The 54,370-nt window shown below is 71.7% G+C and carries 60 protein-coding genes (1 of these 60 running past the window's edge); 25 read left to right on the top strand and 35 right to left on the bottom strand.

From position 1 onward, the window contains the following. Nucleotides 1-78, bottom strand: the beginning of a protein-coding gene (locus AB0L65_RS13315; protein ID WP_350728550.1) for an alpha/beta hydrolase. It extends 771 nt beyond the left edge of the window; the window shows 78 of its 849 coding nt (coding positions 1-78); its start codon is at nt 76-78; its stop codon lies off the left edge, out of view. A gap of 154 nt (nt 79-232) precedes the next feature. On the opposite strand from AB0L65_RS13315, the gene AB0L65_RS13310 reads away from it, so the two are divergent. From AB0L65_RS13310 to AB0L65_RS13295, 4 genes are read left to right on the top strand one after another with little or no spacing between them, the layout of a single operon-like run. Next, the gene (locus AB0L65_RS13310; protein WP_192790359.1) at nt 233-682 is read left to right on the top strand and encodes a hypothetical protein; all 450 of its coding nucleotides are present in this window, start codon (nt 233-235) and stop codon (nt 680-682) included. Nucleotides 683-692: 10 nt separating this feature from the next. Beyond that, complete coding sequence (locus tag AB0L65_RS13305; RefSeq protein WP_364244182.1) at nt 693-1,289, top strand: cell wall protein; 597 nt, start codon at nt 693-695, stop codon at nt 1,287-1,289. 15 nt (nt 1,290-1,304) lie between these two features. Then, nucleotides 1,305-2,060: a MauE/DoxX family redox-associated membrane protein gene (locus AB0L65_RS13300; RefSeq protein WP_364244179.1), complete on the top strand. Its 756-nt coding sequence runs from the start codon at nt 1,305-1,307 to the stop codon at nt 2,058-2,060. A gap of 37 nt (nt 2,061-2,097) precedes the next feature. Further along, nucleotides 2,098-2,544, top strand: coding sequence for a hypothetical protein (locus AB0L65_RS13295; RefSeq protein WP_364244176.1), 447 nt, complete (start codon nt 2,098-2,100; stop codon nt 2,542-2,544). Between the two features lie 50 nt (nt 2,545-2,594). Here the strand turns inward: AB0L65_RS13295 and AB0L65_RS13290 are convergent, their stop codons facing one another. The 12 genes from AB0L65_RS13290 to AB0L65_RS13235 all read right to left on the bottom strand — a co-directional run bounded on the left by AB0L65_RS13290 (nt 2,595) and on the right by AB0L65_RS13235 (nt 13,415). Continuing rightward, entirely contained in the window at nt 2,595-3,215 is a 621-nt protein-coding gene (locus AB0L65_RS13290) for a VOC family protein (RefSeq protein WP_364244173.1), read from the bottom strand. Continuing rightward, nucleotides 3,212-3,787, bottom strand: coding sequence for an alkylhydroperoxidase domain protein (locus AB0L65_RS13285; protein WP_364244171.1), 576 nt, complete (start codon nt 3,785-3,787; stop codon nt 3,212-3,214). The genes AB0L65_RS13290 and AB0L65_RS13285 overlap by 4 nt, the downstream gene beginning before the upstream one ends. After that, nucleotides 3,784-4,374, bottom strand: a complete 591-nt coding sequence (locus tag AB0L65_RS13280; protein ID WP_364244168.1) for a CMD domain protein — start codon at nt 4,372-4,374, stop codon at nt 3,784-3,786. The genes AB0L65_RS13285 and AB0L65_RS13280 overlap by 4 nt, the downstream gene beginning before the upstream one ends. After that, nucleotides 4,371-5,363 (bottom strand): putative FMN-dependent luciferase-like monooxygenase, encoded by a 993-nt coding sequence (locus AB0L65_RS13275; protein WP_364244165.1) that lies wholly within the window; start codon nt 5,361-5,363, stop codon nt 4,371-4,373. The genes AB0L65_RS13280 and AB0L65_RS13275 overlap by 4 nt, the downstream gene beginning before the upstream one ends. Next, the gene (locus tag AB0L65_RS13270; RefSeq protein ID WP_364244162.1) at nt 5,360-6,898 is read right to left on the bottom strand and encodes an ABC transporter ATP-binding protein; all 1,539 of its coding nucleotides are present in this window, start codon (nt 6,896-6,898) and stop codon (nt 5,360-5,362) included. Before AB0L65_RS13270 ends, AB0L65_RS13275 begins: the two co-directional genes overlap by 4 nt. After that, nucleotides 6,895-7,686: an ABC transporter permease gene (locus AB0L65_RS13265; protein ID WP_364244159.1), complete on the bottom strand. Its 792-nt coding sequence runs from the start codon at nt 7,684-7,686 to the stop codon at nt 6,895-6,897. Before AB0L65_RS13265 ends, AB0L65_RS13270 begins: the two co-directional genes overlap by 4 nt. A gap of 38 nt (nt 7,687-7,724) precedes the next feature. After that, nucleotides 7,725-8,672 (bottom strand): ABC transporter permease, encoded by a 948-nt coding sequence (locus AB0L65_RS13260; protein WP_364244156.1) that lies wholly within the window; start codon nt 8,670-8,672, stop codon nt 7,725-7,727. After that, nucleotides 8,654-10,285, bottom strand: coding sequence for a TIGR04028 family ABC transporter substrate-binding protein (locus tag AB0L65_RS13255; protein ID WP_364244153.1), 1,632 nt, complete (start codon nt 10,283-10,285; stop codon nt 8,654-8,656). The genes AB0L65_RS13260 and AB0L65_RS13255 overlap by 19 nt, the downstream gene beginning before the upstream one ends. A 110-nt stretch (nt 10,286-10,395) precedes the next feature. Then, nucleotides 10,396-10,782, bottom strand: coding sequence for an Rrf2 family transcriptional regulator (locus AB0L65_RS13250; protein WP_364244150.1), 387 nt, complete (start codon nt 10,780-10,782; stop codon nt 10,396-10,398). 58 nt (nt 10,783-10,840) lie between these two features. Next, on the bottom strand, nt 10,841-11,782 hold the full coding sequence (locus AB0L65_RS13245) for a sulfite exporter TauE/SafE family protein (RefSeq protein ID WP_364244147.1): 942 nt from the start codon (nt 11,780-11,782) through the stop codon (nt 10,841-10,843). A 121-nt stretch (nt 11,783-11,903) separates the two neighbouring features. Beyond that, nucleotides 11,904-12,245: a hypothetical protein gene (locus AB0L65_RS13240; RefSeq protein ID WP_364244145.1), complete on the bottom strand. Its 342-nt coding sequence runs from the start codon at nt 12,243-12,245 to the stop codon at nt 11,904-11,906. A 609-nt stretch (nt 12,246-12,854) separates the two neighbouring features. Continuing rightward, nucleotides 12,855-13,415, bottom strand: a complete 561-nt coding sequence (locus AB0L65_RS13235; protein WP_364244143.1) for an NAD(P)H-dependent oxidoreductase — start codon at nt 13,413-13,415, stop codon at nt 12,855-12,857. 122 nt (nt 13,416-13,537) lie between these two features. Between AB0L65_RS13235 and AB0L65_RS13230 the strand changes: the two genes are divergently transcribed. From AB0L65_RS13230 to AB0L65_RS13220, 3 genes are all read left to right on the top strand, one after another. Next, a complete protein-coding gene (locus AB0L65_RS13230; RefSeq protein WP_364244141.1) occupies nt 13,538-14,482 on the top strand; it encodes an AraC family transcriptional regulator in 945 nt (314 codons plus the stop codon). Nucleotides 14,483-15,122: 640 nt separating this feature from the next. Then, the gene (locus tag AB0L65_RS13225; RefSeq protein WP_364244139.1) at nt 15,123-15,836 is read left to right on the top strand and encodes a hypothetical protein; all 714 of its coding nucleotides are present in this window, start codon (nt 15,123-15,125) and stop codon (nt 15,834-15,836) included. Between the two features lie 43 nt (nt 15,837-15,879). Then, the gene (locus AB0L65_RS13220; protein WP_364244137.1) at nt 15,880-16,458 is read left to right on the top strand and encodes a TetR/AcrR family transcriptional regulator; all 579 of its coding nucleotides are present in this window, start codon (nt 15,880-15,882) and stop codon (nt 16,456-16,458) included. Nucleotides 16,459-16,465: 7 nt separating this feature from the next. Here the strand turns inward: AB0L65_RS13220 and AB0L65_RS13215 are convergent, their stop codons facing one another. Beyond that, a complete protein-coding gene (locus AB0L65_RS13215; RefSeq protein ID WP_364244135.1) occupies nt 16,466-19,222 on the bottom strand; it encodes an AAA family ATPase in 2,757 nt (918 codons plus the stop codon). Between the two features lie 103 nt (nt 19,223-19,325). On the opposite strand from AB0L65_RS13215, the gene AB0L65_RS13210 reads away from it, so the two are divergent. Both AB0L65_RS13210 and AB0L65_RS13205 read left to right on the top strand, forming a co-directional pair. Further along, nucleotides 19,326-19,940, top strand: a complete 615-nt coding sequence (locus AB0L65_RS13210) for a LysE family translocator (protein WP_364244133.1) — start codon at nt 19,326-19,328, stop codon at nt 19,938-19,940. Nucleotides 19,941-19,944: 4 nt separating this feature from the next. Next, a complete protein-coding gene (locus tag AB0L65_RS13205; protein WP_364244131.1) occupies nt 19,945-20,493 on the top strand; it encodes a TetR/AcrR family transcriptional regulator in 549 nt (182 codons plus the stop codon). Here the strand turns inward: AB0L65_RS13205 and AB0L65_RS13200 are convergent. Genes AB0L65_RS13200 through AB0L65_RS13175 form a run of 6 tightly spaced genes read right to left on the bottom strand, consistent with a single transcriptional unit; the run spans nt 20,479 to nt 28,498 of the window. After that, nucleotides 20,479-21,675 (bottom strand): hypothetical protein, encoded by a 1,197-nt coding sequence (locus tag AB0L65_RS13200; RefSeq protein WP_350728524.1) that lies wholly within the window; start codon nt 21,673-21,675, stop codon nt 20,479-20,481. The two genes, AB0L65_RS13205 and AB0L65_RS13200, sit on opposite strands and share 15 nt — an antisense overlap. 9 nt (nt 21,676-21,684) lie before the next feature. Continuing rightward, entirely contained in the window at nt 21,685-22,065 is a 381-nt protein-coding gene (locus AB0L65_RS13195; RefSeq protein ID WP_185071114.1) for a Rid family detoxifying hydrolase, read from the bottom strand. 9 nt (nt 22,066-22,074) lie between these two features. Continuing rightward, nucleotides 22,075-23,142, bottom strand: a complete 1,068-nt coding sequence (locus tag AB0L65_RS13190) for an alanine racemase (RefSeq protein WP_364244128.1) — start codon at nt 23,140-23,142, stop codon at nt 22,075-22,077. Between the two features lie 48 nt (nt 23,143-23,190). Next, nucleotides 23,191-24,732, bottom strand: coding sequence for a D-aminoacylase (locus AB0L65_RS13185; RefSeq protein ID WP_364244125.1), 1,542 nt, complete (start codon nt 24,730-24,732; stop codon nt 23,191-23,193). Between the two features lie 8 nt (nt 24,733-24,740). Next, the gene (locus AB0L65_RS13180; RefSeq protein ID WP_364244123.1) at nt 24,741-27,842 is read right to left on the bottom strand and encodes a DUF4153 domain-containing protein; all 3,102 of its coding nucleotides are present in this window, start codon (nt 27,840-27,842) and stop codon (nt 24,741-24,743) included. Beyond that, the gene (locus AB0L65_RS13175; RefSeq protein WP_350728657.1) at nt 27,839-28,498 is read right to left on the bottom strand and encodes a response regulator transcription factor; all 660 of its coding nucleotides are present in this window, start codon (nt 28,496-28,498) and stop codon (nt 27,839-27,841) included. The genes AB0L65_RS13180 and AB0L65_RS13175 overlap by 4 nt, the downstream gene beginning before the upstream one ends. Before the next feature lie 96 nt (nt 28,499-28,594). Here AB0L65_RS13175 and AB0L65_RS13170 point away from each other — a divergent pair, with 96 nt between their 5' ends. From AB0L65_RS13170 to AB0L65_RS13160, 3 genes are all read left to right on the top strand, one after another. Continuing rightward, entirely contained in the window at nt 28,595-29,449 is an 855-nt protein-coding gene (locus tag AB0L65_RS13170) for an arylamine N-acetyltransferase (RefSeq protein WP_364244121.1), read from the top strand. A 27-nt stretch (nt 29,450-29,476) separates the two neighbouring features. After that, nucleotides 29,477-30,529: a protein kinase gene (locus AB0L65_RS13165; RefSeq protein WP_364244118.1), complete on the top strand. Its 1,053-nt coding sequence runs from the start codon at nt 29,477-29,479 to the stop codon at nt 30,527-30,529. 126 nt (nt 30,530-30,655) lie between these two features. Next, nucleotides 30,656-30,850, top strand: a complete 195-nt coding sequence (locus AB0L65_RS13160) for a hypothetical protein (RefSeq protein ID WP_364244115.1) — start codon at nt 30,656-30,658, stop codon at nt 30,848-30,850. A gap of 99 nt (nt 30,851-30,949) precedes the next feature. Here AB0L65_RS13160 and AB0L65_RS13155 read toward each other — a convergent pair whose 3' ends face one another. Both AB0L65_RS13155 and AB0L65_RS13150 read right to left on the bottom strand, forming a co-directional pair. Then, nucleotides 30,950-31,267 carry a DUF3817 domain-containing protein gene (locus tag AB0L65_RS13155; RefSeq protein WP_350728517.1) on the bottom strand — a complete coding sequence of 106 codons (318 nt, stop codon included), beginning with the start codon at nt 31,265-31,267 and terminating at the stop codon, nt 30,950-30,952. Between the two features lie 2 nt (nt 31,268-31,269). Then, a complete protein-coding gene (locus AB0L65_RS13150) occupies nt 31,270-32,052 on the bottom strand; it encodes an SURF1 family protein (RefSeq protein ID WP_364244112.1) in 783 nt (260 codons plus the stop codon). 105 nt (nt 32,053-32,157) lie between these two features. On the opposite strand from AB0L65_RS13150, the gene AB0L65_RS13145 reads away from it, so the two are divergent. Both AB0L65_RS13145 and AB0L65_RS13140 read left to right on the top strand, forming a co-directional pair. Next, the gene (locus tag AB0L65_RS13145; RefSeq protein ID WP_192790321.1) at nt 32,158-32,331 is read left to right on the top strand and encodes a hypothetical protein; all 174 of its coding nucleotides are present in this window, start codon (nt 32,158-32,160) and stop codon (nt 32,329-32,331) included. 598 nt (nt 32,332-32,929) lie between these two features. Next, the gene (locus AB0L65_RS13140) at nt 32,930-34,378 is read left to right on the top strand and encodes an NAD(P)/FAD-dependent oxidoreductase (protein WP_364244110.1); all 1,449 of its coding nucleotides are present in this window, start codon (nt 32,930-32,932) and stop codon (nt 34,376-34,378) included. Here the strand turns inward: AB0L65_RS13140 and AB0L65_RS13135 are convergent. The 4 genes from AB0L65_RS13135 to AB0L65_RS13120 are packed head-to-tail and all read right to left on the bottom strand — an operon-like array spanning nt 34,372 to nt 36,230. After that, complete coding sequence (locus AB0L65_RS13135) at nt 34,372-34,749, bottom strand: VOC family protein (protein WP_364244107.1); 378 nt, start codon at nt 34,747-34,749, stop codon at nt 34,372-34,374. The genes AB0L65_RS13140 and AB0L65_RS13135 overlap by 7 nt on opposite strands. Then, the gene (locus tag AB0L65_RS13130; RefSeq protein WP_364244104.1) at nt 34,733-35,497 is read right to left on the bottom strand and encodes a class I SAM-dependent methyltransferase; all 765 of its coding nucleotides are present in this window, start codon (nt 35,495-35,497) and stop codon (nt 34,733-34,735) included. The genes AB0L65_RS13135 and AB0L65_RS13130 overlap by 17 nt, the downstream gene beginning before the upstream one ends. A gap of 60 nt (nt 35,498-35,557) precedes the next feature. After that, entirely contained in the window at nt 35,558-36,016 is a 459-nt protein-coding gene (locus tag AB0L65_RS13125; protein ID WP_364244102.1) for a Clp protease N-terminal domain-containing protein, read from the bottom strand. Nucleotides 36,017-36,026: 10 nt separating this feature from the next. Then, nucleotides 36,027-36,230 carry a helix-turn-helix domain-containing protein gene (locus AB0L65_RS13120; protein WP_185071099.1) on the bottom strand — a complete coding sequence of 68 codons (204 nt, stop codon included), beginning with the start codon at nt 36,228-36,230 and terminating at the stop codon, nt 36,027-36,029. A 51-nt stretch (nt 36,231-36,281) separates the two neighbouring features. Between AB0L65_RS13120 and AB0L65_RS13115 the strand changes: the two genes are divergently transcribed. Further along, nucleotides 36,282-37,739, top strand: coding sequence for an FAD-dependent oxidoreductase (locus AB0L65_RS13115; protein WP_364244100.1), 1,458 nt, complete (start codon nt 36,282-36,284; stop codon nt 37,737-37,739). A 6-nt stretch (nt 37,740-37,745) separates the two neighbouring features. Here AB0L65_RS13115 and AB0L65_RS13110 read toward each other — a convergent pair whose 3' ends face one another. Further along, entirely contained in the window at nt 37,746-38,393 is a 648-nt protein-coding gene (locus AB0L65_RS13110; protein ID WP_364244097.1) for a response regulator transcription factor, read from the bottom strand. Then, nucleotides 38,390-39,496: a histidine kinase gene (locus AB0L65_RS13105; protein ID WP_364244093.1), complete on the bottom strand. Its 1,107-nt coding sequence runs from the start codon at nt 39,494-39,496 to the stop codon at nt 38,390-38,392. The genes AB0L65_RS13110 and AB0L65_RS13105 overlap by 4 nt, the downstream gene beginning before the upstream one ends. Nucleotides 39,497-39,591: 95 nt before the next feature. Here AB0L65_RS13105 and AB0L65_RS13100 point away from each other — a divergent pair, with 95 nt between their 5' ends. Beyond that, nucleotides 39,592-41,313, top strand: a complete 1,722-nt coding sequence (locus tag AB0L65_RS13100) for a gamma-glutamyltransferase family protein (protein WP_364244090.1) — start codon at nt 39,592-39,594, stop codon at nt 41,311-41,313. On the opposite strand, the gene AB0L65_RS13095 is transcribed toward AB0L65_RS13100, so the two are convergent. Further along, entirely contained in the window at nt 41,310-42,140 is an 831-nt protein-coding gene (locus AB0L65_RS13095) for an NAD(P)H-binding protein (RefSeq protein WP_364244088.1), read from the bottom strand. The genes AB0L65_RS13100 and AB0L65_RS13095 overlap by 4 nt on opposite strands. 86 nt (nt 42,141-42,226) lie before the next feature. Here AB0L65_RS13095 and AB0L65_RS13090 point away from each other — a divergent pair, with 86 nt between their 5' ends. From AB0L65_RS13090 to AB0L65_RS13070, 5 genes are all read left to right on the top strand, one after another. Beyond that, nucleotides 42,227-43,195 (top strand): Lrp/AsnC family transcriptional regulator, encoded by a 969-nt coding sequence (locus AB0L65_RS13090; protein ID WP_364244085.1) that lies wholly within the window; start codon nt 42,227-42,229, stop codon nt 43,193-43,195. A gap of 95 nt (nt 43,196-43,290) precedes the next feature. Beyond that, nucleotides 43,291-43,530, top strand: coding sequence for an SHOCT domain-containing protein (locus tag AB0L65_RS13085; RefSeq protein ID WP_364244082.1), 240 nt, complete (start codon nt 43,291-43,293; stop codon nt 43,528-43,530). 91 nt (nt 43,531-43,621) lie between these two features. Continuing rightward, the gene (locus AB0L65_RS13080) at nt 43,622-43,822 is read left to right on the top strand and encodes a hypothetical protein (RefSeq protein ID WP_364244079.1); all 201 of its coding nucleotides are present in this window, start codon (nt 43,622-43,624) and stop codon (nt 43,820-43,822) included. Between the two features lie 41 nt (nt 43,823-43,863). Further along, a complete protein-coding gene (locus AB0L65_RS13075; RefSeq protein ID WP_364244076.1) occupies nt 43,864-44,721 on the top strand; it encodes a sulfite exporter TauE/SafE family protein in 858 nt (285 codons plus the stop codon). A 56-nt stretch (nt 44,722-44,777) separates the two neighbouring features. Further along, entirely contained in the window at nt 44,778-46,163 is a 1,386-nt protein-coding gene (locus tag AB0L65_RS13070) for a tetratricopeptide repeat protein (protein ID WP_364244074.1), read from the top strand. Between the two features lie 25 nt (nt 46,164-46,188). On the opposite strand, the gene ald is transcribed toward AB0L65_RS13070, so the two are convergent. Both ald and AB0L65_RS13060 read right to left on the bottom strand, forming a co-directional pair. After that, entirely contained in the window at nt 46,189-47,298 is a 1,110-nt protein-coding gene (gene ald / locus AB0L65_RS13065) for an alanine dehydrogenase (RefSeq protein ID WP_364244071.1), read from the bottom strand. A gap of 64 nt (nt 47,299-47,362) precedes the next feature. Next, on the bottom strand, nt 47,363-48,745 hold the full coding sequence (locus AB0L65_RS13060) for an aspartate aminotransferase family protein (RefSeq protein WP_364244069.1): 1,383 nt from the start codon (nt 48,743-48,745) through the stop codon (nt 47,363-47,365). Nucleotides 48,746-49,008: 263 nt separating this feature from the next. Here AB0L65_RS13060 and AB0L65_RS13055 point away from each other — a divergent pair, with 263 nt between their 5' ends. Both AB0L65_RS13055 and AB0L65_RS13050 read left to right on the top strand, forming a co-directional pair. Then, on the top strand, nt 49,009-50,364 hold the full coding sequence (locus tag AB0L65_RS13055) for a dipeptidase (protein ID WP_364244066.1): 1,356 nt from the start codon (nt 49,009-49,011) through the stop codon (nt 50,362-50,364). 60 nt (nt 50,365-50,424) lie between these two features. Then, nucleotides 50,425-51,081: a hypothetical protein gene (locus AB0L65_RS13050; RefSeq protein WP_364244063.1), complete on the top strand. Its 657-nt coding sequence runs from the start codon at nt 50,425-50,427 to the stop codon at nt 51,079-51,081. Between the two features lie 61 nt (nt 51,082-51,142). Here AB0L65_RS13050 and AB0L65_RS13045 read toward each other — a convergent pair whose 3' ends face one another. Further along, the gene (locus AB0L65_RS13045) at nt 51,143-51,682 is read right to left on the bottom strand and encodes a helix-turn-helix domain-containing protein (RefSeq protein WP_364244060.1); all 540 of its coding nucleotides are present in this window, start codon (nt 51,680-51,682) and stop codon (nt 51,143-51,145) included. Nucleotides 51,683-51,769: 87 nt separating this feature from the next. Between AB0L65_RS13045 and AB0L65_RS13040 the strand changes: the two genes are divergently transcribed. After that, nucleotides 51,770-52,168, top strand: a complete 399-nt coding sequence (locus AB0L65_RS13040) for an ester cyclase (RefSeq protein WP_364244057.1) — start codon at nt 51,770-51,772, stop codon at nt 52,166-52,168. Here the strand turns inward: AB0L65_RS13040 and AB0L65_RS13035 are convergent. Both AB0L65_RS13035 and AB0L65_RS13030 read right to left on the bottom strand, forming a co-directional pair. After that, a complete protein-coding gene (locus tag AB0L65_RS13035) occupies nt 52,162-52,428 on the bottom strand; it encodes a hypothetical protein (protein ID WP_364244054.1) in 267 nt (88 codons plus the stop codon). The genes AB0L65_RS13040 and AB0L65_RS13035 overlap by 7 nt on opposite strands. Before the next feature lie 46 nt (nt 52,429-52,474). Further along, nucleotides 52,475-53,059 (bottom strand): helix-turn-helix domain-containing protein, encoded by a 585-nt coding sequence (locus AB0L65_RS13030; RefSeq protein WP_364244052.1) that lies wholly within the window; start codon nt 53,057-53,059, stop codon nt 52,475-52,477. A 69-nt stretch (nt 53,060-53,128) separates the two neighbouring features. Here AB0L65_RS13030 and AB0L65_RS13025 point away from each other — a divergent pair, with 69 nt between their 5' ends. Then, the gene (locus AB0L65_RS13025; protein WP_364244049.1) at nt 53,129-53,779 is read left to right on the top strand and encodes an alpha/beta hydrolase; all 651 of its coding nucleotides are present in this window, start codon (nt 53,129-53,131) and stop codon (nt 53,777-53,779) included. Here the strand turns inward: AB0L65_RS13025 and AB0L65_RS13020 are convergent. Next, nucleotides 53,758-54,288, bottom strand: coding sequence for a cysteine dioxygenase family protein (locus AB0L65_RS13020; protein WP_363962558.1), 531 nt, complete (start codon nt 54,286-54,288; stop codon nt 53,758-53,760). The genes AB0L65_RS13025 and AB0L65_RS13020 overlap by 22 nt on opposite strands. Nucleotides 54,289-54,370 lie beyond the last annotated feature (82 nt).

The following is a 54,370-nucleotide window of genomic DNA, read 5'->3' as shown; positions in this document are numbered from 1 at the left end:
CACCACCAGGGGCCCGTCGCCGGCCCGCGTGTAGTGCAACCGGATGCCGTCGACCTTTGCCACGCCCGTCGTATTCATTGGCTCAGTAGATCATGGGACGATCCCGTGACCCCATAAAGCCCAAAAAATAGGGGCATTGACGAAAAATCCTTACATGGTACTCATAGATCGAGTCGGAAAGTTTCAGGACCCCCCACCGAGACCGTCCAGAGCTCACCCGAGGAGGACGCGCATGGCGCGCACCCAGCCCCCCGAGACCCCCATCGACTTATACGCCGCCGTCCAAGGAGAGGTCTCCTGGTTCTGCTGCGGCACCGCCTGGGGACCGTGCAGCACCACAGGCAAGGGCGCCTGTGGCACCTGCAACTCCGGCAGCCTCCAGCACGCCTGGCCCAACACCTCCGACGCCTGCTGGGCCATCACCCACCCCGACACCTGCGGCTTCAACCTCTCCCGCCGGACCTGCGGTTTCCAGCACCGCACCACCAACCTGTGCAGCGGCGTCAGCGTCGTCACCTCCATCGCCGACTGCGGCCCGCAGACCGACCTGTTCTGCGGCGAGCGCAGCTGCTGCGGCTCGACCTGCGCCACCGACCGGATCATCGACCTCACGCCGGCGGCGTACAGCAAGATCGCCAGCCTCTCCACCGGCCTGCGTCCCTGCTCGATCGACGCGGCGTGAGGGGGCGACGATGACCAGCAGAAGAGACATGCTCAGGTCCGCCCTGCTCGGCGGCGGCGCCACGGTCGTGGCCGCGAGCGCGATGGGCTCGCTCGGCCCCGAGGCGGCCTTCGCCAACACCGCGCTCGACGTCGACCCCGGCGCCCCCGACCCCAACTTCGCCGAGGGCCGGATCCGTTCGATCAAGGACAACACGCTGCTCGTCCTCGGCTCGAACATGGTCATCCACAACATCAAGGTCGTGGACGGCACGAGCCTGTGGAAGCTCGGTCCCGTGGCGTTCGACGCGGCACAGCCCGGCGACGGCCTGTACGCCCGCGGCGTGCGGATGCCGGACGGCACCCTCGCCGCCGAGTCGGTCTGGCTCAACATCGTCAACATCAAGGGCCACATCAAGAACATCACCGACAAGACCATCCACCTCGACCACAACGGCAAAGAGGTGCTGTGCCACGTCGTGGCCGGCAAGTCGGTCGCGATCCACTCCGAGTCGCCGGCCACCTCGGACCTGTCGATGCTGAGGGTCGCCCAGCACGTGCAGATCCTCGGCGCCTGGCGGCCCGACACGAACGAGGTCGACATCGCCACCGTCTTCTCCCCGCACTAGGAAGGAGCGTTGAGCATGCACGGGATCGCCGCGACGCAGCCGTACGTGATCGCCCTGTTCCTCGCCTGGGCAGGCCTGATGAAGCTGTTCAGCCGGCGGATGCGGGTGCAGGCGGGGCAGACCGCCCTGGCCCGGCTGGTCGGCGCGGCGCGCGCGGTCCCGGCGCTCCGGATCGTCGGGGTGGCCGAGCTCACGGTGGCCGCCGTCCTGCTGCTGCCGCCCGTCTCGCCCTGGGAGGGCGCGATGGCCGCGCTGCTCTCCGCCGGGTTCCTGGCGTATCTCACCTATTCGTACGTGGCCGCGCCCACCGCGTCGTGCGGCTGCCTCGGCGCCCACTCCAAGCCGGTGGACGTGCGGGCCTTCGCCCGCGCGGGGCTCCTGCTGGCCGCCAGCCTGCTGGCCGTCCCGGCGGACCCGGGCCCGCCCCTGGTGGCGCTCGGCCTGGCGGAGGCCGTGGCCCTGATGGCCCTTTCTGCGGAGCTGGACCGCTACTGGCTCACCCCCTTGCGGCAGCTGCGCGTACGGCTGCGCGGCCCGCTCGCCGTGCAACCGTCGGAGCACATCCCGCTGGGCGCCTCGCTGCACCTGCTCTACCGCAGCCCCGCGTACTGCTCGGCGTCCGCGCAGATCACCTCCGACGTCCAGGACACCTGGGACGAGGACGGCCTGCGGTTCGTCGTCTTCGGGGCCCGCGAGCGCACGGCGGTCTTCGCCGTCCCCCTCGCCGGGAACGACCCCTCGCGCGTCCTGGTCACCCTCGTGGGCGCGTGACCCGGCACCACCATCCATCACCCGAAAGGTCGACGCCATGCGATTACGTGCTTGGCTCGCGTCAGGGGCGGTGCTCGCCGCCGGCCTGCTGACGGCTCAACCCGCGCTCGCGGCCCAGGCCGCGGTCACCTTCCACGCCGACTCCGGGGACCAGTGCCTGCGCGGGGTCACGGAGGGAACCCTGGAATGGGCCGAAGTGGCCATCGTCAAGGTGGACGGCTTTCTGGCCGACGACGCGCCGATCTCGTCGTGCGCCCCTGACGGGATGTACTCGCAGGCCACCTTCTCCGCCTACAAGGGCACCACCCTCGTCGACTCCGAGGCCGTCAAGGCGGACGACGCCAAGGTCGCGATCGCCCTCGCACTGTCCGACCCGGCGGGGGTCACGGCCATCGATCGCGTGGTCGTGCAGGTGTGCCGGTTCAGCAGCACCCCGGTCGGGATCAGCTACTGCGGCAAGGCCGCCGAGTACAAGGCGCCCTGAGCCGTGGGACGACCCGTGCCCGTCCGCGCGGGGACGGGCACGGGCGGTCGTCAGCTCAGGGTCACGGAGCCGCGGGGGGTGTCCAGCACCGCCCGCAACGCCGATTCCGGCCCCTTCGAGACCTCCAGCTCCGCGTCGATCGCGGCCAGCTCGCGGCGCAGCGCGTCGGGGTCGGGGTGGGTGGCGGTGAAGGCGGCCAGCCCCAGTTGCGGCAGCCCCGAGGCGGCCGGGTGCGCCGTCCGGCCCCAGTCGATGAGGAACGGCACCGGGTTGATCGCCGCCGGGTCGGCCCACCTGGTCAGGCGCCACTCCAGCAGCGTGCCCGCGGGCGTGCGGCGCGAGAGCGGCTGAACCTCGCCGGGGTCGACGCCGAGCGCGCGGGCCCGCCGTACCGTCTCGTCGATGTCGGCGGGCCGCACCGCCCACCCGGCGAGCCGGGGCGCGGTGAGGGTCTCCAGGCCGAACGCGCGTGGCCGCGCGCCCGGCGCCGCCGGATCCGGGCCGATGATCTCCAGGTACGCGGTGGGACCCAGGCCGACCAGGTAGTTGGCGGTTCCGCCCGGGTGGCTGCCGCCCGGCGCCGGAGTCACGCCGGCGGCCTCGGCGAACGCGATGACACCCGCGGCCAGGTCGGGCACCGCGTAGACGAGGTGGTCGAGCTCCGCCGTCATGACGCGGGCTCCTCGACGGGCTCGCCGAGCGAGAGCATGAGACGGTTGGCCCAGTTGAAGAACGCGGCCGCGTGGATGACGTCGCTGATCGCCAGGTCGTCGAGCCCGGCCGCGCGCAGCGCCTCGACGTGGTTCGCGCCGAACTCGGCCGGGGTGGCGGCCAGGGCCACCGAGGCGTCGATGATCGCCTGCCACTCCCCGTCCTGGGGCGCGTTGACCCCTTCGTCGAGCAGCCGCTGCACGTCGTCGGCCCGCTTGGAGTAGTGGGCGGCGAAGCGGGCGTGCACCGAGGCGCAGAACACGCACCCGTTGCGGCGCGAGGTCGCCGTCGCGGCCAGCTCGCGCCCGGCCCGCGGCAGCCCGCCGTCGGCGTTGTAGAAGATGTCGTTGTCGGTCCTCGTCCTGGCCTGCAGGGTCGCCGGGTCCCTGGCCAGGAGCAGGAAGTACGGCGACTTCGCGCGGGCCTTGTCGACCAGCGCCTCGTAGTGCTCGTCGGTCAGCTCGTCCGTCTCCAGGGGCGTCAGCCAGGGCTCCCACCCGAGCTGATCCCGCGTGAACGCCAATTGAGTCATGAGGTCGCTCCGTTCTGCAGGTGACGCAGCCCGGCCACCACGCGGATCTGGAAGGTGAGGAAGGCGACGAGCTGCGACAGCGTCACGACGCCCGTGGCGCTCCAGCCCGCCCGGGCCAGCGCGTCCAGGGACTCCCGCCCCGCCTCCCTGGGGCGGAACACGAGCAGGTGAGCGTGCTCGAACGCGGCGGCGAGCCGTACGCCGAGGTCGCCCGGGCGCCGCGCCCGGTAGCGCAGCCCCTCGTCGCTCTCCACCGACAGCGGGCCCTCGCCCGGGTAGACCCCGTACGGCCCGGTCGTGGCCCCGGCCGAGACCTCCGACTCGACCGCCGCGAGCAGCCCGGGTGAGAGCTCGGCCAGCCGGTCGGCGTAGAAGCGCGCGATGCCGGGGGCGTCGTGCAGCCCGGCCACGAAGGCGGCGACCGCGTCCCGCTCGACGAGCGTGATCTCCTCCTCCGTCTCAGGGCTGAACAGCGCGTCGTAGCTGCGCTGGGCGTGCTCCCGGGCGGCGGGCCGGCGGGCGCGCAGCCGGTCGAGCGACGAGCCGGGCTGGATGCCCGCCAGATGGTCGATGACGTCGGCGATCATGTGGTGCTCAATTCTGTGGAGGGAACCCAGCCGAGCGCGGGCGCGACCTCGGTCGCCAGCAGCTCGATCGAGCGGAGGACGAGCGGATGCGGCGGGTCCACCGAGTGCGCCTGGAGGACCAGGTCGGTGACCCGTTCGAGGGTCGGGTCGGCCTTGAGGCTCTCGATGACGTCCTGCGGCGTACCCACGTGCACGTCGAACGCGGCGATGCGCCGGTCGAGGTCGCTGTCCGGCAGCTCGAACGGCAGCCGCCCCCGCCCGAGCCCGAGTTCGGCGTAGCGCAGCGCCTCAGCCCGGCTGTCGGCCACGAACGCGGTCCGGGAGGCCATGATCCGCGGGGCCGAGCCGGGCGGCAGGTGTTCGAGGTAGGCGTCCAGGATGGGCCGCTGGATCTGGGCCAGCGTGGCCTGCGGGTCGTCGGCCGGGCGGGGCTGCGTGCGCGAGAGCATGAGCCCGTGGCCCGCCTGCCCGGCGCGTACGCCGCCGCCGACCGAGAACGTCGCCTGCCAGACCGCCTCCAGCAGCCTCGGCGCGGGCGGGTAGAGCCGGTTGCCGCCGCCGAGGTCGCCCCCGGACCAGGCGTTGAGCAGCACCGCCAGATGCTCGGCGTAGACGGCCGAGCGCTCCGCGCTGTCGTGCCCGAACGGCGCGAACGACGCGGGCGTCCCGCCGCTGCCCACGCCGACCTCCAGCCGCCCGCCGGTGAGCAGGTCGAGCACGGCGGTGTCCTCGGCCACCCGCACCGGCTGCTCCAGCGGGAGCGTGATGATTCCGGTGCCGAGCCTGATGCGGCTGGTCCGGGCGGCCACGTGGGCGAGGAACACCAGCGGCGCGGGCAGGCCGCCCTCCGCGCCGTCGAAGTGGTGCTGCGCGACCCAGGCCGTGTCGAACCCGTACGCCTCGGCGTGCGCGATCTGCTCGGTGGCCAGCCGGTAGCGCTCGCCCGCGGGAACGTCGTCCAGCAGCCGGGTGAAGAAGCCGAGCCTCATATCGCGGGCTCCGGGATGGCGGCCAGGAGCTCGCGGGTGTATTCGTGCCGGGGGTCGGTGAAGACCCGCCGGGTCGTTCCTGATTCCACGATTCTTCCCTTGTTCATGACGGAGACGGTGTGCGAGATCTGCCGCACCACGGCCAGGTCGTGCGAGATGAAGAGATAGGTCAGTCCCAGGTCGCGCTGGAGCTGTTCGAGCAGGTCGAGGATCTGCGCCTGCACGGTGACGTCGAGGGCGGAGACGGCCTCGTCGAGCACGACGACCTCGGGCCCGGCCGCCAGCGCGCGGGCGACGGCCACCCGCTGCCGCTGCCCGCCGGACAGCTCGCGCGGCCTGCGGGTGAGCACGTCCCGCGGCAGCGCGACCCGGTCGAGCAGGTCGAGCACGCGGGCGCGCCGCTCGGCCCGGTCCCCCAGCCGGAAGTTGCGCAACGGCTCCTCCACGATGTCGCCGATCGGCTGCCGGGGGTCCAGCGACCCGTACGGGTTCTGGTGGACGAGTTGCACGTGCCGGCGGAACCCGCGGCCCTGCCCCGCCCCGGCGATGGTGACCGTTCCCGAGGTGGGCTCGGCGAACCGCACCACCATCCGGGCCGTGGTCGTCTTGCCCGAGCCGGACTCGCCCACGAGCGCGTGCGTGGTGCCGCGGGCCACCTCGAACGAGACCCCGTCCACCGCCCTGAACCCCTTGAACTCCTTGACCAGGTCGCGCACCACGATCGCGGGCTCGCTCCCGGGAGGGGGGTCGCGGAACGGGGACGCCGACAGCGACGGGGCGTCGTTCAGCAGGCGCTTGGTGTAGTCGGCCGCCGGGGAGGCCAGCACCTCCGGCGTCCGGCCCTGCTCCTCGATCCGGCCGCCCTTCATGACCACCAGCCGGTCGGAGCGGGCGGCGGCCACACCCAGGTCGTGGGTCACCAGCAGCAGCGCGGTGCCGGACTCCGCGCGCAGGTCGTCGATGAGGTCCAGGATGCGCCGCTGCACGGTGACGTCCAGGGCGCTGGTGGGCTCGTCGGCGATGATCAGGCGGGGTTCGAGCGCGATCGCGATGGCGATGAGCACGCGCTGGCGCATGCCGCCGGACAGCTCGTGCGGGTACTGGCGGGCCCGCGCCTCGGGGTCCGGCAGGCCCACGCGCGCCAGCAGGTCGACGACCCGGCTCCGGATCGCCCGCCGGTCGCCGCGCCTGTGGATGCGCAGCACCTCGGCGATCTGCGCCCCGACGGTCTTGACCGGGTCCAGCGAGCTGGACGGGTCCTGGGGGATCAGGCCGATCTGGGCGCCGCGTACCGACTCCATGCGCTTCGACGACCAGGACGCCAGGTCGGCGTCGCCCAGCAGGATCCGGCCCGCGTCCACGGCGCCGTTCGAGGGGAGCAGGCCGATGACGGCGTGCGCGGTGGTGGACTTGCCCGATCCCGACTCGCCGACGACGGCGACGACCTCGCCGGGCTCCACGGTGAAGGAGACCCCCTCGACCGCGCGCCTGCCGTCGTAGGAGACGGCCAGGTCGCGGACCTCCAGCAGGCTCACTCGTGCCTCCCGATCGAACGGCTGATGCGGCCGGCGGCGAGCACCACCGCGACCACGACGGCGCCCGGCAGCGTGGTCAGCCACCATGACGTCGCCAGGTAGTTGCGCCCCTCGGAGATGAGCAGGCCCCACTCGGGCGTGGGCGGCTCGGCGCCGTACCCGAGGAAGCCGAGCGTCGAGATGGCCAGGATGGCCATCCCGAACTGCAGCGCCGCGAGCGCGATGACCGGGCCGAGCGAGTTGGGCAGCACGTGCCGCCACAGCACGGCCGGGAACCGGCCGCCGCTGCCGAACGCGGCCTCCACGTAGTCGGTGCGCCGCACCCGGACCACCTCCGAACGCGACAGCCTGGCGAAGGCCGCGACCGAGCCGACGCCGACCGCGATGGCCACGTTCACGGTGCCGGGCCCGAGCAGGATGATCACGGTCAGGGCCAGGAGCAGGCCGGGAACCGACAGCAGCACGTCCACGATCCGCATGACGGCCTCGTCCGGCACCCCGCCGACGGATCCGGCCAGCAGCCCGAGCAGCGTGCCCAGCACCAGGCCCACTGCCACGGCCACGAACGCGCCCGACAGCGAGTGCACAGACCCGTGCACCACCCGCGCGAACAGGTCGCGTCCGACCGCGTCGGTGCCGAACAGGTGGTACGCGCTCGGCGCCTGCAGCTTCTCGGCCGGGACGCCCGCGATCGGGTCGTACCCGGTGAACAGGCCCGGCACCACGGCCCAGAACAGGGCCAGGCCGATCACCGCCCACGCGAGCGCCAGCCCGCCTTTGCGCTTCACGAGGCCGCCCCTTCGCTTCACGAGGCCGCCCCTTCGCTTCACGAGGCCGCCTCGATCCGCGGGTCGAGCACCGGGAACAGCACGTCCACCACCAGGTTGACCAGCACGAACACCGTCGCGGCGAGCACGACGACGGCCAGCATCACCGGCGTGTCCTGCGCGTTGACGGCCTGCTCGGTCAGCCGTCCGATGCCGCCGCGCCCGAAGACCGTCTCGGTCACGACCGACCCGGCGATCAGCTCGCCCAGCGTCAGCCCCGCCACGGTCAGGGTCGGCAGCACGGCGTTGCGGGCCACGTGCCGCCACAGGATCCACCACCGCGAGGCGCCCTTGGCCGCGACCACGGGCACGAACGCCTGCGTGGACACCTGGTCCATGCTGCGCGCCAGCACCTGGGCGATCGGCGCGGAGATGGGCACGGCCAGCGTGAGCACCGGCAGGACAAGTTGCTGCACCGGCCCGCCGCCGATGACGGGCACCAGCTTGAGCCGGAACGAGAACACCTGGATGAGCAGGATGCCCAGCCAGAACGCCGGGATCGACACGAACACCGACGGCACCGACAGCAGCGCGTTCCTGATCCAGGAGGTCCTGCTGTAGCCGGCCGCGAACGCGATCAGCACGGCGATCAGCACCGCCAGCGCGAACGCGGCCGAGGCCAGCTTCGCCGTCTCCGGCAGCGCCTCGCCCAGCCGCTCGACGACCGGCGTTCCGGTGTCGATCGAGTAGCCGAACGAGCCGCGCAGGAAGCCGAGCAGGGTGTTCAGGTAGTCGAGGAGCGGCGGGTCGCCGGCGCCGTAATAGGCCCGGATCTCGGCGATCTGCTGCGGCGACAGGCCCAGCTCGGGGTTCTGGAACTTGATCAGGATCGAGTCGCCTGGCAGCAGCTGCAGCAGCACGTAGCTTGCCGTGAAGGCGATCCAGAGCACGAGCGCCGCCTGCCCGACCCGGCCGAGCAGGTACCTGGTCACTGCTGCGACTTCCACACCGAGTAGAACCACGGCCTGGCGACCGCCTCGAAGGCCACCCCCTGGACGTACGGCGCGCCGCCGTAGACCTGCGGCTCCTCGAAGAGCGGGATCGCGTAGCCCTGGTCGAGCACGTACCGCTGGATCTCGGCGACCTTGGCGTTGCGCTTGGCGACGTCGGGCTCGGCCGACTCCTCCTCCAGCAGCTTGTCCAGCTTGGTGTCGTCGGACAGGATGACGTCGCGGTTCTTGCTGTGGAAGTGGCTCTTGATCACGTCCTGGTCGGCGCGCCCGACCATGCCGTGCTGGATGGCGGTCTTCTCGGCGTTCTTGATGTCCACGGCCTGGGTGCCCGCGTCGGCGGGGCGGATCTCCAGCTTCACGCCGAGCTTGGCCCACTGCTGGCCGACGAGTTCGAGCGTCTGCTTCGACAGCGGCTGCGGGCCGGAGACGAACACGCCGAGCTGCAGCGGCACGCCGTCCTTCGCCCGGGTGCCGTCGGCGCCCCTGGCCCAGCCCGCCTCGTCGAGGAGCCGGTTGGCCTTGTCGGGGTCGTAGGCGAGGTCCTTCGACAGGTCCACGTAGCCCTGCGCCAGGTGGCTGAGCACCGAGGTGGCCGGCGGGTAGCTCGCGGTGAAGAGGGTGTCGACGACCTCCTTGGCGTTCGTGCCGGCCTGGAGGGCCTTGCGGACCTTGACGTCCTTCAGGATGCTGTTGCGCGGCCGCAGGTAGAGGCCGTTGTTGACGCCTCGCGTGGGCTCGGCGTAGATCTGGAAGCCCGCGTCCTTGACGGTCTTCTCGTCGTACGCCTGGACGTACCTGACGAAGTCGGCCTGGCCGGAGGTGAGGGCGCCGACGCGCACGTTGTCCTCGGGCGTCACGATGATCTTGATTTCGTCCAGGTACGCGCGGCCCTGGTGCTTCGACGACGGCGGCGCCCAGTTGTAGTCCTTGCGCGCGACCAGGTCCACCTCCTTGTCGACGACCTGGTTCTTCAGCGTGAAGGGGCCGGAGCCGACGATGTTCTTGAGCTGGCACTGCTGCTCGTACGGCAGCGAGATCGTCTTCTTGGACACCAGCCCGGCGCCGATGACCGAGGTGCCCTGGAGGAAGCCGGGCGACGGCTTGTCGAAGTGGAAGCGCACGGTCAGCGGGTCGACGACCTCGCTGCGCCGGTAGTTGTTGACGAACTCGGCGACGGGCAGCTTGAGCTTCTCGTCACCCAGGCCGTACACGTCGAAGTTGGCCGCCACGGCGGAGGCGTCCAGCGGGCTGCCGTCGCTGAACGTCACGCCGTCGCGCAGGTGGAACGTGTACTCGGTGGCGTCCTTGTCGACCTCCCACTTGCTGGCGATCCAGGGCTCGATCTCGAGCGTCTTCGGGTTCTGCCAGGTGAGCTTGTCGGTGATCTGGTTGAGGATGCCGCCGTTGGGATAGAACCCGGCCGCCGGCAGGTAGAGGCAGGTCGGGGGCTGGTGCTCGAGGTAGGTGAGCGTGCCGCCGTAGACCGGCTGCCCGCCGCTCCTGGCCGACTGGGCAGCTCCGCCACCGCCACAGGCGCCGAGAAGCCCCACGACGGCGAGCATCGCGGCGCTCGCCACGGCTGTGGTGCGCAGTCTGGAGGATGACATGGGAGATCTGCCCTTCGTTGTACGGGAGCCATCGGCGCAAACCACTATAACCTACCTATAAAGCAGGAAATAGTGAGATAACGCACCCAGGCATGCCCGCCTCAGGAGTGCTATGCGGGCTCGGCGGGGTCCACGACGTCGGCGAGGGTGATCTCGCCCAGCAGCGCGTCCTCGTGGCTGCGCAGCTGGGCCCAGATCGCGGCCAGCGGCGCGGCGGCCTTCGGGAAGGGCCGGGTCGCCTGCTCCACCCCTTCGGTGACGCGGATGATGTCGGCCAGGGCGATCTCCTTGGCCGGACGGGCGAGCCAGTAGCCCCCGTCGGGGCCGCGCTGGCTGTTGATGAGGCCGGCCCTGCGGAGCTGGAGCAGGATGTTGTCGCAGAAGCGGCGCGGGATTTCCTGGCTGGCGGCGATCCATTCCGCGTGCACCGGGCCGTCCGCCACGGCCAGGGCGAGCATGGCGCCGAGCGCGTACTGGGTACGGGCAGAGATTCTCATAGGCATCAATGCGTCGGGCTCGGCTCCCCCACGGGAAGCCGAGCCTGCGCGCGTGGCCTCAGGCGGAGGCCGTCTCCTCCTCTGCCGTCGCACGGGCCTGCAGCTCGGACTCGACCGCCTCGACCGACTCGTTGGCCTTGTCGCGGCGGTACTCGCGGACCGACCAGGCGATGGCGGCCACCCAGATGACGGCGATGACGATGTACGCGACCGCCTGGACGCCGCCGGAGGCCTTGATCCAGTCACTGCGCAGCAGGCTGCGCACGTTGGTCAGGACGATGACGCCGCCCACGGCCGAGCCGAGGATGCGCGGCGGGATGTGCCGGACGAGCCAGGCGGCGATCGGCGCGGCGATGACGCCGCCGAGCAGCAGTACGGCCACCCAGGCGAAGTCGATGTTCTCGGAGCCGATGCCGACGAAGAAGCCGAGGCTGGCGGCGATGGCGACGAGGAACTCGCTCGCGTCGATCGAGCCGACCACCTTGCGCGGGGCCAGGCGGCCGCTGGCCAGGATGGCGGGGGTGCCGACGGGGCCCCAGCCGCCACCGCCGGTCGCGTCGACGAAGCCGGCCACCAGGCCGAGAGGGGCGAGGAAGCGCCTGCGCAGCGGCTTGCCCAGGTTGCCGCGCGGGAGCCCGAAGGCGGTGAATCGGATGAGGATGTAGACGCCCAGCGTGAGCAGGATGAGCGACATGACCGGGGCGGCGACCTCGGTCGAGAGGCTGGACAGGAACGTCGCGCCGGCGAAGGCGCCGATCGCTCCCGGGATGCCGATCTTGGCGACGACTTTCCAGTCGACGTTGCCGAAGCGCCAGTGGGAGATGCCCGAGGCGAGCGTGGTGCCGATTTCCGCGAGGTGGACGGTCGCCGAGGCGGCCGCCGCGTTGGTGCCGATGGCCAGCAGAAGCGTGGTCGACGTGACGCCGTAGGCCATGCCCAGGCTTCCGTCGACGAGCTGGGCCGCGAAACCGACCAGCCCGAGCAGGATGAGCGCTCGCACAACCGCCCCTTTCCCTATCTTTCCTACTATCCAAGTAGGGTTAAGGATTTATGAGTTTCAAGATCGAGTCAAGTCATGGATCGCTCTTCGTGCATTGGCCCGTAGGTCGGCGTCCGGATCGTCAATGACGGTGCGCAGTCCGGCCTTCGGAGGCGGTCGCCCAGTGAGGGGCGAGCGCGGCGGCCTTGCGCTTGGTGTCCGAGAGGGCCGCGACCAGCGCTTCGATCGCCGCGGCCGGGCCCGCGTCGTCCGCGAGCACCGCCGGCGACCCTGTCGATTCGCCGATGAGGCCGAGGCTCTTCGCCACCCATACCCGCACCTCGCGCGACGGGTCGGCGGCGGCCGTGGCCACCAGGCCGGCCTCATCGAGCAAGACCAGCCCGCAGATCGCCTCGACGAGCACCCGGCGGTCGGGGTCGCCATTCCCCACCGCGAACGCCTCCCGGCCGCTGAGCCGCAGCACGTCGAGCGCGGTAGCCCAAACGCCGCCTGGCCGCCGAACCGCAGCACGTCGAGCGCGGCGGCCCGGACGACCGCGTCCGCGCCGGTCAGGCACCCGGCCAGGGCCGCGCCCAGCGAGGGGGTGGCGGGCAGCACCTCCGCCGGCTCCCTCAGCCCGGTCGCCACGGCCCGCCGCACCGTGCCGCGACCGTCCCCAAGCGCGGCGACCAGCGCCTCCCCCGCCCCCTTGGGGACCGCGAAGCCAGGCGCCTAGCCCTGCCATGCCCCCGGCGCCACCGTCCCGCTGCCACTCCGCAGCGCCGTCACTCCCGCGCCGCCATCCGCAGCGCCATCACCCCGACACCACCCCAGGCGCCGCCATCCCCACGGCGCCATCACCCCCGGGCGCCGCCATCCCCATGGCGCCGCCTCTACGCCGCGATCGCCTGCGTCGGCGTCCGGCGTAGCGTCGGGGGCGATGTCCGGCACTTGCGCCGTCCCGTCACCCCAGCCCCCTCGAACCGCGCCGCCGGGGTGCCCGCCCCGGCGGCGCGGGTGGCCGTCGGTGGCCGGCGAGTTCGCCGGGCCGTAGCCGTACCACCGAGAGCCGGGCGCGATCGCGAGTGCGTGGTCAGGCCGCCCGCAGCGGGCGGAGGGCGCCGCCCCAGGCGAGGACCTGGTCGAGCATGACGCCGAGCTTGTCCTCGTGCACGGCGGCGGGCTTGAACGCGGTCATGTTCTCGAAGTCTGTGAAGATCGAGAGCGCGACCTGCTGCTGCACAGTGGCCACGCCGACATTGGAGAGGACGTCGCGCAGGTGTCCGACGGCCTGGACCGCGCCGCCCACCCCGCAACCCACGAAACCGGCCGCCTTGTTGGTCCACTCCGCGTACAGGAAGTCGACGGCGTTCTTCAGCGAGCCCGGGATCGAGTGGTTGTACTCGGGCGTCACGAAGACGAACGCGTCGAAGGATGCGATCTTCGCCGCCCACCGCTTGGTGTGCTCGTGCGCGTAGTTCCCGGCGGCGGGGTGCTGCGGCTCGTCCAGGTTGCCCAGGGCGTAGTCCTTCAGGTCCACCAGCTCGTACTCGGCGTCGCCGCGCTTGGTCGCCAGCTCGTGAACCCACTGCGCCACCGCCTCGGCGTTGCGGCCGGGACGGGTGCTCCCCATGATGATGCCAACCCTGATCATGTCAATCGGTCCTCTCAGCGAGTCAGGAAATGCCTGACCCACAGTAGGAGCCGGTATTGAGATATCCAATGCTTCAAACACTACTTTTTATACGCGAGAGTCTCCGGCCTTAGACTGATGACATGGATGTGCTGAGCGACGTCGTCGCCCTCATGCGTACCGGCCGCCCGACCTCCGTGCGCATCTCCTGGCGGGCTCCCTGGGGCAAGGAGTTCCCGAAGGTGCCGGGGTCCGCCGGCTTCCAGATAGTGCTGCGCGGGTCCTGCTGGCTCATCCCGCCCGGCGGCGAGCCCATGCCGCTGAGCGTGGGCGACGTGGTCTTCTTCCCGCACGGCGACGGGTACGGCCTGGCCGACACTCCCGGCACGCCGCTCGCCGCGCCGGTCTGCGACCCGTACCTGGAGGCCGAGCTGTTCGCCTCGACCATCGAGGGCGGCGACGGGGCCGAGACGGTCACCCTCTGCTGCGGCTACCAGCTCGACCCCACCAGGACCCACCCGATCCTGAACGCGCTGCCCGACGTGATCCACCTGCCGACCACGCTCGGCCACCATCCCGAGCTCCGGGCCGCCGTCGAACTGCTCGCCGGCGAGATCGACAACCCCCGGCCGGGCGCCGACACCGTCGTCACGTCCCTGCTGGACGTCCTCCAGCTCTACATCCTGCGCGCCTGGTTCGACCTGGAGTCCGACGCGTGCAGGGAGTCGGGCTGGGCCGCCGCGCTGGCCGACCCGGCCATCGGCCGCGCGCTGGACGCCATCCACCGCGCCCCCGCCCACCACTGGACGGTCGAGTCGCTCGGCGCCCACGCCGGGCTCTCGCGCGCCGGCTTCGCCCGCCGCTTCACCTCCCTCGTCGGGCAGCCGCCGCTGGCGTACCTCACGTGGTGGCGCCTGGCCACGGCGGCCCGCATCCTGCGCGAGTCCGACGTCTCGGTGGCGGAGGTGGCGCAGCGGGTCGGGTACGGGTCGGAGTTCGCGTTCGGGAACGCGTTCAAGCGGCAGTACGGGCTGGCGCCCGGGAAATACCGCCGCCAGGTGTCCGAAGAGGCGCGTACGGCCTCCTGAGATTTGGGGGGCGGCTGGGGCAGATGGGGATCGGCTACCCCACAATGGAGCAATGGCATACCCTCCGCAGCCTCCCCCGCCCCAGCCCCAGCCGGAAGGCCCGTGGGGCGCGCAAGGAGCGCCGCAGGGGTACGGCCCACAGCAGCAGCCCTACGGCCCGCCGCCCGGCCAAGCCGGCCCTCCGCAGCCCGGCTACGGCCAGAGCCAACCGGGATACGGCCAACCCGGCTACCCGGCCCCACCCGGACAGGGCGCCCCACCACCCGGATACGGCCCGCCGAATGGGCAGACTCCCCCCGCATCCGGATACGGCCCCTCATCTGGTCAAGGGTCCCCTCAGCCCGGATACGGCCCGGCCTCTGGGCAAGGGTCCCCTCCGTCCGGATACGGCCCACCGCCTGGGCAGGGAGCCCCGCCACCCGGGTACGGGCCCGCTCCTGGGCAGGGAGCCCCGCCGCCCGGCTACGGCCCGCCGAGCGGGCAAGGTGGCTACGGGGCCGGGCAGGGGCAGCCGCCGTACGGCAACCCGACCGGCCCCCAAGGCACGCTGCTGCTCCCGGCCCCAGGCCCCGTCCCAGGCCCGCCGCCGCCCCCGGCTCCGCCGCAGAAGAGCACCAATGCCCTGGTCATCGGCCTGGTCGTGGGCCTGGTCTCGGTTCTCCTGATCGGCGGCGGGGTCGTCGCGTTCCTCTATATGCGCGACTCCGGCCAGAGATCGCCCGTCGCGCTGCCGACCGCCGACCCGGTCCCCACGACCACGACGGCACCGCAGTCCGACCCGCCGTCGGCCGCCCCGTCGGACCCGCCCACCTCCGAGCCCGCCGAGCCCACCCCGGCCCCCAGCGACACCAGGTCCAGCACCTCGAAGCGGGTGGATCCCGGCTCGCCGCTCACCGATGACGAGTTCGAGGACTGGGACTTCAAGCTGGGAGACGTGAAGCTCCAGGCCAAGAAGGTCGCCGGGTGGACGTACGACAGCTGCGACCCTGTGGACGGCCAGGGCGTGCTGGCCAAGAACGACTGTCAGCGTGCCGTCCAGCTCGCGTACTCGGCGAGCGGCGGGCACATCAAGGCGGTCCAGCTCCTGCTGTCCTTTCCCAGCGAGGGTGCCGCCAAGACCATGGCCACGCGCCTGGCATCGCTCACCTCGGACGCGGTCAAGTGGCGCACGGACAAGACGCTCAAGAGCTACGCCTACGGCAAGATGCGCTCGGGCGCGTCCAAGAAGTACGTGGTCATCACGGTCCTCACCGCGGACAGGGCCGCCAAGCCCATGGCCACGTACTACCACCAGTACCTGCAGAGCGACATCGCGAGCTACTTCCTCCTCCGCGACCTGACCATCACCAGCTGACTGGAGCAACGCTAGGACTGCTAGTCATGCTAGCGTGCGAGGTATGTCGATAGCCGCCCGCCGGGCACGCGAACGCGCGCAGCGCCACCAGCTGATCATCACCGCCGCCCGCGAACTGGCCGAGTCCGAGGGCTGGGACGCCGTGACGACCCGGCGCCTGTCGGAGCGCGTCGAATACAGCCAGCCGGTGCTCTACAGCCACTTCAAGGGCAAGGACGCCATCGTGCGGGAGGTGGCGATCGAGGGGTTCGTGGAGCTGGCGAACAAGCTCCGGGCGGCGCGAACGGCGGGCGGCGACCCCCAGGCGGTGCTGCGCCGGGTGGCGACGGCCTACCTCGACTTCGCCCGCACTCACAGCGCCCTGTACGAGGCCATGTTCGTCATGCCCGTCGCCATCCCCTTCGCCACCGACGAGACGCCGGAGGAGCTGCGGGCGGCGTTCGGGGAGTTCGTGCTCGCGCTGGAGCCGGTGGCCGGTGAGCACCATCCCGGCGTCTTCGCCGAGGTGGTGTGGGCCTCCCTGCACGGCCTGGCCACTCTGGCCCACGACCGGCGGATCCCGGCCGAGCACCAGGAGGCCAGGATCGACCTGCTCATCGACCACCTCACCCGGCCCGCCTGACCTCGCGCTAAGCCAGCAGCCCCAGCCGCCGTCCGGCCGCCGCCGCCTGCGTGCGGGTGGAGACCTCCAGCTTCCCCAGGATGTTGGACACGTGCACGCTGACCGTCTTCTGCGCGATGAACAGCCGTTCCGCGATCTCCCGGTTGGTCAGGCCCTCGGCGACCAGCCGCAGCACCTCCGACTCCCGGGCCGTCAGCCCGCCGTCGCCATGCCCGCCGCTGTGCCCGCCGGCGGGCACGAACCGGGCCCGCCGCCCGAACTCCTGCAGCGCGTTGGCCAGCGGCGTGGCCCGCAGCCGCTCCGCCGTCTCCCGCGCCAGGGCCCACTCCGCCTGCGCCGCCTCCCGGTCGCCGGCCGACAGCAGCGCCTCGGCCAGCCGCCAGCGGGCCCGCGCCACCTCGTAGACGAACCCGAAGTCGAACGCCTCCACGACCCGGCGCCACAGCTCCACGTCGAGCCGCCCGTGCACGCGATGCCATTCGGCCTCCACCCGCACCGCCCAGGCCAGCCCCTCGGGCCCCAGATGGCCGGGCTCGCCGGTGGGCCCGGACTCGACGACGAGGCGGGCGCGGGCGCGCAGCTCGTCGGCGCCCTCGGTGGTGCCGAGCTCGGCCAGCGCCCACAGGCCGATGGCGGACAGCCGCAGGATCCACGCGTAGCCATCGGCCATCGGCGCCAGGACCGCTCGCACGTGGTCGAGCGCCGCCGCGGGGTCGCCGTGCCAGAGCGCGTGCTCGGCGGCCAGGCCTCGGGAGATGTATCCGGCCAGCTCGTCGTACCAGAACGGCCGCACCCAGCTCAGCCGCGCCTCGACCACGGGCAGATCCCGCGCCACCTCGATGAACAGCGCGAACGACGACAGCGTCGCCTCCGGCAGCGTGCCCACCCGGGCGCCGAAGCCGGCCGCGACCGCCTCGGCCTGGTCCCACTCACCGGCCACGTAGTGGATCAGGAACCGCAGGAAGCGCAGGTCTGTGCCGTAGGTGCTCCACCTGAGCCCGGTCTCGGACGCCACACGGACGCCGGCGTCGGCCACCTCGGCGGCCTTGACCAGCAGTCCCTGCTCGTAGTGGATGCGGGCGTGCTGGAAATGGGCGCGCAGGTCCATCGCCAGGTCGCCGGAGCCCTCGGCGGAGGCGCTCTCGATCAGCTCGTGAGCCCTGGCCACGTCGCCCTGGTGCTCCACGTAGGCGGCCAGCGTGAGGAGGGCGCCCACCTCGGCGTCCCTGGCACCGGCCGCGCGCGCGGTCTCCAGGGCCCGCGCGGTCAGGGCCTCGACCTCGCGGTGGCGGGGGCTCCACAGCAGGGTGCGGGCATAGGTGGCCAGGGCGCGGGCGAGCGCGGGCTGATCGTCGGCGCTCTCCACCGCGCGCTCCGCCGCCGCGATGGCGCCCGGCTGGTCGTCGGCTTCGTAGAGGTAGTAGGCCAGGCGTTCGCTGACCTCGGACGTCTGCGGCAGGGCCTTGAGCTGGGTGATCGCACGATGCTTGTCGCCGCTGTCGGCCGCCGACACGGCGCTGCGGAGCGCCAGCGTGAACCGGCCCTCCCCGGCCAGCTCCGCCGCGCCCTCGACCCGTTCCCACAGGCCGAGCACCTGGTCGTAGTGGCTGTGCGCCTCGGCGGGAGCCCCGAGCCGCTCGGCCAGGCGCCCCGCCTCGGCGGAGGCCGCCAGCGCCCCGGCCAGGTCGTGACCGGCGAGGTGGTGGTGGGCCAGCTCGGCGGGTGAGGTCAGCAGCTTGGCGAAGGCGGCGTGCAGCCGCGTGCGCTCGCCGGGCAGCAGATCGGTGTAGACCACCTCCTGCAGCAGGGCGTGGCGGAAGGTGTAGCCGTAGCCGTCGACCCTGAGCAGCCCGCGCGAGACGATCTCCCTGACCGCCTCCTCGAACTCCGCCAGCGGCAGCCCCGACACCTCCCGCAGCAGCTCGTCCTCCACCCGGCGGCCCGCCACGGCGGCGGCCCGCAGCACCCGCTGCCCGGCCTCCGACAGCAGCTCGACCCTGGACATCAGCAGGCTGGCCAGCCCGTCGGGCAGGCTGTCGCCCTCGGCCATCGCCGCGAACAGCTCCTCGGCGTAGAACGGGTTGCCGTCGGCGCGGGCCACGATGAGGCCGAGCTCCTGAGCGCCCACATCACCCATAGTGGTGACATAGTCGGACATGTCGCCGGAGCCCAGCGGCCCCAGCTCGACACCCATCACCGTGGGCAGCCGCCGCAGCTCGGCCAGCACAGACCGGAGCGGGTGGCGGCGGTGGAGGTCGTCGGTGCGGTAGGTGCCGACCACGCAGACCCGCTCGCTCTGCACCATGCGGCTGAGGAAGACCAGCAGGTCACGGGTGGACCGGTCGGCCCAGTGCAGGTCCTCGATCACGAACAGCACCGGCTGCACGTCGGCCAGCAGCCCCAGCAGCGAGCCGAACAGCCGCTGCTGCGTGAGCCCCGCCGAAGGGGCGCTCTCCACGCCCGGCAGCAGCTGGCCCAGCATGGGATGGGCGGCGGCGGCCTCGCGCACGGCCGGCTCGGCACCGCGCAGCGCGTCGGCCAGCGGCAGGTAGGGCAGCGCGTCTCCCAGCTCGGCGCACTGGCCGACCAGCACGTGGAAACCGCGCTCGCGGGCCTCGGACACCAGCTCCGAGATCAGCCGGGTCTTGCCGATGCCCGCGTCTCCGCCGACGAGCGCCACCCCGGCCGTGCCCTCGGCTGCCGACTGCAGCACCCGCACAAGTCCGGACAACTCTGTAGAGCGCCCGACGAGAAGACCGTTCACGCCAGAAACTATGCCACGCTGCGACGACAAACTTATTGGTCCAGGAAACTCAAGCAAGATTGGCCCTCATCTGCATACCAAAGGCATTTTACGCTGCTGTTTCGTGATTCAGCCAACGACTTTCGCTCTCTTCATCACGGCCTCGCTCGCCCTGGTGCTCATCCCCGGCCCGAACCACCTCTACATCACCGCCAGGGGCCTCGCCCAGGGCCGGGCGGCGGGCCTGGCCAGCGCGTTCGGCGTGGAGACCGGCACGCTCGTGCACATCGCGGCCGCCGCTGCGGGCCTGTCGTACGTGATCTCGCAGTCGGCGACGCTGTTCGCGGTCGTCAAGTGGGCCGGCGTCGCGTACCTCGTCTATCTCGGCATCCGCGCGTTCACCGGCAAGGAGACGGAGGGCGTGGCGCCGCCGCCCCAGCCGCTGCGCAAGGTCTTCCTCGAAGGGGTGCTGGTCAACGTGCTGAACCCCAAGGTGGCGCTGTTCTTCCTGGCGTTCCTGCCGCAGTTCGTGCGCCCGGAGGCGGGCTCGCCCGCGCTCCAGGTGGTGCTGTTCGGACTGACGCTGCTGCTCCTGGGGCTGATCTCCGACGTCGTGTACGCCTGCACCGCCGGCGCCCTCGGCACCCGGCTCACCACCCGGGCCAGGACCCTCCGGTACGTCAGCGGCTTCGTCTACCTGGGACTGGGAGTGGCCACGGCCTTCGCCGGGAGAAAATGACCCTATGGCGCCGAGGAAACAGCAGGAGATCTTCGATACGACGTTGCGGCTGGTGGCGGAGAAGGGCTACGACGGGCTGACCGTCGAGGGGGTCGCCGAGCATTCGGGCGTCAACAAGACGACGATCTACCGCTGGTGGCCGTCCAAGGCCGCGCTGCTGGGGGCGGCGCTGGTGGAGGCCGACGTGCTGGGGTTCGAGGCGCCGGACACGGGGAGCCTGCGCGGTGACCTGGTCGCGCTGGTCGAGGGGGTGCGGCGGCTGCTCACCGAGCCGCCGTCCAGCGACATCGCCATCGCCGCGCTGGCCGCCGCCGTCCGCCATCCCGAGCTGGACGCCCGCCGCTTCTTCGCCGACCGCTTCGCGCGGGAGCGGGAGATCTTCGAGCGGGCGGTACGGCGGGGCGAGCTGAAGGGGTCGGTGGACCCGATGCTGATCGTCGACCTGCTGGCCGGGGCCGTGTGGATGCGGGCGGTCTTCCGGGGCCTGCCCGTCGCCGACGACTTCCCCACGGCGGCCGTCTCGGCCCTCCTGGACGGGCTACAACGCTTCTGAGAGTGCGGCCGGGATGCGGTCCAGCACGGGGTGGGGCACCAGCCCGTACGCGTAGAAGTCCACGGCGAGCGCGCCCGCCGCCTTCGCGCCCCGGGCCTTGGCCACCAGCCGGTCCGTCGAGTCGCTGTCCGGGTAGCCGGGCCGCAGCACCGCCCGCACCTCCCGGTCCTTGCCCACCGACCGCAGGTAGGCGCCCACGTCGTCGGCCACCCGAGCCGCGTCCCGCGCGTACGCCAGCACCCCGAAGGCCGGGACGAGGTCACCCAGCGCCACCAGATCGACCCCGAGCTGCCAGGCGTCGTGCGCCGCCAGCCCGGGCGTGGGCAGCCCGTCCGTGTAGCCCTTGACCGCGCCGGTCGAGTCGATGAACACCAGCTTGGAGCCCTCGTCGGCCACCGCCGAGGCCACCTCGGACACCAGCGTGGTGACGGTCTCGGACCGGGCCCGCGCGTAGGCCACGACGTCGGGCCCCGCGTACGCGGTGAGCGCGGCCCGGGTCACCTCCCCCTGCGCGGGCGGGTCGCCGTCGAACACGCCGCCCACGATCCTGGCGCACTCGTCGCGCGCCACCTCGGCGTTCACGCCCAGGTCGGTGGCGCGGCGCATGCAGTAGTCGCAGAAGCAGAGCGCGAACAGGTACGCGTCCATCGGCCCCAGCGGCACGAACGAGCGCTGCGGCTTGAGCGGCCTGAAGTGCAGCGACTCCGCCACCACGCTGTCGACCCCGAGCCTGGCCACCGCCCTGGCCAGCGCGACCGCGTATTCGCGCACGTCGGGGTGGGCGGGGCACAGGTCGGTGAGAGAGCCTCGGTCGCCGAAGCAGTCGCGTACGGTCACGTCCGGATGCTTCGTGCCGAGCGTGGCGTTGCGCAGGAAGACCGTCCATCCGTGGAGCTTCATGGACCGCTTCGCACAAGCCTCGCGAAGCCCATCGAGGGCGTTCAGATAGCCGGGCACGGGAGACAGGCGGAGCCCGGCGAACAGATCGGACGGCGGGGGGAAGTGCGCCCCGTCGTGGCGGATGGTCAGCCGGGACAGTCCGTGCGGGGTGACGTCGCGGGAGGCGTGGTGGACGGCACCGACGGTGATGCCGCTCACGCCGTACGCGCTGATCCTGTCGAGCACCCGCTCGACGCCCTCGCCGCGCAGGTCCTCGACGAAGACGTACACCGAACTGTCCACAAGCAGACCTTAAGCGCTCTTGTGAGCGACGAAGTCGATCTCCACCAGGATGCCCAACAGCTGGGATCCTACGGTGGTGCGCACGGGGAACGGCTGGCTGAAATAGGACTTGTAAACCTCGTTGTAGGCGGCGAAGTCGCGCTCGAGGTGCTGCAGGTGGACCGTGGACTTGATCACGTCGTCGAAGCCGAGGCCGTGGGCGGCCAGGATGGCGCCGAGGTTGCGCATGACCTGGTGCGTCTGGGTGGCCACGTCGTCGCCGACGATCTCACCGGTCTGCGGGTCGAGCGGGCCCATGCCGGAGGTGTAGACGAAGTCCCCCACCACGAGGCCCTGCGAGTAGGCGCCGATCGGGGCGGCGCCTTCGGTGGTCCTGAGCTCCTTTTTCACCGTGTCTCCCTAGAAATTGGTGGTTATCTGGCCAACGACACGGTAGTCCTGGTCCACCAGGGGCAGCACGCGCCACTTGTCGAACGCGGTGCAGGGATGGGAGATGCCGAAGGCCAGCAGGTCACCGGGCTTGAGCCCGTCGGCGCGCACGACCGTCTGCTGGTCCTGCATCTTCACGATCGTGACGCCGTCGCGGCGCGGGATGGGCAGCCCCTCGTCGTAGGGCGCGTCGCGCTTGCCCATGCCCACGATCGCCAGCCCTGGCTCGGGCGTGGACAGCACGTGCGCCCAGACCTCCAGCGCCGGGCGCAGCTCCCCGTCGATGCGGTTGAACGGGGTGCGCTCGCGGTAGTAGCCGTCGTCGTGGGTGACGTACGCGCCGCTGCGCAGCAGGATCCTGGCCTGGGTGGTGACGAGCTCGCGGCCGATCACGTCGAACCACTGGCTGCCGCCCACGGTCAGGATCGGGTTCTTGAGGCGGACGTACTCGACGGCTTCCTGCAGCAAGTACAGATATTTCCGGACATCGTCGGCGGTCTTCAGCGCGCCCTCGTACCCGGCGACCCCGGCCAGCTCGACGCCTGGAACCCCCTGCACGTACGACACCAGGCTCAGCAGCTGCTCCAGGGACCGGCACCCGGCTCGTCCGCCTTCGTGCCCCAGCTCCACCAACACCCGGAACGGCCGGGACATGGCATGCCGAGCGAGAATGTCCACCCCGGCCTCGGAGTCCACGAAGCTCAGGAGCTCGAACGCGGGATCCCGCTCCAGCTCGCCCGCGGCCCAGTCGAGCCCCGCCGGGTCCACGAGCTGGTTGGCCACCAGGATCCGGCCCACCCCGAACCCGCGGACCACCCGCGCCTGGCGCGGCGTCGCGACGGTGAGCCCCCAGGCGCCCGCTTCGAGCTGAAGCGCGGCGATCTCAGCGGACATGTGCGTCTTGGCGTGCGGCGCCAGCTCCATGCCGTGATCGCGGACGAAGGCCGCCATCGTCGCGATGTTGTGCTCCAGCGCGTCCCGGTGCACGACCATTAGGGGGAGTTCGAGTCCACCCGCGAAGACCTGCTGCCCGAGCACAATGCCCCTTTCGTCCGCGTCCGACCCTATCTCAGACCTTCGCCGCAATCATGGACGGAGCGCACGCCCCGGAGTGGCGCCGGTCAGCTCTCCCCCGGCCAGCACGCGTACCCCCGACACGAGCACGTCGTCGACCCCGGCCGCGAGCGTGCGCGGCGCCTCGTAGGTCGCCCGGTCGCCCACCGCCGCCGGATCGAACACCACCACGTCGGCCGCGAACCCGCTCCGCACCAGCCCCCGGTCCGTCAGCCCGAAGCGCCTGGCCGGGTGGGAGGCCAGGTGCACGACGGCCTGCTCCCAGGTCCAGTCGGCCAGCTCCCGCACGTGCCGACCGAGGAACCGGGCGAACGCCCCGAAACCCCGCGGGTGCGGATGACCGCCCACATAGATGCCGTCGGAGCCGCCGGTGTGCGAGGGGTGCCGGAGCATCCTGCGTACCGACTCCTCCCCTTCCGGGCCCTCGTCGGGGCGGGCGGACACGACGCCCGCCTCCAGCCGCGTCTCCGTCAGGAGACGGCGGCAGAACTCGGCGGGCGCCGACCCGTCCCGTTCGGCCGCCGCCACGATGGTCAGGCCCTCGGCCCACTCCATCCCCGGGGCGTGCGAGACGGTCAGCCGCGGCCAGACGGCGTCGAGCGTCGGCCACCAGCCGTCCAGCTCGTCGGACGCGATCATCTCCAGCGCCCGGTCGGTCTCTGCGCCCGGCACGGAGCCCGGCAGCACGACCATCGCCAGGATCGTGTTGCCGCGCAGGTAGGGGTAGGTGTCGAAGGTGAGGTCCACGCCCTTGCCGAGCGCCTCCTCGACCAGGGGCAGCAGCACGTCCGCGGGGCCGTGCAGGTGGGAGACGTGCACGGCGGCGCCGGAGCGTTCGGCGATGTCGATGACCTCGGTCATGCCCACGCCGGCCTGAGGGCCGTACGCGCGCATGTGGGTGACGTACGGGAGGCCTCCGAGCGGGGCGCACAGGGCGGCCAGCTCCTCGGCGGTGGCGTAGCGGCCGGGGAGGTATTCGAGGCCGGTCGACAGGCCCACCGCCCCTTCCGACAGGCCCCGCTCGACGTGCCGCAGCATGGCCGCCAGGTGGTCGCGGGAGGGCGGCTCGGGCGAGGGCCCCATGACGTCGTAGCGGATGGTGCCGTGCGGGAGGAGGTACGCGGTGTTCAGCGCCACGGCGCGGTCGTAGCCGCCGAGCAGCTCGCCGACGGTCAACGGCCCATCGGCGGCGAGCGGCCCGTCGAGCGGCCCGTTGACGGCGGCGAAGTAGCGGGAGGCGTAGGCGACGGTGGCGGCCGAGCCGGGGGCGAAGGACAGGCCGTCCTGCCCCAGCACGAACGTGGTCACCCCCTGCCGCAGCGCCGCCCGCTGGACCGCCGGGTCGAACACGGCCGCGTCGCCGTGGGCGTGACAGTCGACGAAGCCGGGCGCGACGAACCGCCCCGTCGCGTCGATCACGGTCTCCGCCCCGGCGCCGCCCAGCCTCCCGATCGCCGCGATCCTGCCGTCCGCGACCGCGACGTCCGCCCGGTACGGCGGGGCGCCCGTCCCGTCGAGCACCCGGCCGCCGTTGATGACTACGTCGAACCTCACACCAAGATTCAATCAGAGCCGCGCGAATACGCCGGAGGGCATTCCGCGGACTTGACGATCGGCCGGGCGGCCAGCACGGCGCGAGCCCGGGCCCGGTCGAGGTTCCAGCCGTTCCAGGGGTCGGGGCGGGACAGGCCGTTGGCCGCGACCACGTCGGCCAGCACGCAGCTGCGCTGCGGCTCCGGCAGCTTGTCCAGCGCCGGTACGGCCTCCGCGCCGAGGTCGCCCAGGTAGTCGGAGTCCAGCTTGGTCACGCCGCGCACCTCGACCTGCGTGTGGGCGACCTGGAGATCGGGGTTCACGATGGCGAACGCGCCCAGGCCCAGCCCGGTGACCAGCACGACCGTACGCGGCAGCCAGCCGGAGCCGCGGCCCAGGAGCCGAGCCGCCCCCGCCAGCAGCACCAGCGCGAACAGCGTCCCCAGCCACCACACCGTGGCCTGCACGGACAGGCGCAACCTGGACAGGCCGTACGCCTCGGTGTAGAGGTTCATGCGGTGCAGGGCGGAGGCCAGCACCACCATGGTCAGCCCGCACAGCACGCCGAGCAGCACGGCCAGCAGCCAGCGTTCGCGCCGCTCGACCTTGAGCATCCCGCTGGCGACCGCCACGATGCCCAGCACGAACACGCTGACCACCACGAGCTGGAAGAACCCCTGCCTGGCGTACTCGGCATAGGTGAGCCCGGCCGTCTTCAGCACCCAGGTGTTGCCGCCGAACAGCGCCGTGATCTGCACCGCCACGAACGAGGCGAACAGCAGGTTCACCGCCGTGAGAGGCACGATCCAGACACTCCTGCTCACCGTGAACTTCGGCTCCGGCCCCACGGGGTCCACCACCGGCCTGAGCGCGACCAGCACCACGGCGGCCAGCAGCACGGCGAACAGCCCGAACAGGAAGATCCGTACCGGCGCCGACTCCGCCCAGTCCGGCGCGGTCGTCAGCCGTTCCAGGAAGGAGGCGAACACCGCGTCCGCCGAGGCGAACAGCAGCCCGAACACCAGGAGCAGCACCGCCGTGATGCCCAGAGCGGCCAGCATCGGCATGAAGCGCCGCCTGGCGGTCAGCTTCTTCAGCGGCTGGGCCAGGAACCACGACACCGGGCCGAGCGCCAGCATCACGGACACGCCGCCCCTGATCACGCCGAGCCACCCGGCCCCGGCTCCCGACACGGCCAGCGCGCCCAGACCGGCCCCCGCCACGAGCAGGATCGCGACCAGCCAGTCCGCGTCGCGCACCGCCGCCATCGAGATCAGGAAGTACGCCGTCAGCCCGAACGCCACCGTCCACGGCGTCATCCGCCGCAACACGGCAGGCAGCGCCGCCGCGCCCAGAACCATGGCGACCAGCACGATCCCCAGCCCGATCTGCGCATGGGGCAATGCCACCGCCGCGAACACCCCGGCCCCGGCCGCCGCGGGCAGCAGCCAGCGGGGCGAGTCGGGCAGTTCAGGCCTGGGGAAGAGGGGCGGCGGCACGTAGGGCGGCGGCGGCCCTCCCTGACTCCGGTACGGCGCCGCGACCTGCGCCGACTGGTAGGCCGCCGCGGCCGCCCGGCGTCCGGACCCGGCCCCCATCCCCGCTCCGACCGCGCCCATGAGCGCGGTGCACATGACGAGCGTGACGAGGGCCATCCCGTCGCTGACGGTCACACTGACGAGCACGGCGGCGAACAGGCCGGTCAGGAACCCGACCAGCACACCGACGACCGCACCCCCGATCATCCTGACGAACGCGCTGCCCGCCGGCACCCCGGCACCCCCCGCGACAACGCCACCACCGGACGCACCCACACCCGCCGCCGGCCCAGGCGCGACGACGGCGCCCGTCTCGCTCTCGGCGGCGGCGCGGCCGGGCGTACCGACCGTGGCCAGGGATACGAGAGCCGCGAGTCCGGCGGCGTCACGGGACCCTTCACCTGAAACCGCACCGCCCTCGACCGCATCGGCCGCCGGGCCTGCCACCTCGGCGCCGTCCCCGGCCGAGACGGTGACCACCAGCTCTGCGGCGCGATCGGGGGCCTCGGGACCCACCGTCGTCGAGGCGGCGACGTCCAGAGCCTCCGGCAGCTGCTCGGCCCCCGTGCCCCGCTCACCGCCCTCCAGCGGCACCTCCGCCATCGTCGTCCTCCCTGGTAAATCGACCACCATGCGACATCCCGCACAGTCGTCGATGCGAATGGAGCCCCCGTGCAGCTCGACGATCTCCTTCACGATGGCCAGCCCCAGCCCGGCGCCCCCGGAGTCGGCCGCCCGCCCGGCGTCGAGCCGGGAGAAGCGCTCGAACACGCGCCCCCTGGCCGCGACCGGGATCCCCGGCCCCTGGTCGGCGACGGCCAGCCGCACCCCGGCCCCCTCCGCCGCGACGGTCACGGTCACCACCCCGTCCGAGGGGCTGTGCCGTACCGCGTTGTCGAGGAGGTTCGCCAGGACCTGCGCGAGCAGGTCGGGGTCGGCGCGCACCACCAGGTCGGCGGGGACCGACGCCCGGATCGCGACGTCGTCGCGGGCCAGCGCCCCCTCGCGCACCGCCTGCTCGACCAGCGGCGCCAGTTCGATGGCCTCGGGCTCGATCAGGCGTACGCCGGAGTCCAGCCGCGACAGGTCCAGGAGCTGGGCCACGAGGCGGCCGAGGCGTTCGGTCTGGGCGAGCGCGGTCCGCATGGTGACGGGGTCGGGGGCGGAGACGCCGTCCACGACGTTCTCCAGGACCGCGCGCAGGCCGGTGATGGGGGTGCGGAGTTCGTGGCTGACGTTCGCGATGAGCTCGCGCCGCTGCCGGTCCACCTCGCCGAGGTCGGCGGCCATCGCGTTGAACGCCCTGGCCAGCTCCCCGACCTCGTCGCGCGACGTGGCGGTCACGCGCAGCCCGTACAGGCCCTTGGCGATCGTCTGGGCGGCGCTGGCCATCTGGCGCAGCGGCTTGGTCATCCCCGTGGCCAGCAGTTGCACCATGATCAACGCCAGGACCACGGCGACCGCGATGCGTAACTCGCGGGACAGGCCCGAGTTGAGCCCGACCTCGTTCACCACGAACGCGGTCCCCACGGCCAGCACGATCACGATGCCGAGCTTGACCTTGATGCGGCCGAGGAAGTCGAGCGGCCTCATCGCCGCACCAGGGCGTAGCCGACGCCGTGCACCGTGCGCACCACGTCGGAGCCCAGCTTGCGGCGCAGCGCCCGGACGTGGCTGTCGACGGTCCTGGTCGCCGCCGCCTCCGAGAAGCCCCACACGTCCGACAGCAGCCGGTCCCGCTCGAACACCTGCCCCGGGCGCTCCGCCAACCGGCGCAGCAGGTCGAACTCCGTCCTGGTGAGCTGCGCCTCCGCGCCCCCGACGAACACCCGGCGGGCCGCGGTGTCGATCTCGACCTCGCCGACCCTGATCACCGTGTCCTCGGCCGCGAGCTGGGCCGCCCGCTCGACCCTGCGCAGCAGCGCGTGGATCCTGGCCACGAGCTCGCGCATGCTGAACGGCTTGGCCAGGTAGTCGTCCGCCCCCACGCCGAGCCCGACCAGGACGTCGGTCTCCTCGCCGAGCGCGGTCAGCATGAGCACGGGCACCGGCCTGGCCGCCTGCATCCGGCGGCACACCTCCAACCCGTCGAGCCCCGGCAGCAGCCGGTCGAGGATCACCAGGTCCGGTTCCGCCTTGCCGTACTGGATCAGGGCATCCTGCCCGTCGCCGGCCACCCTGACGTCGAAGCCCTCGGCGGCCAGCCGGTTCCGTACGGCCAGCGCGATCGTCTGATCGTCCTCGACCACGAGGATGCGTCGCTGCTCTGCCACGTACGAAAGCCTAGAAGCGGCCTGTGCAGACGACACTCCTAAATTTGTGCACATACAGTGCAGACTTGGCTGGTGAACACTGCCGGATACCTCCGCCGCATCGGCCTGCCCAGCCTCCTCAACGCCCCCACCAGCGCAGAGAACCTGCGGGCGCTCCACGCCGCGCACCTCGAGAAGGTGCCGTACGAGGCGCTGGAGATCTGGCTCGATCGCCCCACCACCGTTGATCCCGTCGAGTCCGCCGAGCGCGTCATCGGAGGGCGCGGCGGCTACTGCTACCACCTCAACGGCGCGTTCTCCGAGCTGATCAGGTCGCTGGGGTACGACGTGACCAGGCACGTCGGCGGGGTCCAGAACCGCGGCGACGAGCCCGGCATCACCGCCAACCACCTGGTGCTCACCGTGCGCGGCCTGCCGTCGCAGGACAATCCGGGCGGTGAGTGGCTGACCGACCTCGGGCTCGGGGACGGGTTCCACGAACCGCTGCCGCTGGTCGAGGGCACGTACGAGCAGGGGCCGTTCACGTACGTCCTGCGCCCGTCGGAGATCGCGCCGGGCGGCTGGCGGTTCGAGCACGATCCGAGCGGCTCGTTCGAGGGCATGGACTTCGGCCCGGCCCCGACGGACATGTCGGCGTTCGTCGATATGCACCGGCATTTGACGACGTCGCCGACGTCCGGGTTCGTGCGCATCTCGACCGTCCAGCGACGGGACGCGTACGGTGTGGACAGCCTGCGCGGGCTCCAGCTGAAGCGCATCGGCGGCCGGACACTCTCGGTGACCTTGGACAACGCCCGCGACTACTACGCGGCGCTGGCGGACATCTTCCTGCTCCCGCTCACGGACGTGAGCGGCCCGGAGAAGGAGAAGCTCTGGCGCAGACTGTACGAGGCGCATGAGGCCTGGCTGGCCAGTGACGCGACGTGACAGCCTTGCGCTATCGTGCACCTCGACATGGGTGAGACCCGGAAGCTGGCCGGTCGCTACCGGCTGCTGAATCCCCTGGCCGCGGGCTCTGTCCGGCTGGCCTTCGACGAGTCGGAGCACCGCGATGTCACGGTCAGGGAGCTGCGGGTCCCGGCCGAGCTGCGCGACGCCGCCCTGGAGGAGGCCCGCCGTGCGTCCGGGCTCCGGCACGCCTCGATCGTGCGGGTGCTCGACGTGGTGATCGAGGACCAGACGCCGTGGCTGGTCATGGAGTTCGTGTCGGGGGCGTCGCTGGAGCAGACCGTACGCGCCCGCCGCCCGCTGCCGGTCGCGCAGGCGGCCAGGGTCGGCGTCTGCGTCCTGTCCGCCCTGACGACGGCGCACGAGGCGGGGATCGTGCACGGGCGCGTGGAGCCCGGCAACGTCCTGCTCACCCCGACGGGCCGGGCGGTGCTCACCGGCTTCGGCTTCCCCAGCCTCAGCATGCTGCCTTCCGCGGACCTGTGGGCCCTGGCTGCCACGCTGCACTTCGCGGTGGAGGGCCGCCCGCCGGGGCAGGTGCCCGCGGAGGGCGCGGACCCGCTCAGGACGCTGATCAGAGCCATGCTCCACCCGGCGGGGGCGCCGGCGACGGACGTGATCCGCGAGACCCTGGAACTGCTGGCCGTGAGCCGCCCGCTGGACGTGATCATCGGGCTGTTCGGGCCGCTGCCGATCCCCGTGGTGGCCGCGATGGGGCTCGCCCTGATCGAGCAGCTCCAGGCCGGGGAGGCGTTCCACGGCGGGATCCAGCCCGGCAACGTCCTCATCGACGACCGGGGCCGGGCCCACCTGACCCCGCTGCTGAGGTCGGGAACGCTCCCGGCCTACACGGCCCCGGAGGCCTCCGCCACCTTGGCCGCCGACATGTGGTCCCTGGGCGCCACGCTCTTCACCGCCGTCGAGGGCGTGCCGCCCTCGCCCGGCGCGCCGCTGACCCGAGCGGGGGCGCTGGCTCAGGTGTTGTTCCGTCTTTTGTCAGGTAATCCGTTGGAACGTCCCACTCCGGATGAGCTCCGCCGCGACCTCCGGCTGGTATGACGCACCCGTTGAGATACATCGCGATTGGAACCAAGCGATGGGCTCACTCGTTGGACAGGCGACGCAGAATGTAGGAGAGGCGGGGCACGCGCTCCGTGTTCGGAAGCAGCTCGGAGGAAGTTGAGTATGTCGCCAATCCAGAAGTACGCCATTGGCGCAGGCGCCGCGGTTCTGCTCTCGCTGATCTTCTTCGGGACCGGATGGATCACCCTGCTGGTCGTTCTCGGCGTGATCGCCGCTCCCGTGGTCGGCTACCTGATGCTCGACCCGTCGCAGCGCGAGCGGCTCAAGAGGGCCCGCAGGCGCGGCATCGGCCACTGAGTTCCGCGCGGCGGGGGCCGGGACACGGCCTCCGCCGCGGGCTCAGGCGTCCGTTGCGGGCTCGGGCGTCCGCCGCGCGCTCCGCTGTCCGCCGCGCGCTCAGGCCTCCGCCGTCGCCGCCGCCTGCTCCGTCTGCACGCGCTGGGTCACCCGGCGCTCGATGTAGAACGACAGGAACGGCACCGTGCCCCCGACCATGACGCCGAGCATGTACTGCCACGTCCAGCGCGCCTTCATGCCCAGGTTCATGACCGCGACCAGGTAGAGCATGTAGAGCCCGCCGTGGATGGGCGCGATGACCTTCGACAGCGTCGGGTCGCCGAAGCCGTAACGCACCACCATGGCCACGCAGAGCACGAGCAGCATGCAGCCGACCACGTACGCGAGCACCCGGAAGGGCTTCAGAGCCGATTCCACGATTAACCTTCCAGAGCCATCTCAGGGGACTTGGCACGGTCCCGATCGGTTCGTACGGCATCGCGTACGAAGTGGAACCACATGAATACGGCGAATCCTGCGAAGATCCACCAGTTGGCGGCATATGCCAGGTTACGCCAGGTCAGCGTGCCACCCACCACCGGCGGCTGGATCTCGACCTGCGCCAGCGAGCCGGACGGCGGCTGCGCCACGACGAAGCCGGCGCGTACCTGCTGGCCGCTCCACAGGTTGACCAGCTCACCCGTGGACACCGTCTGCACCTGGCCTGCGGGCAGACCCTCCGCGCGCCGCTGCACGCTGTCGGTGCCCTGCTGCGGCCGCAGCCGCCCGGCCACCGTGACCTTGCCCTGCGGCACCGCGGAGACCGCGGGGTCGTCCGCCTTGGCCGTCCAGCCCCGTACCACCGGCATCAGCGTGCCGTCGTCGAGCCGGAGCGGCGTGAGCACCCAGTAGCCGCGGTCGCGCGAGACGTTGCCGCCGGGGGCGTCGACGTCGGCCCGCCGGTCGGCGACCAGGAGCTGGCGGCCGGCCTCGTAGACCCCCTCAGCCGTGACCTTGCGGCCCACGAGCTCACCGGTCAGCTGCGGGCCCACCTGGGCGAGCGTGCCGACCGCGACGGGCCCGGGATCGGTGGAGGCGTGCGGCTTTCCCGAATCCTGGAAAACGCCGAGCTGCCAGCGCCCGAGCAGGATGAACGCGACGAGGACCCCGATCGTGAGCAGGTGCAACCCCATGAGACGGGGGGAGAACAGGGTCCGCAGCATGTTTCAAAGCTATCCGCCGGGTGGGGTGGTCCCCTAATCAGCCCATGCCTACCGATACCAACAAACAGTGCAAACGACACAGGCGCTCACGCTAGGCTGCTGGCCATGTCTGACCAGCATATCGATCCTTCGGGCAGCACCCAGCAGTTCAAGGCTTTCGCGCAGCGCCGCGAGCAGGAAGCTGCCGCCACCCCCAAGAAGTCCCCCGTCGTACCGATCATCGCGGTCGTCGTCGCGATCGTGATCGTCGGTGTCGCCGCCTTCCTCCTGCTGAAGTAACCCCAGATCTGATCGAACCGCCGCGGGGGCCGTGGCGGTTTCTCGCCGTTCACGCAATCATCCCTTCGGCCCGCCCAACGACGCGCGGGCCCTCGGCCACCCCGCCTCCCCTGCCGCCTCCCCTGCCGACGCCGCTCCGGCCCGCGAGGCGGACGCCTCCCAAGGACCTCAGCCGAGGCGCAGCACCCCACACGCAAGAGCCTCCGCACCACGTGCATGCCCGCGCAGGAACGCGCCACGGCCCCCGAACAAGCGAACGGCCGCTTGGGGGCGGCGAGGCTGGAGGCACCCAGAGGGCGGGATAGCCGCAGGGGCCAGAGCGGGCGCACGAGCAGTGGGGCAAGCGAGCGCAGCCGAGCGGGCGCGCGGGGGCCGGGAGTGCGCGGGGGCCGGACGTGCGCGAGGGCCGGACGTGCGCGCTGCGGGGCGGGTCCATGAGGCCGGGGTGTCGGGCTGGGGTGGACGCGCGGACGGTGAGGGGACGGGCGCGGGTAATGGGGTGAGGCGCGGAGGGTGTGAGGGGGTCGCTCTGGACCTCGGTGAGGTGGGGTCGTTAAATTGGATTTATCGTCCAATAAGCGCCACCCCGGGAGGTCAGATGCCAGGGTTAGCGATCATCGGGTCCGGGTTCGCCGGGATCGGCATGGCCATCAAGCTCAAAGAGGCGGGGTACCACGACTTCGTCATCCTGGAGAAGGCCGCCGACCTGGGCGGCACCTGGCGGGACAACACCTACCCCGGCTGCGCGTGCGACGTCCCCTCGCACATGTACTCCTACTCGTACGAGCTGAACCCGGGCTGGTCCCGCATGTTCTCCCCGCAGGAGGAGATCTGGGACTACATGCGCTCGTGCGCCGACAAGTACGGCGTGACCCCGCACATCCGGTACGGCAAGCGCGTCGTCGCGCTCGAGTACGACGACGGCCGGCGCGGCTGGTCGGTCACCACGGACGACGGAGAGACGTTGCGGGTGAACGCCGTCGTGTCGGCCATCGGCGCCCTACATATACCGAAATTTCCCGAAATTTCGGGGCGCGAGTCCTTCACCGGCCCCGCCTTCCACTCCGCCGAATGGGACCACTCGATCGACCTGACCGGCAAGCGCGTGGCCGTCATCGGCACCGGCGCCTCCGCCATCCAGTTCGTCCCCCAGATCGCGCCCACCGTGGACCACCTGACGGTCTTCCAGCGCACTCCCCCATGGATCCACCCCAAGCCGGACTTCTCCATCACCCCCACCACCCGCCGGATCCTCGGCCTGCCCGGCCTGGCCAGGACCATGCGCAACGCCATCTACTGGGCCCTGGAGACGCGGGCGCTCGGCTTCACCGTCGACCCGCGCCTGATGAAGGCCCACGAGAAGCTGGCCCTCAGACATCTCGAAGCCCAGGTCCCCGACCCTGACCTGCGTCGCAGGCTCACCCCCGGCTACCTGATCGGCTGCAAGCGCATCCTCATCTCCAGCGACTACTATCCCGCCCTCACCAGGGACAACGTCGAACTGGTCACCGACGGCATCACCGAGATCAGGCCGCGCTCGATCGTGGACTCCTCCGGCGCCGAGCACGAGGTCGACGCGATCGTCTACGGCACCGGCTTCAAGGTCTTGGACGCGCTGCAGGAGCAGCACATCGTCGGCAAGGGCGGCCGCAAGCTCCAGGACGCCTGGCAGGACGGCATCGAGACCTACTACGGCATCGCCACGTCCGGCTTCCCGAACCTGTTCTTCCTGCTCGGCCCCAACACAGGCCTCGGGCACAACTCGGTCGTGTTCATGATCGAGTCGCAGGTCCGCCACATCATCGACTGCCTGCGCCTGCTGTCGAGGACGCAGGCCAGGGCCGTGGACGTCAAGCCGGGCGCGCAGCGGGCGTTCGCCCGCCGCCTGCGCGAACGGCTCGACCCCCTCGTCTGGAACGCGGGCGGCTGCGACTCCTGGTATCTGGACGAGCACGGAGTGAACCGGACGATCTGGCCGGGCTTCACCTTCGAGTACTGGGCACGCACCAGGAGGGTCAAGCCCAGCGCGTACGAGCTCATCTACTGAGGGAACAGGCAGAACTCGTTGCCCTCGGGGTCGGCCAGCGTCACCCAGTCGTCGTACGTGGCCAGCAGCGTGGCACCCAGCCCGCGCAGGCGGTCGATCTCGGCGTCGAGGTCGTCGGCGCTCAGGTCGAGGTGGAGCCGGTTCTTGACGACCTTGCGCTCGGGCACGTGCTGGAACCACAGCCGCGGCGGCCCGCCCTCGACCAGCACCGTGGGGTCGTCCTCGGGGTCCTCGACGCCCTCGCCGCGCAGCCGCGCCAGCTCGGCCTCGTCGTACGGCGCCACGGCGTAACCGTCGAGCGCCGCCGCCCAGAACCTGGCCAGCGACGCCGGGTGGCGGCAGTCGACCACCACGTCACGCAGCCGGGCCACCGGGCTTCCTCGCCTCGATGAGGAACCTGGAGGAATGCGCCACGAACGGACCCTCCGCCTCGATCCGGTCGTGCAGCTCGCGCAGCCGGTCCGCGTACCGCTCGACCGAGAAGCCCGGCACGATCCAGATCACCTTCCGCAGGAAGTAGATCACCGCCCCCACGTCGCAGAACTCCATCCGCAGCCGCTCGAACCGCAGGTCCACGACCTCGAGCCCGGCCGACCCGGCCGCCGCCCTGGCCCGGTCGGGGTCGCGGGAGGAGCCGTCGTGGGGGCCCATGAAGTAGTGCGTCAGCTCCGCGACGCTCCACGGCCCGACCTGCTGCGAGAAGTAGGCGCCGCCGGGGCGCAGCACGCGGGCGATCTCCTCCCACCAGGTCTCCACCGGATGGCGGCTGGTGACCAGGTCGAAGACGCCGTCCCGGAACGGCAGGCGCGGATCGTCGTCGTCGGCCACCACCCACGCCCCGCGCGGGCGCAGCCGCGAGGCGGCCAGCTTGAGATTGGGCGGCCAGGACTCGGTGGCCACGGTCACCGCCGGCAGCTCGGGCACGCCGGCCAGGATCTCGCCCCCGCCGGTCTGGACGTCGAGCGCGGCCTCGGCTTCGGCCATCCGCTCGCCGAGCAGCCTGGCGTATCCCCAGGAGGGCCGCTCCTCGCTGGCCCGGCCGTCGAGCCAGGAGAAGTCCCAGCCGTCCACGGAGGCCGTGGCGGCCTCCTGGACGAGGTCGTCGTACGTACGGCTCATTCTTCGACCTTGTCAGCGGCCCCGCCGGACGTTCAACCAAATTTCGTCATACGCTCCGCATCATGCGCAGCGGCCGCGTACCGCCGCGCGGTCGATGCCGAGGTGGTCGATCAGCCCCGCGACCGGGTCGGGCCGCCCCTGCGCCAGCAGGGCGAACACCAGCTGCCGGGGCGCCTCGGCCGACCTGGTCTTCATCGTCGTGGCCTTGATGGCCTGGTTGATGGTGGCGCGGGCGCTCGACGTCAGCGCGGTGCCGGGCACCTGCGGATGCTTGCGCGGCGTCCGCGGCAGCAGGTCCCCGATCTCCAGGCCGAGCATGCGCAGCGCGGCCCGGTCGAGCTCGTCGAGCGCGCCCCGCGCGCCCGCCACGTCCACGCCGAGAGCGCGGGCGAGGTCCGCGTCGTGCAGGACGCCGAGCAGCAGGTGCTCGGTGCCCAGCCGCCGGTCGCCCCGCTGCCTGGCCTCGTCGAACGCGGCCTTGACGATCACGCCGAACCGGCTCTTCTCAAAGCCGAACATCGCGAACCCCTCACTTCCCGTATTTGGCGTGCACCGACTGCCGTGACATGCCGAGCGCGTCGCCGATCTGCTCCCAGGTCCAGCCCTGCTCCCTGGCCAGCGCCACCGACACCGCCTCGACCTGCTCGGCCAGCCGGTGCAGCGCGCCCACCGCCCGCAGGCCCAAGGCCGGGTCGTTCGACCTGATCCGTTCGGAGAGCTCTGTTACGTCCACCCTGTCAGGCTAGGTTGACAGCCACGGATTTGTCAATCTAGCCTGACAACCATGGATGACGTGTTGATCGTGGGGGCGGGACCCGTGGGGCTCATGCTCGCGTGCGAGCTGGGCCTGGCGGGAGTCCGCCCGATCGTGCTGGACAAGAGGCCGGAGCCGAGCGAGCTGCCCAGGGCCAACGGCCTGGGCGGGCAGATCGTCGACCTGCTCGACCACCGCGGCCTGCTGGAGCGCTTCAGCGCGGGCAGCCCGTTCGCCGGACGGCCGCCCGGGTTCCCGTTCGGCTCGGTGCCGCTGCGCTTCGCGGGGGCGGCCGACCTGCCGTTACGGCTGCTGATGATCCAGCAGCCGCGGATGGAGCACCTGCTCGCCGAGCGCGCCAAGGAGCTCGGAGCCGAGATCAGGCGGGGCTGCGAGGTGCTCTCCCTGGCCCAGGACGAGGAGGGGGTGACGCTGGAGCTCGCGGACGGCACGCGGATGCGGGCCCGCTACGTGGTGGGCTGCGACGGCGGGCGCAGCAGCGTACGGCGGGAGGCCGGGATCGGCTTCCCCGGCACGACCGACGACGAGGTGCTGCGGCTCGGGCACTTCGCGACCGGCGCGGACACGGGCGTCTTCGAGGCGCTGGAGACCGACGGCCTGGCGCCCGGCTGGAACCGCACCCCGAACGGCCGCCTGCTGCTCACCTCGCTCCAGCACGGCGTGCTGATCGCCGGCGTGCGCGAGAAGGGGACTCCCGGCGACGGCCCCGTGACGCCGGAGGACTTCCGGGCGGCCGTACGCCGCGTGCTGGGCCGGGACCTGCCGTTGGGCGAGCCGATCTGGCTGTCCGGCACGGTCGCGCAGGCGCGGCTGGCCGAGCGGTACCGGGCGGGGCGGGTGTTCCTGGCCGGGGACGCCGCGCACCTGTTCCCCGCGGGCGGCTCGGCGCTCAACGTCGGCATGACGGACGCGGCCAACCTCGGCTGGAAGCTGGCCGCCGCGCTCCGGGGGCGGGCCTCCGACGGGCTCCTGGACACGTACGAGTCCGAGCGGCGGCCGGTCGCCGAGCGCGCACTCATGCAGACGCGGGCACAGGCGGTGCTCGACCGGCTGGAGGGTGAGGACGGGGCGGCGCTGCGGGAGCTGCTCACCGAGGTGTTCGCCTTCGAGGAGCCGCTGCGGCACGTGGCCGGGCTGCTGCACGACTCCGGCGTCCTGTACGGCCCGGCGGCGCACCCGCTGGTGGGCCGGTTCGTCCCGGATCTGGCGCTGTCCGGCGGGCGGCGGGTGGCCGAGCTCATGCGCGAGGGCCGGCCCGTGCTGCTCGACCTGGGCGGCGCCGCGACGCTCGACGACGACTGGATCGACGTGGTCAGGGCCCGCGCCGACGACCCGCCCGCCGACGCGCTGCTGATCCGCCCCGACGGCTACGTCGCCTGGGCGGGCACCGACGGGCTCGCGGAGGCTGCCCAGGAGTGGTTCGGCTCCCCAGCGACCGAGCCCGCCTCCACGGAGTGGAGGCCATGAGCACAGTCACAGCCAGCCGGGCTTGACCAGGCCCGATTCGTAGGCGATCACCACAAGCTGGGCGCGGTCGCGGGCGTGCAGCTTCATCATGGTGCGGCTCACGTGCGTCTTGGCCGTCGCCGGCGACATGAACAGCTTGGCCGCGATCTCGTCGTTCGTCATGCCGGTCCCGACCAGGCCGAGCACCTCGCGTTCGCGCTCGGTGAGCTGGTCAAGCCCGTCGGCGGCGACCGGCTCCTTGGCCCGGGAGGCGTACTCGGCGATCAGCCGGCGCGTCACGCTCGGCGACAGCAGTGCCTCCCCCGCCGCCACCACCCGGACGGCCTGGATCAGCTCGGCCGGCTCGGTGTCCTTGACCAGGAAGCCGCTGGCCCCGCCGCGCAGCGCCTCGAAGACGTACTCGTCCAGCTCGAACGTCGTCAGGATGATGATGTGCGGCCCCTGCGGCATCTGCCGGGTGGCGGTCAGGCCGTCCATGCCGGGCATGCGGATGTCCATCAGCACCACGTCCGGCTGGTGCTCGCCCGCCAGCCGGACCGCCTCGGCGCCGTCGGAGGCCTCGGCCACCACGGTCATGTCCGGCTGGGCGTCGAGCAGCGCCTTGAAGCCCGCCCGGACCAGCGCCTGGTCGTCGGCCAGCAGCACCTTGATCATGAGGTCTCCTCGGGTAGTGGCAGCCGGGCCTCGACCTGGAACCCCGTGCCGGACGGCCCGGCGACCAGCGTGCCGCCCAGCGCGGAGGCCCGCTCGCGCATGCCGGGGATGCCGTTGCCGCTGCCCGCCTCGGACAGCACGGGGGCGGTCGTCGCGCCGGAGTCCGTGACCTGGATGGCCAGCTCCTGCTCGCCGTACTCCAGGCGCACGATCACCGACGAGCCGGGCGCGTACCTGGCGGCGTTGGTCAGCGACTCCTGCACGATCCGGTATGCGGCCCGCTCCACCTGCGGCGGCAACGGCCGCGAGCCGACGCGTTTGAGCGTCACGTCCATGCCCGAGCGCTCGATCAGGTCGTCGAGGCGGTCGAGCCCGGCCGTGGGGGAACGGGGCGCCCCTTCGCGAAGGACGTTCAGGACCGAGCGCATCTCGCCCAGAACCTCCTTGGACGCCGTCTTGATGGTGGCCAGAGCGGTCTTGGCGTGGTCGGGGTTGTCGTCGATGAGGTGCAGCGCGGTGGACGCCTGCACGTGGATGAGCGAGATGTTGTGCGCGAGCACGTCGTGCAGCTCCTGCGCCATGGTCAGCCGCTCCTCGCTGGCCTGCCGCCTGGCCTCCTCCTCGGCGACGCGCTCACGCTCAGCCCGCCGCTCCCTGACGATCCTGACCAGCTCGGCCACAACCATGAGCAGCATGATGGACGTGAGGATCCACACGCTGTGGAAGAGGTCGCGGTTGCCGATCAGCCAGGCGTAGGTGAGGAACGACAGCACCGTCATCCCCGCCATGAACCAGGCCATCGCCCGCTTGCCCCGCGTGACCAGCAGGAACAGCAGGATCGCGGGGCTGATGAAGCTGGGGCCGTAGGCGTACCCGCCGGCCAGGAAGAGGTCGCACGCGCCGAGCGCGGCGGCGGTGGTGAGCAGCGGGAAACGGCGGTGCAGCAGGATCGCCAGCGGCCCGATCAGGAGCAGCCCGTACGCGTACGGGTCGAGCGGCTCCCTGTCCAACTGCTGCCCCCAGGACGCCCCCTTGGCGATGACGAACTGGGCGGCCGCCACGATGAGGGCGAGATAAGGATCGAATCCGAACTTTCCTCGCACGACCCCTACGCTAGATCAGCGCTCTGACCTGCGCATCATCCCAGCGTGTGAGGGGGCCCTACCGCGACGGGCGTACGTGGGCCATCGTAAGGACCATGCGCCGAGTGATCGTCCCCGCAGCAGCAGTCCTCATCACGCTCGTGTCGGCCCCGCCCGCGCTGGCCGGGCCCCAACAGAAGGTCCCGGTCGCGGAGGGGTACGGCGGCGCCGTCGCCACCGTCGACCTCGACGCCAGCAAGGCCGCCATCGCCGTGCTCAGGAGGGGAGGCAACGCCGTCGACGCCGCCGTCGCCGCGGGCGCGGTGCTGGGCGTCACGGAGCCGTACTCCGCGGGCCTGGCCGGCGGCGGCTTCATGGTGTACTACGACGCCAGGCAGCGCAAGGTCTTCACGATCGACGGCCGTGAGACCGCCCCGCAGGCCATGACCTCGACCACGTTAGAAGGCATCCCGTTCGAGGAGGGCGTCACCAGCGGCCTGTCGGCGGGCATTCCCGGCACGGTCGCGAACTGGGACCTGGCCCTCCGCAAGTTCGGCACGATCTCCCTCAAAGAGGCTCTCCAGCCCGCCATCGACGTGGCTTCCAAGGGCTTCGTCGTCGACCAGACCTTCTACCAGCAGACCGCCGACAACGCGGCCCGGTTCAAGGACATCACCTCCACGGCCAAGCTCTACCTCCCCAACGGCGCCCCGCCGCCCGTCGGCTCGGTGTTCAGGAACCCCGAGCTGGCGGCCACGTACCGCGAGCTCGGAAAGCGCGGCCCCGGCTGGCTGTACGGCGGCCGGCTCGGCCAGGAGATCGTGGCCACCGTCAAGCAGCCGCCGGTCACCCCCGGCAGCACCCGCAACGTCCGGCCGGGCCTGATGGAGCTGTCCGACCTGCGGGCCTACCGGGCGCTCCTGCGCGAGCCCACCAAGATCTCCTACAAGGGCAAGGACGTGTACGGCATGGCGCCCCCGTCCTCCGGCGGCTCGACGGTCGGCGAAGCCCTCAACATCCTTGAGGCCCTTCCTCAGGTGGGCCTGCACGAATACCTGGAGGCGTCCCGGCTGGCCTTCGCCGACCGCGGCAAGTACGTCGGCGACATTCCCGGCGTGCCGCTCAAGGAGCTGCTGTCCGACGGCTTCGCCAAGGAGCGGGCCTGCCTGATCGGCGACCGGGCGACGGCCCACCCGGCGGCCCCCGGCAGCCCGGACGGCTCGTACGAGCCCTGCGCCCAGCCCACCGGCACCGCCACCCCGATCGCGGACGAAGGCCCCGAGACCACCCATCTCGTCATCGCCGACCGCTGGGGCAACGTGATCGCCTACAACCTGACCATCGAGTCCACCGGCGGCAACGGCATCGTGGTGCCCGGACGCGGCGTAATGCTCAACAACGAACTGACCGACTTCACGTTCGGCCCGGCGCCCGGTGACCCGAACCTGCCCGGCCCCGGCAAGCGCCCCCGCTCGTCGATGTCGCCGACGCTGGTGTTCGAGCACGGCAGGCCGGTGCTGGCGGTCGGGTCGCCGGGCGGCTCGACCATCATCACGACCGTGCTGCAGATCCTGGTCAACCGGTACGAGTTCGGGATGAGCCTGCCGGACGCGCTCGCCGCGCCGCGCGCCACGCAGCGCAACACCGCGCAGACCCAGGCCGAGCAGGCGTTCCTGGACAAGTACCGGACCGAACTGGAGGCCAAGGGGCACAGCTTCGCGCTCAACCCGGAGATCGGGGCGGCGACGGCGCTGGAGTTCGTCGGCCGGGGCCGGATCCAGGCCGCCGCCGAGCCCGTTCGCCGCGGCGGCGGCAGCGCGCTGGTGGTGGCTCCCTAGAAGTCGCCCACGTGGTCCTTCGCCCATTCGGCGAAGGACCGCGCGGGCCGGCCCGTCACCTCCTCGACCGTGTTCGTCAGGACGGGTGGCGGGCCGTCGAGCATCTGCGCGTAGCCGTCGAGCAGCGCGTCCACGAACGAGTCGGGGAAGGAGTCGTCGGCCAGCAGCCGCTGCCGCTCCTCCTCCCGGCTGAACTCCTGCCAGCGCAGCGGGCGCCCGAGCGCGTCGCCGAGGATCCGCACCTGCTCGACCTGGGTCAGCGCCTGCGGCCCCGTCAGCGCGTAACGGGCCCCGTCGTGGCCGTCCGTGGTCAGCGCCCGTACGACCACGGCGGCGATGTCGCGCTCGTGCAGCATCGCCATCGGCACCGCGCCGAACGCGCCGCGCACCACGTCTCCCGAGCGGATCTGGTCGCGCCACCAGAACGCGTTCGCGGCGAACGTGCTGGGCCAGAGCATGGTCCAGGCCAGGCCCGACTGCTCGACGCGCTGTTCGAGCTCGTTGTGCGAAAGGCCGACGGACGAGTCGGGCTGGTCGCGTACCGCGCCCGAGGAGAGCAGGACGACGCGGCGGGCGTGCCGCCTGATCGCGCCGACCACGGTGGGGGCGAGGTCCGCGGTGTGGAAGGGCCAGATGAGGAAGACCGACTCGACGCCGTCCAGGCACCGGTCGATGGTTTCGTGGTCGCCCTTGACCACCTCGACGGCCGCCGGCAGGGCCGCCCAGGAGGGGTCACGGGTCATGGCGCGTACGGGGTGGCCCGCCTCGACGAGCTGGTGGACGACCTGGCGGCCGACGTTTCCGGTGGCTCCTGTGACGAGAATCATGGGCCCAAGGTTGGCTCGCGGGCCGAAGCTACCCCAATTTTTCACGATATTTCGGTGGTTTTCCTCCAGGGGATTAGCCTGACCGGATGGAATCCGCCGAACTCGACGGCGTGGACCGTGGTCTGGTGCACGCGCTCCAGCTCGACGGCCGCGCCCCCTTCGCCAGGATCGCCGACGTGCTCGGCGTCTCCGAGCAGACCGTCGCCCGCCGCTACCGCAGGCTCACGGCGGCCGGCGTGATCAGGGTGGTGGGCGGCCTCGACGGCGCGCTCCTCGGCTACACGCCGTGGACCATCCGCGTACGCTGCACGCCCGACGCGGGCACCGCCATCGCCGAGGCCCTGGCCAGGAGGCCCGACACGTACTGGGTGCACCTGCTGTCCGGCGGCACCGAGATCTCGTGCTTCGCCCAGTCGCCCGACACGGTCCTGCTGGAGAAGCTGCCCCGGACCAGCCGCGTCCTGTCCATGACCGCGCATTCGCTCCTGCGCGGCTTCGCCCTGCCCGACGGCTGGCAGGGCCTGGCCTGGCTCACCGCGGAGCAGGCCGGCCGGCTGCGCCCCGAGCCGCGTACCGAATCGGACGGCATCGTCCTCCAGGAGGAGGACCACCGCCTCCTGGACGTGCTGGCCAGGGACGGCCGGGCCGGGTACACGGAGCTGGCCGGGGCCACCGGCTGGTCGGAGGCCACGGCCAAGCGCCGGCTGCGCCAGCTGCGCGGGTCCGGGGCGCTCACCATCCAGCTCGACTACTCCCCCAGGCTGCTCGGCTACCGCGCCGAGGCCCGGCTGTGGATGGCCGTTCGCCCCTCCGAGCTGCTCCACGTGGCCGGGGCCCTCGCGGGCCACCCCGAGATCTCCTTCGCCAGCGTCACCACCGGCCCGACCAACCTCCTCGCCACCGCCATCTGCCGCGACAACGCCGACCTGTACCGCTACCTCACCGAACGGGTCAGCGCACTGGACGCCGTCCAGACGCTGGAGACCGCCCCCGTCCTCCGGACGGTCAAACGCACCGGCGCACTACCCCCGCAGGCGTACGGGCGACCCGCGTGAACACTCCCCCGGGCTGACTCCGAACAGGGCCTGACGTGCGATTCGGCCCGCCCCTCCGACCGGCACGCTGAAAGGCATCACGTCAAGGAGGAGACATGCACAGCTTCTGGCCGATCATCCCGTTCTTCTGGGGCCTGTTCTGGGTCGCCGTCGTCGCGCTGGTCATCACGGCCCGGCACAAGGGCTGGTGGGGGCCGCGCCACGCGCACGTCGCGGCTGCCGCGTCGCCCACCGCCGGGGCGGAACGGATCCTCGCCGAGCGGTACGCCCGCGGCGAGATGGGCGAGGACGAGTACTTCGAGAAGGTGTCCGTTCTCAAGGGCTGGACATCCTAAACATCACTAAGGGTGCAATTAGTGTCACTGGCCGCATTCAGGGACCGGCGTTACGGTTCGTGTACCGGATACATAGAGAGCGGGGACAGGTATGCGATCCGTCGCCAAGTTCTGCGGCCAGTGCAGCTGCGGGTGCCCCGAGCTGTTCGTGGACGAAACGGCGTCCGTCGAGCGCCAGGTGGTCATCACCGACGACTTCGGGCAGCGCGTGGAGATGAGCCTCGACCAGTTCGGCTCGATCGTCGAGGCCGCCAAGAGCGGCTCTCTGGACAGTCTGGCGCTCGCCCGCTGAGCGCCGTCACCCTGCTGGCCGGCGGAGTCGCCGCCGGGCTGGTGGCGGGGACGGCCTCGTGCACCGCGGCGCAGGGCAGCCTGCTCATGGGCCTGGTCGATCACTGCCACGGGCGCGATCCCACGCTGGTCGGCTGGTTCCTGGCGGGGCGGCTGGCCTCGTACACCACGGCCGGAGCGCTGCTCGGGCTGCTCGGCTCGGCCGTCAGCCTCCCGCCCGCGGCCCGCGCGGTGCTGCTCGTCGCGGCCGGGCTCACGGTGATCGTCTTCGCGGTCCGGCTGATGCGGCGCGGTCAGTGCGCGGCGAAGCCCGAGGCCGGCGTCCCCTCGCGCTACAAGGCGCCGCTGCTGGGCGCGGCCACCATCCTGGTGCCCTGCGGCGTGACCCTCGGCATGGAGATGATCGCGATCTCCAGCGGCTCCCCGGTGGCGGGGGCGGCGGCCATGGCGGGGTTCGTGCTCGGCACCGCTCCGGCGTTCGCGCTGCTCGGGTACGTGCTGCGGCGCGTCTCCCGCACCCGGCTGGCCCGGCTCGCCGCGGTCGTGGCCATCGCCGCCGGGCTCTGGACCGTCGGCGCCGGGCTCACCCTGGGCGGCTGGATCGGCGGCACGCCGCCGGCCGCGTCCAGGCCCTTACCCGCCGCGCCGGGCCCCGGCGAGCAGATCGTGACGGTCTGGGCGACCCGCGAGGGCTACCGGCCGGCCGTCGTGGCGGCCCGCGCCGGAGCGCCGGTCGAGGTGGTGTTCAAGCTGGTCGACCGGGGGTGCACCGGCACGGTCACGATCGGCGGGCGCGACGTCGCGCTGCCGGCCACCGTACGCCTGCCGCCGCAGCCGAAGGGCGCGCTGCGGTACGTGTGCGGGATGGGCATGTACACGGGCTTCATCGACTTCTCGTGACGCCATGTCGGCGATTACCGTTCGTGATCACGCGATCACGTGCCACGCTGGTCGCCATGGCCTGGCAAGGAGAGGTCGCGGCGCCGTCCGTACCGGCGCCGCGCGTGGGAGACGAGCCCGAGCTGCTGGCCGCCGCGGGAGCCGGCGACGCGCAGGCCGCGCACCGGCTCGGCAAGCTCTATGCCCAGTACGGCGACCGCGCGGCCGCCAAGCACTGGTGGGAGCGGGCGGCCGAGGGCGGCAACCTGGACAGCGCGTACAACCTGGGCGTCTGGCACGAGATGCACGGCAGCCTGGTGGATGCCGTCAGCTGGTACGAGCTCGCGGCCGGCGCCGGTGACGCCGAGGCGGCAAGCAACCTGGCGACGCTCCTGCTGGAGCAGCGCGGAGACCCCGACAGGGCCCGGCGCTGGTACGAGGTCGCGGCCCACGGCGGCTCCAGCACCGCGGCCCGCAGGCTGGCGCTGATGTGCGAGGACGCGGGCGAGCTGGCGGCGGCCCGCGAGTGGCACCGCACGGCGGCCGCGGAAGGCGACATGGCCTCGGCGCACGACCTGGGCTTCCTGGCCTACGCGACGGGCGACGACGAGGAGACCGTGCGCTGGTGGGAGTACGCGGCCAGGGGCGGCCATCCGGACTCGGCGTACTGCATGGGCCTCTACCTGCACGCCAGCCGCGACCCCGAGGGCGCGGAGGCCTACTACCGGCTGGCCGCCAAGAGCGAGCACCCGGGCGCCGCCTCCCAGCTCGGCGAGATCGCGCTGTCCATGGGCGACCTGCGGATCGCCCGCGCCTGGTTCGAGCAGGCCGCCGGCGCCGGGCGCGGCTACGACCAGCGGATGGCCGGGTTCGTCTGCGTCGAGCTGAGGGACTGCGCGGCGGCCAGCCACTGGTTCGGCCGGGCGGCGGCCGGCGGGGACGCCGAGGCGGCCTTCAACTACGGCCTGCTGCTGATCGCCGAGTTCGGCGACCTGGCGGGCGGGCAGCACTGGTTCCGGCAGGCGGCGCGGGCCGGGCACCGCGGGGCCGCCGTCGAGCTGGGCGGGCTGCTGTCGGTGGCCGGGGAGCTGGGCGAGGCCCAGGAATGGCTGTCCGATCCGCCGCCGCCCACATGGGGGCGGCACGCCGAGCCGGAGCTGGCCGCCAGGGCCGAGCTGGCCGCGGCGGCCACCGGCCGCAGGGGCGGCGCCGCGCTGGACGTGGGCGACCTGACCGAGGTGCTCGGCACGTGGGATCTGGTGACCCGGCCGCTGCACGACCACTCCGACGTGATCGGGTGGCTGGTGGGGCGCAGCGGGCTGCACCCGAGCGCGATCGAGCACCTGGCGTCGGTGCGCGGCACGCTGCTGCGTCCCGGGACCGCGCCGTGGCCGAGCTGCGGCGAGATCGAGTACGTGCTGGCCACGGCCCGCGACCTGCGCAAGCGCCTGGGCGTGCGCTGATCGGCGCACGCCCGGGCGCTCCTCGTCACACCAGTTCGGTCACCGGGGTGAACGGCAGGCCGAGCGCCTCGGCCACCGGCCCGTTGGTGAGCAGGCCATTGTGCGTGTTGAGCCCGCCCGCGAGGCCGGCGTCCGTCCTGAGCGCCTCGCGCCAGCCGAGGTCGGCCAGCTTGACCGCGTACGGGAGGGTCGCGTTCGTCAGGGCGTACGTGGAGGTGTTGGCCACGGAGCCCGGCATGTTGGCCACGCAGTAGAAGACCGACTCGTGCACCTTGTATGTCGGCTCGGCGTGCGTGGTCGGGCGCGAGTCCTCGAAGCAGCCGCCCTGGTCGATGGCGATGTCCACGAGCACGGAGCCCGGCTTCATGCGCGAGACCAGGTCGTTGGAGACCAGCGTCGGGGCCTTGGCGCCGGGGATCAGCACCGCGCCGATGACCAGGTCGGCCTGCAGGACCTCCTGCTCGATCGCGTACGACGTCGAGACCAGCGTCTTGAGCCGGCCCTGGTAGATGGCGTCGATGAAGCGCAGGCGGTCGATGTTCGTGTCGAGCACGGTGACGTCGGCGCCCATGCCGACGGCGATCTGCGCGGCGTTGAGGCCGGAGACCCCGCCGCCGATCACGACCACCTTGGCCGGGGCGACACCGGGCACGCCGCCCGGCAGGACGCCGCGGCCGCCGTTGAAGCGCATCAGGTTGTAGGCGCCCACCTGCGGCGCGAGGCGGCCGGCGACCTCGGACATCGGGGCGAGCAGCGGCAGCGCGTTGCCCACCTGGACGGTCTCGTACGCGATGCCGGTCGTCCTGGCCTTCAGCAGCGCGTCCGTGCAGGGACGCGAGGCGGCCAGGTGCAGGTAGGTGAAGAGCACGAGGCCCTCACGCAGCCGGTGGTACTCCTCGGCGATGGGCTCCTTGACCTTGAGCACCATCTCCGCCTCGCCCCATACGGCGTCGGCACCGTCGAGGATCTTCGCCCCCGCCGAGAGATATTCCTCGTCCGGGATGTGCGAGCCCAGGCCCGCACCCCGCTGGACCAGGACGTCGTGGCCGTGGCGCACCAGCTCGTGAACTCCGGCGGGCGTGGCGGCGACGCGATATTCGTGGTTCTTGACCTCGGCAGGGACGCCGATCTTCATGGTTGATCCTTTCGCGAAACCGGCACGCCGTCGTACCGGACTGAGGGGTGGTTCTGTCGGGCCTCTACAGACGCGTCCACGCTTCGGTGAGCACGCCACGGAGTATCGACCCGATCTCGGCGAACTCCTCGGGCCCCGCGATCAGCGGCGGCGCCAGCTGGATGACCGGATCGCCGCGGTCGTCGGCGCGGCAGTAGAGGCCCGCGTCGAACAGCGCCTTGGACAGGAAGCCGCGCAGCAGCCGCTCCGACTCGTCGGCGGAGAACGTCTCCTTGGTGGCCTTGTCCTTGACCAGCTCGATGCCCCAGAAGTAGCCCGAGCCGCGCACGTCGCCGACGATCGGCAGGTCGCGCAGGCCGTCGAGGGTCCCCTTGAACAGCGGCTCGTTCCTGGAGACGTGGCCGAGCAGGTCCTCGCGCTCGAAGATGTCGAGGTTGGCCAGCGCTACGGCAGAGGATACGGGATGGCCGCCGAAGGTGTAGCCGTGCGCGAACATGGCGTCACCGCCCTTGAACGGCTCGAACAGCCGCTCGTGCGCGATCATGGCGCCGATGGGCGAGTAGCCGCTGGTCATGCCCTTGGCACAGGTGATGATGTCCGGCACGTAGTCGAACTTCTGGCCACCGAACATCGTGCCGAGCCGGCCGAAGGCGCAGATGACCTCGTCGGAGACGAGCAGCACGTCGTACTCGTCGCAGATCTCGCGCAGGCGCTGCCAGTAGCCGGGAGGGGGCGGGAAACAGCCGCCGGCGTTCTGGACGGGCTCGGCGAAGACGGCGGCGACGGTGTCGGGGCCCTCCATCTCGATGGCGCGGGCCACGCGCTCGGCCGCCCAGATGCCGTACTCCTCGGGCGTCATGCCCTTGACGCCGGTGATCTCGTCGGCGCGGTAGTGGTTGGTGTTGGGGACCCGGACCGAGCCGGGCACCAGCGGCTCGAACATCTGCTTGAACGCGGGGATGCCGGTGATCGACAGCGCGCCCTGCGGGGTGCCGTGGTAGGCGATCTGGCGGCTGATGACCTTGTGCTTGAGCGGCTTGCCGATGAGCTTGTAGTACTGCTTGGCCAGCTTCCAGGCGGTCTCGACCGCCTCACCGCCGCCGGTGGTGAAGAAGACGCGGTTGAGCTCGCCGGGCGTGTACGAGGCCAGCCGCTGGGCCAGCTCGGCGGCCTTCGGGTGGGCGTAGGACCACAGCGGGAAGAAGGCCAGCTCCTGAGCCTGCTTGGCGGCGGCCTCGGCCAGCTCCTGGCGTCCGTGGCCGACCTGGACCACGAAGAGCCCGGCCAGCCCGTCGAGGTAGCGCTTGCCGTGGATGTCGTAGACGTAGGACCCCTCACCGCGCACGATGGTCGGGATCTCGGACTGCTGATAGGCGCTGTGCCTGGTGAAGTGCAACCACAGGTTGTCCTGCGCGGCCTTCAGGACGTCGTTTTCCGGCTGCGTCATGGTTATCTTCCCTCGTGTCTCAACTCCCCACAGTCTGCATGCTCACCTGGGGATTTGCCAAGCGAATCGGTCGTAGCAATATGCAAGAAAATCGGTATCCGCAGATCGACTATGTAACGGCGACGAAATCCGCATGTAGATTGGCGCGCGGGTCACCAGCGCCGCTTTGGCGTTCTCGCACGTGGAACGTTGTGTGATCCAATGAGACCAACATGTTGAGACCAGCCAGAACCTTCTGATAACGACCCCCGGGGGACCTTTCCGTGACTCCTGAACAGATTGAGAGCGCCGTCGCCGCCGCGATGCCCCAGGCCGTCGAGGAGCTGCGGCGGCTGGCCGCCATACCCTCCGTGGCCTTCCCCGGACATCCGGAGGAGCCGGTCTTCGCCGCCGCCGCGATGACGGAGGAGCTGCTGAGATCCGTGGGCCTGCCGCGTGTCCAGCAGGTGCCGGTCGAGGGCAGCTTCCCGGCGATCTTCGGTGAGGCCCCCGCGCCGCCCGGCGCGCCCACGGTCCTGCTGTACGCGCACTACGACGTGCAGCCCGCGGGCGACCCGGCCGCGTGGCGCACTCCGCCGTTCGAGCCGACCTTGATCGACGGCAAGCTGTACGGGCGGGGCTGCGCGGACGACAAGTCCGGCATCCTCTCCCACATCACCGCCCTGCGCGCCTTCCAGGGCCGCTTCCCCGTGGGCATCAAGGTCATCATCGAGGGCCAGGAGGAGTACGCGGGCGAGCGCCTGGAGGCGTTCGTCGAGCGCAACCCCGACCTGCTGCGGGCCGACGCCATCGTGGTGGCCGACACCGGCAACCCGCGGGTCGGCGACCCGGCGGTCACGACCTCGCTGCGCGGCATGGCGGCGTTCACCATCGAGGCGCGCACGCTGCGGGAGCCGGTGCACAGCGGCTCGTTCGGCGGCGCGGCCCCCGACGCGCTGGCCGCCCTCATGCGCATGCTGACCTCGCTGCACGACGACAACGGCGACATCCGCGTGCCCGGCCTGCCGCGCGGCACCTTCCTCGGGCAGGGGCCGTCGGAGGAGGAGTTCAGGAAGACGGCCGGCGTCCTCGACGGCGTCTCGCTGGTGGGCTCGGGCTCGCTGGCCGACCGGCTCTGGGCGTCGTACGCGATCACGGTGACGGGCCTGGACGTGCCGACGGTCTCGGGCGCGGTGAACGCGGTCCAGCCCGCCGCGCGGGCCCGCGTGACCGTCCGCGTCCCCCCGGCCGGCGACCCGAAGGCGACGGTGAACGCCGTGGTCGAGTTCCTGCGCAAGGTGGCGCCGTGGGGCGTCCAGCTGTCGTTCACGGACCTGACGGTGGGCTCGGGCTTCCAGGCGGACTCGGGAGGCAAGGCCCGCGCCGCCCTCAACCGGGCCATGGAGCGCGCCTTCGGCCGCCCGCCCAGGGACGTGGGCGCCGGAGGCTCGATCCCCCTGGTCAACACGCTCCTGAAGCAGTTCCCCGCGGCGGAGATCCTGCTGTTCGGGGCGGAGGACGAGGACGCTGCCATCCACGCGCCCAACGAGCGGGTGGACCTTGAGGAGCTACGGCGGGTGGCGACGACGGAGGCCCTGTTCCTCCGCGAGCTCAGCCTCCCCACCGCGCTCGGGGTGTGACGACAGGTCGTGCGGGCTCGCCTCGGATGGGGAGCCCGCGCGACCCCTAAGATCCGTTCCATGCGTTCCGCGATCTTAGGCGGCCTCGCCGCCTCTTTCCTGCTGGCCGCCACGGCTCCCGCCATGGCCGCCGCCCCCGCCAAGCCGCTGACCCCGGATCAGCTGAGCGAGGCCCTGATCACGCCCGCCGACCTGGGCGGGCAGTACACGGAGAACCCGAAGCACATCCGTGAGGCGCTGGACTCCGAGTCGGCGCACACGAAGAAGTGCCGGAGCGCCATCAAGGCGCTGAAGCCCATTCTCACGAGCAAGGCGGCGGCCTTCATCGACGAGGAGGGCAAGCCGTCCGGCGTCAAGCAGTTCCTGATCAGCGGGACTCCCGCGCGGCTGGCCCGCTGGGAACCCGTGGCCAAGGTCATGGTCCGCGACTGCGCCGGGGTCAAGGCGAACTCCGACTCCTCCAAGGCCGGCATCACCAAGCTCTCCATCGGCAAGTTCGGCGCCTGGACCTACGGCATCAGGCACCGCAAGACGATCCCCGCCCTGAACTCCAAGCCGAGTTTCGCGGCGGACGTCGTGCTCATCGGGACCGGGAACAGCGTCATGCTGCTGGTGAGCGACGGCTTCTTCGGGACGTTCGATCCGGGCCTGAGCAAGCGGGCGGCGAAGGTGGCCATGCGGAAGCTGCAGGAAGCCCAGGCGACCGCCGCCGAGTAGAGAAGGATGGTTCCGGCGTGTCGGGGGCGCCGGGGTTCAGCCGATCACCGTAGCCGGTCGATCAGCGTGACCAGTCGATCAGCGCCAGGAGGCGGTCGGACTGGGCGCGGTCCGCGGCGGTCAGGGCGATGCCTCTGACCAGGGTCAGCAGGTCGCGCACATCGAGGTCCGCCCGTACGGCGCCTGCCTGCTTGGCCGCGTCCAGCAGGCCCGAGGCCGTGGCGAGCATGGACGCGTGCCACTGCGCCACCAGCACGGTTGCGCCGCTGTCGCCGGTGACCGCCAGGGCCAGGTCGCGCTTGGAGGCGATGTGGTCCATGAAGAGCCGCAGCCATTCGTGCAGCGCCTGCGCCGGCGACCCGGCGGCCGACAGGGTCTGGCCCCGGGCGCACAGCTGGGCGACCTCGTCCGCGTAGACGGCGACCAGCAGATCCGTACGGGTGGGGAAATGTCGGTACATGGTGGCGTTGCCGACCCCGGCCCGGCGGGCCACGTCGTCGAGCGGCGCGTCGGTGCCGCGTTCGGCGAAGACCTGCGCGGCCGCGGCCAGCAGCCGGTCGTGGTTGCGCTGCGCATCCGCCCGGCGAGGACGCGATCCCATCCGTCTCCTTGCTAAGTGGGGAACTCCCCATCTAGTCTAGTCACGCCAACTAAACGGGGAGTTCCCCACTTAATGCGGGAGGCAGGCATGGCAGCGACGGCCGGTGAAGTGCATCAGCGCATCGTCGAGCTCTACGGGGCCGGGCGGATCGACGAAGGGCTGGCGCTTATCGACCCCGGCGTGATCGACCACCGAGGCGGCTCGGACGGCGACCACCACGGGCTGGCGGCGTGGAGGGAGAAGTGGGAACAGGCCCTGTCCGGCGGGACGGGCTTTCATGACATGTCCGTCACGGTGGAGCAGAACATCTCCACCGACGACCTGTCGACCAACGTCTACCTCAGCCGCGGCACGCACACCGCCTCGGGGCGCCGCTACGAGGTGCGGGGAATGGACATGATCCGCGTCAGGGACGGCCGGATCGTCGAGCACTGGGCCATCAGGGACTCGGTGGCCATGCGCCACCAGCTCGGCCCGGATCAGTGATACCGGTGCACCAGCCGCAGGCCCGCCTCCACCAGCACCCAGCCCAGGCGCACCTCCACGGCGCGGACCACCGAACCGCCCGGGCGGCGGCGCTCCACGCCGGCCTGGGCTCGCCGCCGCATGTCGGCCCCCAGTTCGCCCGCGCGGGCTCGCCGCCACATGGCGGCCCGCAGCTCGCCCGCGCGGGCGTGCCGCCGCGCGTCGGCTCGCAGCTCACGGGCTCGCGCCCGCTCCACGAACAGATACAACTCCGGATACATCACACCCTCCTCAGTCAGGTCCGGCCCCAGTCAGGTCCGGCCTCGGTCAGGTCCGGAACGGGAAGCCGTACGTGTGCACGGCCACGTTCTCGCGACCCTCGACGTCGCCCGCCTCGCGAGCGGCCTTCCCGCGCGCTCGCCACTTCCTGACGACCTCGTTGATCTCGTCGTCCAACCGCCGAAGCTCCTCTGCCGTCAGCGAGAGGACATGCTCGGAGCTGAAGGCCGCGTCGCGCCAGTCGCCGGGCCAGGCATGCTGGGTGTCGAGGTAGCTCTCATACATCTCGTTACGCTGGCGGGCGTATATGCGTGTCACCGCGGAGTGGACGGCCGCGCTCTCGGGGGAGTCGCGAAAGTCCTCATCCCTGGTGCTGATGCCGTCGTCCACCGGTCGCCACCAGCGCTCCCGCGCGTCGCCGCGGGCCTGCGCCTCCTCGATGAGGCCGTGCGTGGCCAGCTTGCGCAGGTGGTAGCTGACCAGCGAGACGGCCTCGTCGACCTGGTCGGCGAGCTGGGAGGCGGTCGCCGCGCCCGTCACCTTGAGCGCGCGGTAGAGCTTCATGCGCAGCGGATGCCCCAACGCCTTGAGCGTGTCGAGGTCCTTGATCCGACGACTCTCCTCGGTGGCCATGGAACCACCATAGAAGCGAAAGAAAATTTGCGCAAATAAATTTGCGCATCGAGCGGTAGGGTGAGGGGCATGGCGACGTTCGCACTGATCCACGGGGGCGGCGGGTCCGCGTGGGACTGGCATCTGCTGGAGCCCGAGCTGCGCGACCGCGGGCACGACGCTGTGGCGGTGAGCCTGCCGATCGAGGACGAGTCCGCCGGCCTGCTCGACCATGCCGACGCGGTGGTGGAGGCGGTCGGAGGCCGGCGTGACCTCGTCGTCGTGGCGCACTCGTGGGGCGGCTTCGTCGGGCCGCTCGTCTGCGCCCGCACGCCGGCCGACCTCCTGGTGCTGGTCACGGCCATGATCCCGGCCCCCGGCGAGCCGCCGTCCGACTGGTGGGGCAACACGGGGTTCGGCTCGAAGGACATGTCCGACCCGATCGGCCTGTTCCTGCACGACGTGCCCGGAGACGTGGCCGAGGAGCTGCTGACCAGGTCACGGGACCACGCGGACAAGGCCATGGGAGAGCCGTGGCCGCTCGACGCGTGGCCCGACGTGCCGACGAGATTCCTGCTGTGCCGGGACGACCGGTTCTTCACGCCCGATTTCATGCGCGGGGTCGTACGCGACCGGCTCGGCATCACGCCCGACGAGATCGACGGCAGCCACGCCCCCATGCTGGCCCGGCCGAAGGAGCTGGCCGACCGCCTGGAGGGCTACCTCACCGGCAGGTCGTAGACGCGGCGCACGCTGCTGCCGAGCCGGGCCACGTTCGCCCCGTACACGTGGATCGACAGCCCCACCTCGTCGCTGGTGTTGCGGACCTTGTGGATGTCGCCGGGCGGCGCGAACCCGCTCACCTCGCCGGGCCGGTTGTCGACCCGCCCGATCTCGACCAGGTGATCGCCCATGTCGCGGTAGAGGGTCTCGTGCTCGATCCCGCTGACGATGCCGAACGCGCACCACGACACGTGGTCATGGATCTGCGTCTCCTGGCCGGGACGCCACACGACGCTCACGATGGAGAAGTCCTCCTCGCAGTGGAGCGGGCGGGACACGTAGCCGTCGGGCGAGCCCTCGCGTTCGCGCGGCGTGAGGATGTCGAGCCCGGGAAGCCGGCCGCGCAGCAGGTCCGCGACGGCGAACGCGGTCTCGGCGCGCCCGAGCCGCCGCGCCACGATCTCGGAGACCCCGGTCACGAGCGCGTCCAGGCCGGGCCGCGCGGCGGTGGTGGCGGCCATATTCATGGTGTCCCCCTAGGGAAAGCAGACAATCATCCTTCCCCTTCTACGGTGCTACACCTCAACCGATAGGTCCAACAGAAGTTAT

Source organism: Nonomuraea sp. NPDC052116 (assembly GCF_040680035.1).
GTDB classification, from domain to species: Bacteria; Actinomycetota; Actinomycetes; order Streptosporangiales; family Streptosporangiaceae; genus Nonomuraea; species Nonomuraea angiospora_A.
Note: the sequence above shows the minus strand (reverse complement) of the source record. Positions and strands in the feature narration are given on the sequence as shown.

Excerpts from the sequence above, each read along its gene's own strand:
- AB0L65_RS13310 (WP_192790359.1), top strand. The coding sequence starts at position 233 with ATGGCGCGCACCCAGCCCCCCGAGACCCCCATCGACTTATACGCCGCC.
- AB0L65_RS13305 (WP_364244182.1), top strand. The coding sequence starts at position 693 with ATGACCAGCAGAAGAGACATGCTCAGGTCCGCCCTGCTCGGCGGCGGC.
- AB0L65_RS13300 (WP_364244179.1), top strand. The coding sequence starts at position 1,305 with ATGCACGGGATCGCCGCGACGCAGCCGTACGTGATCGCCCTGTTCCTC.
- AB0L65_RS13295 (WP_364244176.1), top strand. The coding sequence starts at position 2,098 with ATGCGATTACGTGCTTGGCTCGCGTCAGGGGCGGTGCTCGCCGCCGGC.
- AB0L65_RS13290 (WP_364244173.1), bottom strand. The coding sequence starts at position 3,215 with ATGACGGCGGAGCTCGACCACCTCGTCTACGCGGTGCCCGACCTGGCC.
- AB0L65_RS13285 (WP_364244171.1), bottom strand. The coding sequence starts at position 3,787 with ATGACTCAATTGGCGTTCACGCGGGATCAGCTCGGGTGGGAGCCCTGG.
- AB0L65_RS13280 (WP_364244168.1), bottom strand. The coding sequence starts at position 4,374 with ATGATCGCCGACGTCATCGACCATCTGGCGGGCATCCAGCCCGGCTCG.
- AB0L65_RS13275 (WP_364244165.1), bottom strand. The coding sequence starts at position 5,363 with ATGAGGCTCGGCTTCTTCACCCGGCTGCTGGACGACGTTCCCGCGGGC.
- AB0L65_RS13255 (WP_364244153.1), bottom strand. The coding sequence starts at position 10,285 with ATGTCATCCTCCAGACTGCGCACCACAGCCGTGGCGAGCGCCGCGATG.
- AB0L65_RS13250 (WP_364244150.1), bottom strand. The coding sequence starts at position 10,782 with ATGAGAATCTCTGCCCGTACCCAGTACGCGCTCGGCGCCATGCTCGCC.
- AB0L65_RS13235 (WP_364244143.1), bottom strand. The coding sequence starts at position 13,415 with ATGATCAGGGTTGGCATCATCATGGGGAGCACCCGTCCCGGCCGCAAC.
- AB0L65_RS13230 (WP_364244141.1), top strand. The coding sequence starts at position 13,538 with ATGGATGTGCTGAGCGACGTCGTCGCCCTCATGCGTACCGGCCGCCCG.
- AB0L65_RS13220 (WP_364244137.1), top strand. The coding sequence starts at position 15,880 with ATGTCGATAGCCGCCCGCCGGGCACGCGAACGCGCGCAGCGCCACCAG.
- AB0L65_RS13205 (WP_364244131.1), top strand. The coding sequence starts at position 19,945 with ATGGCGCCGAGGAAACAGCAGGAGATCTTCGATACGACGTTGCGGCTG.
- AB0L65_RS13180 (WP_364244123.1), bottom strand. The coding sequence starts at position 27,842 with ATGAGGCCGCTCGACTTCCTCGGCCGCATCAAGGTCAAGCTCGGCATC.
- AB0L65_RS13165 (WP_364244118.1), top strand. The coding sequence starts at position 29,477 with ATGGGTGAGACCCGGAAGCTGGCCGGTCGCTACCGGCTGCTGAATCCC.
- AB0L65_RS13160 (WP_364244115.1), top strand. The coding sequence starts at position 30,656 with ATGTCGCCAATCCAGAAGTACGCCATTGGCGCAGGCGCCGCGGTTCTG.
- AB0L65_RS13150 (WP_364244112.1), bottom strand. The coding sequence starts at position 32,052 with ATGCTGCGGACCCTGTTCTCCCCCCGTCTCATGGGGTTGCACCTGCTC.
- AB0L65_RS13145 (WP_192790321.1), top strand. The coding sequence starts at position 32,158 with ATGTCTGACCAGCATATCGATCCTTCGGGCAGCACCCAGCAGTTCAAG.
- AB0L65_RS13140 (WP_364244110.1), top strand. The coding sequence starts at position 32,930 with ATGCCAGGGTTAGCGATCATCGGGTCCGGGTTCGCCGGGATCGGCATG.
- AB0L65_RS13130 (WP_364244104.1), bottom strand. The coding sequence starts at position 35,497 with ATGAGCCGTACGTACGACGACCTCGTCCAGGAGGCCGCCACGGCCTCC.
- AB0L65_RS13125 (WP_364244102.1), bottom strand. The coding sequence starts at position 36,016 with ATGTTCGGCTTTGAGAAGAGCCGGTTCGGCGTGATCGTCAAGGCCGCG.
- AB0L65_RS13115 (WP_364244100.1), top strand. The coding sequence starts at position 36,282 with ATGGATGACGTGTTGATCGTGGGGGCGGGACCCGTGGGGCTCATGCTC.
- AB0L65_RS13110 (WP_364244097.1), bottom strand. The coding sequence starts at position 38,393 with ATGATCAAGGTGCTGCTGGCCGACGACCAGGCGCTGGTCCGGGCGGGC.
- AB0L65_RS13100 (WP_364244090.1), top strand. The coding sequence starts at position 39,592 with ATGCGCCGAGTGATCGTCCCCGCAGCAGCAGTCCTCATCACGCTCGTG.
- AB0L65_RS13095 (WP_364244088.1), bottom strand. The coding sequence starts at position 42,140 with ATGATTCTCGTCACAGGAGCCACCGGAAACGTCGGCCGCCAGGTCGTC.
- AB0L65_RS13090 (WP_364244085.1), top strand. The coding sequence starts at position 42,227 with ATGGAATCCGCCGAACTCGACGGCGTGGACCGTGGTCTGGTGCACGCG.
- AB0L65_RS13085 (WP_364244082.1), top strand. The coding sequence starts at position 43,291 with ATGCACAGCTTCTGGCCGATCATCCCGTTCTTCTGGGGCCTGTTCTGG.
- AB0L65_RS13080 (WP_364244079.1), top strand. The coding sequence starts at position 43,622 with ATGCGATCCGTCGCCAAGTTCTGCGGCCAGTGCAGCTGCGGGTGCCCC.
- AB0L65_RS13070 (WP_364244074.1), top strand. The coding sequence starts at position 44,778 with ATGGCCTGGCAAGGAGAGGTCGCGGCGCCGTCCGTACCGGCGCCGCGC.
- ald (WP_364244071.1), bottom strand. The coding sequence starts at position 47,298 with ATGAAGATCGGCGTCCCTGCCGAGGTCAAGAACCACGAATATCGCGTC.
- AB0L65_RS13060 (WP_364244069.1), bottom strand. The coding sequence starts at position 48,745 with ATGACGCAGCCGGAAAACGACGTCCTGAAGGCCGCGCAGGACAACCTG.
- AB0L65_RS13050 (WP_364244063.1), top strand. The coding sequence starts at position 50,425 with ATGCGTTCCGCGATCTTAGGCGGCCTCGCCGCCTCTTTCCTGCTGGCC.
- AB0L65_RS13045 (WP_364244060.1), bottom strand. The coding sequence starts at position 51,682 with ATGGGATCGCGTCCTCGCCGGGCGGATGCGCAGCGCAACCACGACCGG.
- AB0L65_RS13040 (WP_364244057.1), top strand. The coding sequence starts at position 51,770 with ATGGCAGCGACGGCCGGTGAAGTGCATCAGCGCATCGTCGAGCTCTAC.
- AB0L65_RS13035 (WP_364244054.1), bottom strand. The coding sequence starts at position 52,428 with ATGTATCCGGAGTTGTATCTGTTCGTGGAGCGGGCGCGAGCCCGTGAG.
- AB0L65_RS13030 (WP_364244052.1), bottom strand. The coding sequence starts at position 53,059 with ATGGCCACCGAGGAGAGTCGTCGGATCAAGGACCTCGACACGCTCAAG.
- AB0L65_RS13025 (WP_364244049.1), top strand. The coding sequence starts at position 53,129 with ATGGCGACGTTCGCACTGATCCACGGGGGCGGCGGGTCCGCGTGGGAC.
- AB0L65_RS13020 (WP_363962558.1), bottom strand. The coding sequence starts at position 54,288 with ATGAATATGGCCGCCACCACCGCCGCGCGGCCCGGCCTGGACGCGCTC.